General features: G+C 70.2%; 33 protein-coding genes and 2 pseudogenes (2 of these 35 only partly in view). 22 read left to right on the top strand and 13 right to left on the bottom strand.

What is annotated here, in order from left to right:
* Window positions 1–395: the 5' portion of an ATP-binding protein gene (locus tag IG99_RS09955; protein ID WP_037671964.1), read on the bottom strand. 58 nt of this gene lie to the left of the window's left edge; the window shows 395 of its 453 coding nt (coding positions 1–395); it begins with the start codon at window positions 393–395; the stop codon falls past the left edge of the window.
* Between the two features lie 296 nt (window positions 396–691).
* Here IG99_RS09955 and IG99_RS09950 point away from each other — a divergent pair, with 296 nt between their 5' ends.
* Both IG99_RS09950 and IG99_RS09945 read left to right on the top strand, forming a co-directional pair.
* On the top strand, window positions 692–1,519 hold the full coding sequence (locus tag IG99_RS09950; RefSeq protein WP_037671961.1) for an enoyl-CoA hydratase family protein: 828 nt from the start codon (window positions 692–694) through the stop codon (window positions 1,517–1,519).
* Window positions 1,504–3,867, top strand: a complete 2,364-nt coding sequence (locus IG99_RS09945; RefSeq protein WP_078947609.1) for a bifunctional salicylyl-CoA 5-hydroxylase/oxidoreductase — start codon at window positions 1,504–1,506, stop codon at window positions 3,865–3,867. Before IG99_RS09950 ends, IG99_RS09945 begins: the two co-directional genes overlap by 16 nt.
* A gap of 18 nt (window positions 3,868–3,885) precedes the next feature.
* Here the strand turns inward: IG99_RS09945 and IG99_RS09940 are convergent, their stop codons facing one another.
* Entirely contained in the window at window positions 3,886–4,698 is an 813-nt protein-coding gene (locus tag IG99_RS09940) for a PaaX family transcriptional regulator (RefSeq protein WP_037671960.1), read from the bottom strand.
* A 25-nt stretch (window positions 4,699–4,723) separates the two neighbouring features.
* Window positions 4,724–6,400, bottom strand: coding sequence for an AMP-binding protein (locus tag IG99_RS09935; protein ID WP_199815488.1), 1,677 nt, complete (start codon window positions 6,398–6,400; stop codon window positions 4,724–4,726).
* Between the two features lie 63 nt (window positions 6,401–6,463).
* On the opposite strand from IG99_RS09935, the gene IG99_RS09930 reads away from it, so the two are divergent.
* On the top strand, window positions 6,464–7,639 hold the full coding sequence (locus tag IG99_RS09930) for an acyl-CoA dehydrogenase family protein (protein WP_037671956.1): 1,176 nt from the start codon (window positions 6,464–6,466) through the stop codon (window positions 7,637–7,639).
* Window positions 7,636–8,037, top strand: coding sequence for a RidA family protein (locus IG99_RS09925; protein ID WP_037671954.1), 402 nt, complete (start codon window positions 7,636–7,638; stop codon window positions 8,035–8,037). Before IG99_RS09930 ends, IG99_RS09925 begins: the two co-directional genes overlap by 4 nt.
* Before the next feature lie 34 nt (window positions 8,038–8,071).
* On the opposite strand, the gene IG99_RS09920 is transcribed toward IG99_RS09925, so the two are convergent.
* Window positions 8,072–8,266 carry a DUF5999 family protein gene (locus IG99_RS09920; protein ID WP_037671952.1) on the bottom strand — a complete coding sequence of 65 codons (195 nt, stop codon included), beginning with the start codon at window positions 8,264–8,266 and terminating at the stop codon, window positions 8,072–8,074.
* Between the two features lie 251 nt (window positions 8,267–8,517).
* Between IG99_RS09920 and IG99_RS09915 the strand changes: the two genes are divergently transcribed.
* From IG99_RS09915 to IG99_RS09875, 9 genes are all read left to right on the top strand, one after another.
* Window positions 8,518–8,994 (top strand): DUF6299 family protein, encoded by a 477-nt coding sequence (locus tag IG99_RS09915; protein WP_051865096.1) that lies wholly within the window; start codon window positions 8,518–8,520, stop codon window positions 8,992–8,994.
* A 1,031-nt stretch (window positions 8,995–10,025) separates the two neighbouring features.
* Complete coding sequence (locus IG99_RS09910) at window positions 10,026–15,317, top strand: sacsin N-terminal ATP-binding-like domain-containing protein (protein WP_037671950.1); 5,292 nt, start codon at window positions 10,026–10,028, stop codon at window positions 15,315–15,317.
* 208 nt (window positions 15,318–15,525) lie between these two features.
* Window positions 15,526–17,352 (top strand): DUF262 domain-containing protein, encoded by a 1,827-nt coding sequence (locus IG99_RS09905; RefSeq protein WP_037671948.1) that lies wholly within the window; start codon window positions 15,526–15,528, stop codon window positions 17,350–17,352.
* The gene (locus tag IG99_RS09900) at window positions 17,352–18,392 is read left to right on the top strand and encodes a CBS domain-containing protein (RefSeq protein WP_037671944.1); all 1,041 of its coding nucleotides are present in this window, start codon (window positions 17,352–17,354) and stop codon (window positions 18,390–18,392) included. The genes IG99_RS09905 and IG99_RS09900 overlap by 1 nt, the downstream gene beginning before the upstream one ends.
* 161 nt (window positions 18,393–18,553) lie before the next feature.
* Window positions 18,554–19,795 carry a protein kinase domain-containing protein gene (locus IG99_RS09895; protein ID WP_037671943.1) on the top strand — a complete coding sequence of 414 codons (1,242 nt, stop codon included), beginning with the start codon at window positions 18,554–18,556 and terminating at the stop codon, window positions 19,793–19,795.
* A 97-nt stretch (window positions 19,796–19,892) separates the two neighbouring features.
* A complete protein-coding gene (locus tag IG99_RS09890; RefSeq protein ID WP_078947608.1) occupies window positions 19,893–23,147 on the top strand; it encodes a DEAD/DEAH box helicase in 3,255 nt (1,084 codons plus the stop codon).
* A 329-nt stretch (window positions 23,148–23,476) separates the two neighbouring features.
* Complete coding sequence (locus IG99_RS09885; protein WP_234311788.1) at window positions 23,477–28,777, top strand: hypothetical protein; 5,301 nt, start codon at window positions 23,477–23,479, stop codon at window positions 28,775–28,777.
* Window positions 28,774–35,592 (top strand): DEAD/DEAH box helicase, encoded by a 6,819-nt coding sequence (locus IG99_RS09880; RefSeq protein ID WP_037671941.1) that lies wholly within the window; start codon window positions 28,774–28,776, stop codon window positions 35,590–35,592. Before IG99_RS09885 ends, IG99_RS09880 begins: the two co-directional genes overlap by 4 nt.
* Window positions 35,589–37,928: a UvrD-helicase domain-containing protein gene (locus IG99_RS09875; protein ID WP_037671940.1), complete on the top strand. Its 2,340-nt coding sequence runs from the start codon at window positions 35,589–35,591 to the stop codon at window positions 37,926–37,928. The genes IG99_RS09880 and IG99_RS09875 overlap by 4 nt, the downstream gene beginning before the upstream one ends.
* A gap of 63 nt (window positions 37,929–37,991) precedes the next feature.
* Here the strand turns inward: IG99_RS09875 and IG99_RS09870 are convergent, their stop codons facing one another.
* Together IG99_RS09870 and IG99_RS09865 are read right to left on the bottom strand one after the other, a co-directional pair.
* Window positions 37,992–38,189 (bottom strand): DUF397 domain-containing protein, encoded by a 198-nt coding sequence (locus IG99_RS09870; protein ID WP_037671938.1) that lies wholly within the window; start codon window positions 38,187–38,189, stop codon window positions 37,992–37,994.
* Complete coding sequence (locus IG99_RS09865) at window positions 38,186–39,055, bottom strand: helix-turn-helix domain-containing protein (RefSeq protein WP_078947630.1); 870 nt, start codon at window positions 39,053–39,055, stop codon at window positions 38,186–38,188. Before IG99_RS09865 ends, IG99_RS09870 begins: the two co-directional genes overlap by 4 nt.
* 144 nt (window positions 39,056–39,199) lie before the next feature.
* Here IG99_RS09865 and IG99_RS09860 point away from each other — a divergent pair, with 144 nt between their 5' ends.
* From IG99_RS09860 to IG99_RS09840, 5 genes are read left to right on the top strand one after another with little or no spacing between them, the layout of a single operon-like run.
* The gene (locus IG99_RS09860) at window positions 39,200–39,688 is read left to right on the top strand and encodes an ATP-binding protein (protein ID WP_078947607.1); all 489 of its coding nucleotides are present in this window, start codon (window positions 39,200–39,202) and stop codon (window positions 39,686–39,688) included.
* Between the two features lie 31 nt (window positions 39,689–39,719).
* Window positions 39,720–41,324, top strand: a complete 1,605-nt coding sequence (locus IG99_RS09855) for a TIGR02677 family protein (RefSeq protein ID WP_078947606.1) — start codon at window positions 39,720–39,722, stop codon at window positions 41,322–41,324.
* Window positions 41,321–42,601 carry a TIGR02678 family protein gene (locus tag IG99_RS09850; protein ID WP_051865094.1) on the top strand — a complete coding sequence of 427 codons (1,281 nt, stop codon included), beginning with the start codon at window positions 41,321–41,323 and terminating at the stop codon, window positions 42,599–42,601. The genes IG99_RS09855 and IG99_RS09850 overlap by 4 nt, the downstream gene beginning before the upstream one ends.
* An 8-nt stretch (window positions 42,602–42,609) precedes the next feature.
* Window positions 42,610–46,848 (top strand): TIGR02680 family protein, encoded by a 4,239-nt coding sequence (locus IG99_RS09845; protein ID WP_078947629.1) that lies wholly within the window; start codon window positions 42,610–42,612, stop codon window positions 46,846–46,848.
* Window positions 46,839–48,197, top strand: a complete 1,359-nt coding sequence (locus IG99_RS09840; RefSeq protein WP_324606128.1) for a TIGR02679 family protein — start codon at window positions 46,839–46,841, stop codon at window positions 48,195–48,197. Before IG99_RS09845 ends, IG99_RS09840 begins: the two co-directional genes overlap by 10 nt.
* A gap of 223 nt (window positions 48,198–48,420) precedes the next feature.
* Here the strand turns inward: IG99_RS09840 and IG99_RS09835 are convergent, their stop codons facing one another.
* The 4 genes and pseudogenes from IG99_RS09835 to IG99_RS44100 all read right to left on the bottom strand — a co-directional run bounded on the left by IG99_RS09835 (window position 48,421) and on the right by IG99_RS44100 (window position 51,742).
* A complete protein-coding gene (locus tag IG99_RS09835; protein WP_037671931.1) occupies window positions 48,421–49,950 on the bottom strand; it encodes a helix-turn-helix domain-containing protein in 1,530 nt (509 codons plus the stop codon).
* Window positions 49,951–50,014: 64 nt separating this feature from the next.
* Window positions 50,015–50,212, bottom strand: coding sequence for a DUF4236 domain-containing protein (locus IG99_RS45160; RefSeq protein WP_078947605.1), 198 nt, complete (start codon window positions 50,210–50,212; stop codon window positions 50,015–50,017).
* A gap of 521 nt (window positions 50,213–50,733) precedes the next feature.
* Window positions 50,734–50,814: pseudogene (locus tag IG99_RS51940) on the bottom strand (phosphotransferase-like protein); the annotation flags it as partial.
* Between the two features lie 127 nt (window positions 50,815–50,941).
* Window positions 50,942–51,742 (bottom strand): N-acetylmuramoyl-L-alanine amidase, encoded by an 801-nt coding sequence (locus IG99_RS44100; protein ID WP_158973165.1) that lies wholly within the window; start codon window positions 51,740–51,742, stop codon window positions 50,942–50,944.
* Window positions 51,743–52,190: 448 nt separating this feature from the next.
* Here IG99_RS44100 and IG99_RS09820 point away from each other — a divergent pair.
* Window positions 52,191–52,790 (top strand): annotated as a pseudogene (locus tag IG99_RS09820) (bifunctional 5,10-methylenetetrahydrofolate dehydrogenase/5,10-methenyltetrahydrofolate cyclohydrolase); the annotation flags it as partial.
* A gap of 412 nt (window positions 52,791–53,202) precedes the next feature.
* Here IG99_RS09820 and IG99_RS09815 read toward each other — a convergent pair.
* The gene (locus IG99_RS09815) at window positions 53,203–53,595 is read right to left on the bottom strand and encodes an ester cyclase (protein WP_234311787.1); all 393 of its coding nucleotides are present in this window, start codon (window positions 53,593–53,595) and stop codon (window positions 53,203–53,205) included.
* A gap of 126 nt (window positions 53,596–53,721) precedes the next feature.
* Here IG99_RS09815 and IG99_RS09810 point away from each other — a divergent pair, with 126 nt between their 5' ends.
* Window positions 53,722–54,300: a PadR family transcriptional regulator gene (locus tag IG99_RS09810; protein ID WP_037671927.1), complete on the top strand. Its 579-nt coding sequence runs from the start codon at window positions 53,722–53,724 to the stop codon at window positions 54,298–54,300.
* A 20-nt stretch (window positions 54,301–54,320) separates the two neighbouring features.
* Window positions 54,321–55,304 carry an NADPH:quinone reductase gene (locus IG99_RS09805; RefSeq protein ID WP_037671926.1) on the top strand — a complete coding sequence of 328 codons (984 nt, stop codon included), beginning with the start codon at window positions 54,321–54,323 and terminating at the stop codon, window positions 55,302–55,304.
* A 187-nt stretch (window positions 55,305–55,491) separates the two neighbouring features.
* Here the strand turns inward: IG99_RS09805 and IG99_RS09800 are convergent, their stop codons facing one another.
* Complete coding sequence (locus IG99_RS09800; RefSeq protein WP_078947604.1) at window positions 55,492–56,631, bottom strand: TniB family NTP-binding protein; 1,140 nt, start codon at window positions 56,629–56,631, stop codon at window positions 55,492–55,494.
* Complete coding sequence (locus tag IG99_RS51625; protein ID WP_199815474.1) at window positions 56,628–57,194, bottom strand: hypothetical protein; 567 nt, start codon at window positions 57,192–57,194, stop codon at window positions 56,628–56,630. Before IG99_RS51625 ends, IG99_RS09800 begins: the two co-directional genes overlap by 4 nt.
* Window positions 57,195–57,625: 431 nt before the next feature.
* Between IG99_RS51625 and acnA the strand changes: the two genes are divergently transcribed.
* Window positions 57,626–57,671, top strand: the beginning of a protein-coding gene (gene acnA, locus IG99_RS09790; protein WP_037672266.1) for an aconitate hydratase AcnA. Its footprint extends 2,678 nt past the window's final position; only the first 46 of its 2,724 coding nucleotides appear in the window; its start codon is at window positions 57,626–57,628; the stop codon falls past the right edge of the window.

Here is a 57,671-nt window from a genome sequence, read left to right as displayed (position 1 = left end):
GTCTCCGTGGGCCGATGGCCGCAGGACGAGCTCAGGGCGCGGATCAGCAGCAGACCGCGCCCGTGCTCCTGCCACGGGTCGGGCGGTCCGCCGTGCGGGCGGGTGAGATCGCCGGGCGGCGCCGGGTCCGGGTCGTGTACCTCGACCTGGCAGCCGGTCGGCAGCAGCTCGACCACGAGCTCTATGGGGGACCGGCCGGCCGTGTGCTCCACGGCGTTCGCCACCAGCTCCGCGGTGAGCAGTTCCGCGGTGTCGCTGTCGGCCGCGTGCTCCAGCTCCGCCAGCGCCGTACGGACCAGGGCGCGCGCCACCGGGACCGCCGCGGCGGAGTGGGGCAGCGCGATCCGCCAGGAGGCGGGGGCGGAGGGGCGTTCTTGCAAGGCGGGTCCGTTCATGGCGCAGGCTGTCCTGCTTTCAACTTTATGAATGGTACGGCGCCGGTGTCCGACCGACTCGACGGGCGTCGTCCCGGGATTCTCGCCCCCGGTACCGGCGGCTTACCCACGCCGACGATCCGCCGCGCCCGGCTGCGCCCGCTGTTACCTCCCTGTCGACGATCTGACGGGGTTCGGCCACATCATCACAGGCGCTATCGCGCACTCCTGACGACAGTCACATATGGGTGATAACTTCATGGGGTAGAGCTCCGTGAGGCAGTGCCCGCGCCACCGTCCGAGGAGGCCGCCACGTCATGAGTCCCTTCGCCGGCTCAGCCCCCCGTACCTCCGACTGGCACCATCTGCGGGTCGAGCACGCCGACGGCGTCGCGACCGTCACCCTGGCCCGCCCCGAGAAGCTCAACGCGCTCACCTTCGGCGCCTACGCCGACCTGCGCGACCTGCTCGCCGAGCTGTCCCGCGAACGGTCGGTGCGCGCCCTGGTGCTGGCCGGCGAGGGGCGCGGCTTCTGTTCCGGCGGCGACGTCGACGAGATCATCGGCGCGACCCTGTCCCTCGACACCGCCGAGCTCCTCGACTTCAACCGGATGACCGGGCACGTCGTGCGGGCCGTACGGGAGTGCCCGTTCCCGGTGATCGCGGCCGTGCACGGGGTCGCGGCCGGGGCGGGGGCCGTCCTCGCCCTGGCCGCCGACTTCCGCGTCGCCGACCCCACCGCCCGCTTCGCCTTCCTCTTCACCCGCGTCGGCCTCTCCGGCGGCGACATGGGCGCGGCCTACCTCCTGCCCCGCGTGGTCGGCCTGGGCCACGCGACCCGGCTCCTCATGCTGGGCGAGCCGGTACGGGCCCCCGAGGCCGAGCGCATCGGCCTGATCAGCGAACTGACGGAGGAGGGTCAGGCCGACGAGGCCGCACACCGTCTGGCACGCCGCCTCGCGGACGGCCCCGCCCTGGCCTACGCCCAGACAAAGGCCCTCCTGACCGCCGAACAGGACATGCCCCTGGCAGCGGCGGTCGAACTCGACGCCGCGACCCAGGCCCTCCTGATGAACGGCGAGGACTACGCGGAGTTCCACGCGGCGTTCACCGAGAAGCGCCCTCCCAAATGGAGGGGACGGTGACTGCGCCCACCAGAGGGGCGCGGGGAACTGCGCGACCAGCCACGTCGAACCCGCAGTCGCCGGAGACGACCAGCCACCCCCACCGCATAGCGATCATCGGCGGCGGCCCCGGCGGCCTCTACACCGCCGCCCTCCTCAAACGCCTCGACCCCACCCGCGAGATCACCGTCTGGGAACGCAACCCCCCTGACACCACCTTCGGCTTCGGGGTGGTCCTCTCCGACGAAACCCTCGGCGGCATCGAACACGCCGACCCAGTCGTCTACCAGGCACTCCAAAACGACTTCGTCCGCTGGGACGACATCCACATCACCCACCGCAACACCCGCCACACCTCCGGAGGACACCGCTTCGCGGCCCTCGGCAGGCAGCGCCTCCTGGAGATCCTCCACACCCGCTGCCGCTCCCTCGGCGTCGACCTGCGCTTCTCCACGGAGGCGCCCTACCCGGCCTGGCTGGCGGAGACGTACGACCTCGTCATCGCCGCGGACGGCGTCCACAGCTCCACTCGCGAAGCCTTCGCCGACGTCTTCAAGCCCCAGATCAGTCCCCACCGCTGCCGCTACATCTGGCTCGCCGCCGACTTCGCCTTCGACGCCTTCCGCTTCGAGATCGCCGAGACCGAGCACGGCGTGATGCAGTTGCACGGCTACCCCTACTCGGCCGACGCCTCCACAGTGATCGTGGAGATGCGCGAGGAGGTGTGGCGCGCGGCCGGCTTCGACGCCATGGACGAGCGCGAGTCCGTCGAGCGCTGCGCCAAGATCTTCACCGACGCCCTCGGCGGTCGCCCCCTGAAGTCCAACAACTCCGCGTGGACCACCTTCCGCACGGTCGTCAACGAACGCTGGTCGCACGGCAACGTCGTCCTCCTCGGCGACGCCGCCCACACCGCCCACTTCTCCATCGGCTCCGGCACCAAACTCGCCGTCGAGGACGCCCTCGCGCTGGCCGCCTGCCTGAAGGAACAGCCCACCCTGGCCGAGGCGTTGACGGCCTACGAGGCGGAACGCAAACCGGTCGTCGCCTCCACCCAACGCGCCGCCCGCGCCAGCCTGGAGTGGTTCGAGAACGTCGGCCTCTACCTGCGCCAGCCGCCCCGCCAGTTCGCTTTCAACCTGCTCACCCGCAGCCGCCGCGTCACCCACGACAACCTCCGGCTGCGCGACGCCCGCTTCACCACCGCCGTGGAGCGCTCCTTCGGCTGCCCGCCCGGCACACCCCCGATGTTCACCCCGTTCCGGCTGCGCGGACTGACCCTGCGCAACCGGGTCGTCGTCTCGCCCATGGACATGTACTCCGCCACCGACGGTGTCCCCGGCGACTTCCACCTCGTGCACCTCGGCGCCCGCGCGCTCGGCGGCGCCGGTCTGGTGATGACCGAGATGGTGTGCGTGAGCGAGCAGGGCCGCATCACCCCCGGCTGCGCCGGCCTCTACACCGGGCGTCAGGCCGAGGCGTGGCGGCGGATCATCCGCTTCGTGCACGCCCAGGCTCCGGGTACCGCGATCGGCGTGCAGCTCGGCCACTCCGGCCGCAAGGGCTCGACGAAGCCGATGTGGGAGGGCATCGACGAGCCGCTCGTCGAGGGCAACTGGCCGCTGGTGGCGGCCTCCCCGCTGCCGTACAAGCCGGGCAGTCAGATCCCCCGCCAACTTCCCCGGGCCCAACTCACCGATATGCGCGAGCAGTTCACATCTGCCGCCTGGCGGGCGGCGCGGGCCGGGTTCGATCTGCTCGAACTGCACTGCGCTCATGGCTATTTGCTGTCCGGATTCCTTTCCCCGCTGACCAACCTGCGCACCGACGCCTACGGCGGCACGCTGGAGAAACGGCTGCGCTTCCCGCTGGAGGTCTTCGACTCCGTACGCGCGGTGTGGCCCGAGGAGCGCCCGCTGACCGTGCGCGTCTCCGCCACCGACTGGGCCGAGGGCGGCACCACCGCCGACGAGGCCGTCGCGATCGCCCGCGCCTTCGCCGCGCACGGCGCCGACGCGATCGACGTGTCGAGCGGGCAGGTGGTGGCGGAGGAACGGCCGGAGTACGGGCGGTCGTACCAGGCGCCGTTCGCCGACCGTATCCGCCACGAGGCCGGCGTCCCGGTGATCGCGGTCGGCGCGATCTCCTCCTGGGACGACGTCAACTCCCTGATCCTGGCCGGGCGTACGGATCTGTGCGCGCTCGCCCGTCCCCACCTCTACGACCCGCACTGGACCCTGCACGCGGCCGCCGAGCAGGGCTACGAGGGGCCGGGCGTCGTCTGGCCGGCGCCGTACCGGGCGGGCAGCAGACGTCCGCAGACCGGGCGGACGGACGCCCCCAAACCTCGTCTGCAACTGGGGAGTTGATGGCTGGGCCGGCCCAGGTCACCCCTCCACGAACACCGCGCCCGCGTCCCTGAGCCGTTCGTGCAGCGCCAGGAACACGGTGGCCGAACGCACGCCCGGCCAGTTCGCGGGGAGCAGCCGGGCGGGCAGGCCGGGGTCGGCGTAGGGGAGGTGGCGCCAGGTGTCCAGGGCGAGGAGGTAGTCGTGGTACGCCTCCTCGGGCGGGGTGTCCGGCCGCCGCTCCCAGGCGTGCAGCACGGGCGCGTGGCGGTCGAGGAACGCCTCGTGCTCCTTGGCGATCGCCGCCAGGTCCCACCAGCGGGCGACCGCCTCGGCGGTCGGCGCGAAGCCCAGGTGCTCGCCGCGGAACAGGTCGACGTACGGGTCGAGGCTCAGCCGCCGGAGCGTGTGACGCGTCTCCTCGTACAGCCGCGCCGGGGCGATCCACACGCCGGGCGCCGCCGTGCCGAAGCCGAGTCCGGCCAGACGCGAGCGCAGCACGTGCCGCTTCTGCCGCTCCGACTCCGGTACCGAGAACACCGCCAGCACCCAGCCCTCGTCCTCCGACGGGGCGGTGGCGTAGATGCGCCGGTCCCCGTCGTCGAGCATCTGCCGCGCCTCCTGGGACAGTTCGTACCCGGCGGCGCCCCGCGCGGTGCGGGCCGGCAGCAGCAGACCGCGCCGTTTCAGCCGGGACACCGAGGAGCGTACGGAGGGCGCGTCCACGCCGACCGCCGCGAGCAGCCGGATCAGCTCGGCGACCGGCACCGGGCCGGGCATGAAGCGGCCGTACGCGCCGTAGAGCGTGACGATCAGAGACCGTGGAGCATGCTGGTCGGACACGTTGATCATCTTAAGTCGTCGACATCACCGCTGGTCACCTTCGGTCCGTGGAGGGGACCGAAGGAGTCTCTCCGGTCCGCAGACGGAAGCGCTGGAGCTTCCCGGTCGCCGTGCGCGGCAGCGCGTCCAGGAAGACGATCTCGCGCGGGCACTTGTACGGCGCCAGCTCACCCTTGACGAAGGCCCGCAGCGCCTCCGTGTCCCGGGCCGCGCCCTCCCGCAGGACGGCGAACGCCACCACCGCGTGCCCGCGTGCCTCGTCGGGCCGCCCGACCACCGCCGCCTCGATCACGTCCGGATGACGCAGCAGCGCCTCCTCGACCTCGGGTCCGGCGATGTTGTATCCGGCGGAGATGATCATGTCGTCGGCGCGGGCGACGTAGCGGAAGTAGCCGTCTTCCTCGCGGACGTAGGTGTCGCCGGTGATGTTCCAGCCGCCGCGCACGTACTCGCCCTGGCGGGGGTCGGCGAGATAGCGGCACCCGACCGGCCCGCGCACGGCGAGCAGCCCCGGCTCGCCGTCCGGCCGCTCCCGCCCCTCCTCGTCGACCACGCGCGCGTGCCACCCCGGTACGGGCACCCCGGTCGTGCCGGGTCTGATGTGCTCGTCGGCGGCGGAGATGAAGATGTGCAGCAGCTCGGTGGCCCCGATGCCGTTGATGATCCGCACCCCGGTCCGCTCCCGCCAGGCCCGCCAGGTGGCGGCGGGCAGGTTCTCGCCGGCCGAGACACAGCGCCGCAGGGACGACACGTCGTGCGCGTCGAGCTGGTCGAGCATCGCCCGGTAGGCGGTGGGGGCGGTGAACAGCACGGAGACGCGGTGCGCGGCGACCGCGGGCAGCAACTGCCGCGGCCCCGCCTCTTCGAGCAGCAGCGCACTGGCGCCGGCCCGCAGCGGGAAGACGACCAGCCCGCCGAGTCCGAAGGTGAAGCCGAGCGGGGGACTGCCCGCGAACACGTCGTCGGGGCGCGGCCGCAGCACGTGCCGCGAGAAGGTGTCCGCTGTCGCCAGCACGTCCCGGTGGAAGTGCACGCACCCCTTCGGACGCCCGGTGGTCCCCGAAGTGAACGCGATCAGCGCCACGTCGTCGGCGGCGGTGTCCACGGCCGGGTACGGCGTCCCGGGCGCCGGACGCTTCAGCAGGTCGTCCGGGGCGTCACCGCCGTACGGCGTGATCCGCAGACCGGGTATCTCCGCCTTGGCGAGGTCGTCGACGGCCCGGATGTCGCACAGCGCGTGCCGCACCCGCGCGATCTCGCACATCGTGGTCAGCTCCTGCGGGCGCTGCTGGGCCAGTACGGTGACGGCCACCGCGCCCGCCTTCAGCACCGCCAGCCAGCAGGTGGCCAGCCAGGGGGAGGTGGGGCCGCGCAGCAGCACCCGGTTGCCGGGTACGACGCCCAGGTCCGCGGTGAGGACGTGCGCGAGCCGGTCGACGCGGGCACGCAGCTGCCCGTACGTCCAGGTCGTGGCGGCGGTGCGGAAGGCCACCCGCTCGGGGTCGGTCTGCTGGTCGAGCAACTCGGCGGCGCAGTTGAGGCGTTCGGGGTAGCGCAGCTCCGGCAGGTCGAAGCGGAGCTCGGGCCACTGCTCGGGTGGCGGGAGGTGGTCGCGCGCGAAGGTGTCGACGTGGGCCGAGACATTCATGGCGGTTCGCCCCCTGTGTGGTGGTGGGCTCGCGCAAGGAGCGTATCGCGTTGGTGACGACAGTCAACGGGGCGCGATAAGGTCGAGGGGTGGCCGTCGTACGGCTGCGGGGAGAGAGGACCGGCGATGCCCGCATTCTCGCTCGAACCGGAACGGATCGCCTGGGGCGCGCGGCTGCGCGCGCTGGCGGCGGAACGGCTGCGCCCGCTCGCGGAGAAGGGGGAGCCCGGCCGCGTCAACCGCGCGCTCGCCGCCGAACTCGGCCGCCTCGGCCTGCTGTCCCGCGTCTTCACCTCGGGCGCCGTCGACCTCTGTCTGATGCGCGAGTCCCTCGCGCACGCCTGCACCGAGGCCGAGACCGCCCTCGCCCTCCAGGGCCTCGGCGCCCACCCCGTCCATGCCCATGGCACCCCGGCCCAGCGCGAACGCTGGCTCCCCCGCGTCCACGACGGCACCGCCGTGGCCGCGTTCGCCCTGAGCGAGCCGGGGGCGGGCTCGGACGCGGCCGCGCTGGGCCTGCGGGCGGAGCGGGCGGACAGCTCGGACCGCCACAGCACATCCACCCTCGCCGAACCCGACGGGCAACGGCGTTGGCGGTTGAGCGGGGAGAAGCGCTGGATCTCCAACGCCCCCGAGGCGGACTTCTACACCGTCTTCGCGCGCACCACCCCCGGTGTCGGCGCCCGGGGTGTCACCGCCTTCCTGGTCCCCGCCGACCGCCCCGGCCTCACCGGAACCAGCCTCGACATGCTCTCCCCGCACCCGATCGGCGCCCTGGACTTCGACGCCGTGCCGGTCACGACGGACGACGTGCTGGGCGAGGTCGACCGTGGCTTCCGGGTCGCCATGGGGACCCTCAACCTCTTCCGGCCCAGCGTCGGCGCCTTCGCCGTCGGCATGGCACAGGCGGCCCTGGACGCGACCCTCGCCCACACCGCCCGGCGCGACGCCTTCGACGGCAAGCTGCGGGACCTCCAGACGGTCGCCCACCAGGTCGCCGAGATGGCCCTGCGGACGGAGGCGGCCCGGCTGATGGTGTACGCGGCGGCCACGGCGTACGACACGGGCGCCCCGGACGTGCCCCGGCGCGCCGCGATGGCGAAGCTCCTCGCCACCGAGACCGCGCAGTACGTCGTCGACACGGCCGTGCAGCTCCACGGCGCGCGGGCGCTGCACCGCGGCCACCTCCTGGAGCACCTGTACCGGGAGGTACGGGCGCCCCGCATCTACGAGGGGGCGAGCGAGGTGCAGCGGGGCATCATCGCGAAGGAGCTGTACAAGGAGTGGGAGGCCGCCCTGTGACCGCCGAACGGGTCAACCCACCGGAGCTGTCGCCGCCCACCGGCTTCTCCCACGCGGTCGTCGCCACCGGCTCCCGTGTGGTCTTCCTGGCCGGCCAGACCGCGCTCGACGGCGACGGCAAGGTGGTCGGGGAGACACTGCCGGAGCAGTTCGAACGGGCCCTCATCAACCTGCTGACCGCACTGACGGCGGCCGGTGGCACGGCGTCCGACCTGGCCCGGGTCACCGTCTACACCACGGACGTCGCCGCGTACCGCGCCCACGCCCCTCGACTGGGCGGTATCTGGCGGAGGCTGGCGGGTCGGGACTACCCGGCGATGGCGGTCGTCGGGATCGTGCGCCTGTGGGACGAGCAGGCGCTCGTCGAGCTGGACGGTTTCGCGGTGCTGGGGGAGTGACCGACCGCTGCCGGTGTACTCCCCGCACCGTGACTCAAGCCGCGGCGGCCAGCTGCTCGCCCGGCGCCCGGTGCGGTGCGACGACGCGGCCGTCGGGCAGCAGCTCACCGGTGTCGTCGAAGGCGATGGTGCCGTCGCACAGCAGGCTCCACCCCTGCTCGGGGTGGCCGGCGACGACGTGCGGCGCGTGGGTGTCGGCCGAGGGGCACGAAGGCTGGTGAGAACACATGGCGTACCTCCACGTCGGGGAAGGCCGTAGATGTCCGTATCCCTGTGAACGAACCCTGAGCGATCCCTGTGAACAGACCATCCCCCCTTCGCGAAGCCCCCGGAACGGCCGGGCGCCAAGCGTGACAACACCCGGACAACTCCCGGACGGTTCGACGACGCCCGTGGCGGACTCGCCACCGAAAGAGTGATGATCACACAAGTCGGCGAACCCACCAGGTACCAGTGGAACCCCCACCCAGGAGGTCTCCCATGCCTTTGCGCTCGCTGCACTCGCCGCACCCCACACGCCCCGTAAGCCGCGCCCTCGCCACGGCGGCCGGTGCGGCCCTGCTCCTGCTGACCGCCCCGGTCTCCGCCGCCACCGCGGCCCCGGCCCCGGACGAGACCGCGACACTGACCGTCGCCCCGATCGCCACCATCGCCTCCGACGGCACCGTCACCCTGTCCGGCACCTACCGCTGCCTCCCCGGCACGGGACCGGTCTTCATCAGTTCCTCCGTGTCCCAGGGCTCCTCGGACGTCCGCTTCGGAATCGGCGGCAGCCGCGCGGTGTGCGACGGCGCGAAACACACCTGGCAGAACACCGGCCGCCTCGAACCCGACACCCTGGAGCCCGGCCCGGCCCGAGTCGAGGCCACCGTGCTGGAACTCCACCCGCTGGGAGGCCTCCCGCTGCCCATCCTGCATGCGGTACGGGAGCAGCGCATCACGCTGACGGCGGCCTGACGCACATGTGCCGCCGCACCCCCGGCCGGGAGGTGCGGCGGCATCACCCTGCCCGGACCGGACCTCCTGCCGGGGGCAGGGGCCCCTGTTCACCCGGCTGCGCCCGGCACAACGCGGGCGGCCGTCGGGGGTGCCGAGGTGGTCAGCTCACCGATAAACCCGACGATCTCACCGCTGCGTGTGGCCAGCTTCGACTGTGGTCGGCGCCCCAAGCGGCGGGTGCGACGGTATCGGCGGCTCAGATGTCCCGGAAGAGACCAGCGAACGCGGTGACCTGCCGCGATGAGTGACCTGCGGTCGCTGACCTGCGCGAATGGCCTTTCGGCTGTTTCACGCTCGTACCCGTTGGTGTCGCCGGAAGTCCCAGAAAAGTCCCAGGGGACTCCGATTGCCCGTAGGCGCTCTCTCGGCTGGCGCAGGGTGTACGGGCGCGGTGTGGACTGATGTTCGTGCATCGGTGGTCCGCCCTGGATGAACGGCAACGCGCGCTCCTCGAACGGGCCGCGCCCAGTGAGGATGACGCGGCCGCGGAGCCGGGTGGTTGGCGGTCGGCTTATGCTCCACTCGACCGTGGGCTCGGGCGGCAGGTGCCCTGGCGGGAGCGTGCGAGGTCACCAGGCCGACCGCTTCTGCCCTCGGCATGGCCGTCATCCCGACGACCCGACGTTTGCGGGCAGTGGCGACCAGGCGGTGTCCCGCCGACACTGTGCCTTCGGCGGCAGGCGCCGGGTGGCGCGATTCCACAGGACGTCGGAGGCGCATTCCGATGCCTCACAGCGAACGGCCTGTGTCCGCTGCAGCCGGTCGCAGGAGCCGCACGCTGAGGGAAGGCGTTCGCCTGCGGTCGGTGGCCTCGGCGAGGGCGATGAAGCAGCGCGCTTGAATGCGAGTGGAGCAGCGAGAGCGGCCGGGTAGCTGTGTGCAACTCGATGCGGAATTCACCAGGAATCATGCCCCCGCATTCGGTTGGATGTCACTGCCAGGAGGCTTCTGGCAGGCGCAGGGCTGTGCACGAACGAGGGGGAACAGCCATGACATCGAAGCGGGATGCCGAGGGGTGCGATGGATTCCGGTCGGCCGTACTCGACCTGACCCGGCGGCGAGTCGAGATCTACAGGGACGCGGGCGAAACATGGCGGTTCGCCGAGAGCCTGAAGTCCGTGAGCGAGGACACCGCCCAGGAGTACGAGGGCCGCACGATCCTCGAACTGGTCCAGAACGGCCACGACGCACTCGGTCAGGCGGACCCGGGAAGGATCGCTGTCTTGGCGGTAATCCGGGAGGACGGCGGCGTTCTCTACGTCGCCAACGAGGGGACGGTGTTCGCCGAGGAGAACTTCCGCGCCATCACTGAGCTGGCTCTGTCGAGCAAGGCGGCCGGTGAGGGCATCGGAAACAAGGGCCTCGGCTTCCGCAGTGTGCTGCAAGTGACGGACTGGCCGGAGATCTACTCGAAGTCCTCCTCCGACTCCCAGGTATTCGACGGCTACTGCTTCCGCTTCGCCAGACCGGAGGATGTGCGTTCCCTGGTGGAAGACCCGGCGCTCGCCACCCGGGTGATCGAGGACATCTCCCCGCTGGCGCTGCCGGTACCGGCCGACGTCACCGATCCCCTCCTCAAGGAACTCGCCGAGGACGGGTACTCCACGGTCGTACGGCTGCCGTTGCGCGACCAGCACGCCTGGGGACTCGCCGTGGCACAGACGGAGGACGTGGTGAACGGTGAGGCGCCGCTCCTGCTCTTCCTCGACCGGGTGGCCGAACTCCTCGTCGAGGTGCGCGACGGCTCCGACACTGTCTTCCGGCAGGTTCTCTCGCGTACCGAGCGCACATCGGACCTGGTCACCGCGGGCGAGGACGACTGGGTACGGGAGGTCGACCTCGCCGAGGCGGGCCGCTACCTGCTGGCGCGTCGCACCCTCGCTCCCGAGGCCCTGGGCGGAGCGATCAGCCGCAGCGTTCAGGCGCGTGAGATCGACGCCGCATGGGAGAACTGGGACGCCGAGGCATCGGTGGCGGTCGCGCTGCGCCTCGACGTACCGCTCCCCAACGGCCGCATGTACACCTTCCTGCCGATGGCCGAGGGCGTCCACGCCCCGTTCCCTGGCCATGCCCATGCACCGTTCTTCACCAAGCTGGCTCGCCTCGACATCAGCGAGACGGTCGCCCTGAACGCTTTCCTCCTCGACCAACTCGCCCTGCTGACGGTGGAACTGAGCAGGCGCATTCGTTCGGAGACCCCGCACCTTCTCGCCGCGGACCTGGTGCTTGACCTCATGTGCTGGGACGTACCGGACCGGTTGGACGCGGCCCTTGACGGGAGGCTCGCCGCTGAACCGATCGTGCCCCTGCACGGCAGGGAGAGGTGGGGCTCGTTGCAGGACTCCTACGGATGGCCCGACGGCAAGCGCTCCTGGCGCGTACTCACCACCGAGGCACTCACGGCGGCCGGAGCCGACCTGCTGACCCCGTCTGTCGGCCCTGTCCGCCACGCGCGTCTGGACAAGCTGTGCAGAGCCGTCATCTCCAGGCCCTTCCGTCCGCCGGCGCTCCTGGCCGCTGGGTGGGCAGAAGCCGTGGCCCGGTCTCTGCTCGGCGGTACGGAACCGGAAGGGCAGGTATGGGCGGACTTCTACAGCGACCTGTCCCATGCGTTCGCCCGGGACCAAGGGGTGCTGCGAGGCCGACGCATCATCCTCGACCAGGACATGCGGCTGAGAAGCGCCCTCGGCGGCCGGACCGATGCCGGCAGGCAGGACGCGACCGTCTTCTTCCACCCCGAGCCCGACGACATGGCGGACGGTGAGACCGCCACCCGGGTCCCGGGTGATCTCAAGGCACTCCGGCGCCGTATCTCCTTCACCCACCCGGCGATCGCCTGGGACGGCGTTGGGCGCGGGTTCCTCGAGCGCAACGAACTGGTGCGCCCGTACCAACTCGACCGGGTCTTCGACGCACTGGAAGACCTGCTCTGCGGCCACCCCTCGGAGGCGCTCGGCCGCGACGCCCTCACCTTCGCGTTCCGGCAGTACCCGCTGCTCACCCAGGCCCAGCGCCGACGGCTGGCCCGTATTCCCTTCCGGCTGCCACTGGCCGACACCGGCCGGTGGGGCAGAGCCGCACGCTGCTCCTTCTCACCCGCATGGGGCACCGAGGGAGCGCGGCGGCTGGAGCGGTTCCTCGCCGAGGGAGGATCCGGGATCCCGGCCCTGGCCGCGCAGCGGGACCAGTGGATCAGCGGACCCGACGACTGGCCCGCGCCGGTACGGGACCGGGCGGCCTACACCGAGTTCCTGCAATCCCTCGGTGTGTGCGACGGCCTGCGGCCGGAAACCGTCGGGGAGCGACTGGGAGCCCGCCAGGGACACGAACTGCGCCTCACGGGACTGGCCACGGGCTTCGGGCTGGGGGACGCGCTCACCGATGCCTGGTGCGCCGATGTCAGGAGCGACTGGACCCGATTCCAGCACCCCTACACGCCCTACGAGTTCACACACCCGCCTGCCCACCTGGCGGGAGCGACCGAAGTGGCCGGGCTCGGCCCTGCCGCCCGGCGCGAGTTCGCCGAGCTGTTGATGCACGGGCTGCGTACCTGGGGCGAGGAGGTCTTCACCGTCACCGTGCACAGGCCCACCTACTCCTTCAAGGACGCGCACACCTGGCCCACTCCTCTGGCCTCCTACCTCCGCGGCATGGCCTGGCTGCCCGTGGAGGAGCCGGATGGTCCCTCCTTCGTCGCACCCCGGCGGGCCTGGTTCAGTACCGACGGGGAACTCCCGGCCTTCGTCCCTGCGCTCCCCCTGTCGACGCGCCGCATGCTCACCGACAGGAATGTCGTCGAGCGGATGCTCCGGCTCGGCCTGCGCAGGTGGGAAGATCCGCTGCACGCAGGGGCGGCGGTGAGTCAGCTCGCTGACGTGCTAGACAAGGGCGAGGTGCCCGAGTACCTCAGCGTGTCCTTCAAACGGCACTACGAACGGGCCTGGTCGAACATCGTACGGACGGGCCAGTGGCCCTGGGCGCCGAGCGAAGAGGTCCGCCTGGTGGTCAGCCGCACCCACGTGCTCGGCACCTTCACCCCGTCGGCCGACGAAGCAGACGAAGCACCAGTCATCGTCTGCGACGAGGCGGATCCCCTGAAGGAGGCGCTCATCGAGCCGGCGGGGCATCCCGTCCTCGTCGCCCCGGCGGAGTCCGGTGACGCCGTCGTCCGCCTGGCAGAGGCGAACGGGCTGAGGGTACAGCGCACGTCGACCACGAACGTGCAGGTACGTCATCGCGACGGCGCCCCCATCACGCCGTCGAGTCAGGCGGCGGTGTTCATCCGGGAACGGGAGTGGCTGGTCACCGTGGTCGCCCTCGCCATGGAACTCAAGTCCGGGGCATTCGTGCGCCGCAGCGAGCGCGGTGTCCGGGCCGCGCTCGAACGGCTCCGCGGCCTGCGCGTCGTACACGCCGAAGACGTGGAGATCACCGTCTCCGGGACGCCGGCCGAACCGCCGTCGTCGACGCGCGCCCTGCCGTTGCCGGACGACGAGTACCCCACGGTGGTCGTCTGGAGAAGCGACGAGGGGTGGGACGAACTGCAGGCGGCGACACCTGCCGTCGCACAACTGCTGGGCAGGCCGTGGTTGCAGGACGCGCTGGAACTGGTCCTCGTCAAACTCGAGCGGAGCTTCGGCGGCAGCAGCCCGACGCTCGTCGACGACGGCGTCCTCGCCGCCGCACTGGACACGACCCAGGCCAGGGTCGCCGAGATCCGGCGCAACCTCACGGGTGACGTGCAGGACACGGTGAGACTGCTCCGCCCCGTGCTGGCGTGCCTGGCTGCCGACGCCTGGAACGAGGAGGCCGCCCGCCTTCTCGGTCGTGCGGCCGGCGAACGGGAACTCGTCGGGATCATCGACCGGCTCGCGCCCGGTCTGCCGCTGCCGTCGGCGGAGCTGGTCGCCCTGGCCCGCTCCTGCACGAGGCCGGCGGAGCTCAGGGACGAACTGGGACTCGACTTGCAGCAGTTCAACACCGCACTGGTCGCCCTCGGGTACTCCCCGGAGTACTACCCGGACCGCCACGAACAGGCCTTCGGCGACTTCGTACGCGCTCGCTTCGGAATCCTTCTGGACCGGCTCCGCGAGCGATACGCCGTCGCCGCGCAGCAGGATGAGGACATCTCCGGCTACGCCGCGGCCCGCGGTCTCCACGACCTCCAGCCGGACCCGGACTGGCTTCCCCGGTTCATCACCCCGCCGGAGGAGGCGATGCGCGACAGGGCGCGGGAATGGCTCCGATCGCACGGAGCTGACGACGACCTCGAGCGGCCCACCGAACTCGAGCCCCTCGACCGGCTCCGGGCACGCAACACGGCCGCACTGGACGCGCTCGTGCCGGTGCTGCCCCCACTGGTGACCGCCTGGTGCCGCCGTCACGGCATCCAGGTGCCTGCGGGGTGGCACGGGGCGGTGCTGATGGAATGCAGGAGTTACATCGACGGTACCGGGCTGGGTGACCTGCTGCCGCTGAGCGAGAGCCATCTGCTCGACGCGGTGGGACGAGCCGTGGGGTGGCCCGCCGGGATGCCGCACGCCGCGGACCCAGCGGCGCTGGGCCTCACCGACAAGGATCTCGCGCAGACGGAGGCACGGGCCCGGGATTCCGGTGTCTCCACGATCGTCGCTCCACGCACGATCACCATCGGGGACGCCGAGGTCAGGGTCGGAAGCGACCAGCTCTCCACCATCGCGGACATCGCATCGAGAACCATCGACGAGGCTTTCCTCGCCCAGTCGGGCAGGGTGCGCCTGGACACCGTGGTCGACGTGCCCCGGCCACGCAGCGGGGGCGGATCCTCCGTCAAGCCGCGCATCGTCGTCGCGAAGGCGAAGCGGACTACCGAGGACCAGCGGTCCGCCATCGGTCTCGTCGGGGAGGTGGCCGCGCGCGCCTGGCTCCAGCGCCACTACCCCGATGTGCGGTGGACCTCGGGCTATGCGGCCGTCGTCAACGGAGACGACGAGGCGTCCGATTCCCTGGGCTACGACTTCGAGGTCACCTGGCGTGACACCACCCGGCTGTACGAGGTGAAGGCACTCAGCGACCCGTGTGCCGAGCGGGTGGAGTTCGAACTCGGACCGTCCGAGGTGGAAGCGGCCCGCCGCCACGCCCGGGGCAACCGCTACCGCATCCTGTTGATCACCTCTGCCCTCGTCCCGGAGCAGCGCCGCGTCTTCGACCTGCCGAACCCGTTCTCGGCCCAGGGGCGTGACCGCTTCAGGATGGTCAGCCGGGGGGTGCGCTATCAGTGCTCGCCGTTGGGGAGGGGGTAGCGCGCGGACGGCACCGGAAAGGCTCAACCGGCCGACGAACGACCAGGCGAAGCTGCCGTCTCCACGCATCCCGATGCCGGAGCTCGGTGACGGCGGCTCACAGCCCGCCCTGCAAGCATGTGACGCTGCGTCAAGTGATGTTGACGGCGCAAGATTCCCTTGGTGCAATGCCTTGTCCACGAAGACACGAGGGTGGGGAACGGGGCACGTGGCAGGGCTGGACAGTGCAAATCTCAAGACGCTTCTCGGTGACGTCGCTTCGGGACGGCTTCAACTTCCCGACTTCCAGAGGGACTGGAAGTGGGACGACGACCGCATTCGGGCCATCATCGCGACCGTGACGCTCGACTACCCCCTGGGTGTCACGATGACGCTGGAGACCGGTGGCGCCTCCCGCTTCCGTACCAGGCCCCTCACGGGTGCGGAGTCGGTCGCCGAGCGGGATCCCAGTCTCCTGCTGCTGGACGGCCAGCAGCGTCTGACATCGCTCTTCCAAGCTCTGTACGTGGCCGACGCACCGGTTCGGACCGTGGACACTCGGGGTAAGTCGGTCCGCCGCTGGTACTACGTCGACATAGCGAAGGCGACCGGTTCACCGTCCGACCGCGACGAGGCGATCGTCTCTGTGCCGGAGGACCGCATCCTGCGCAGGGATTTCGGGCGGAAGGTCGTGCACGACCTCAGCGACACCGCGGGTGAGTGCGCCGCGGGACTGTTCCCCCTGAGGATCGTCTTCGACACCCAGAGGGTCAACGCATGGCGTCGCGAGTACGAGAGGGCGGACGAGGCGCAGAACTTCGATCTGTGGATCAAGTTCGAGGACGAGGTGCTGCACCCCGTCAGGTCGTTCCAAGTGCCCATGATCAATCTGTCCTCGTCGACGTCCATGGACGCCGTCTGTGCTGTCTTCGAACGAGTCAACACGGGAGGCGTCCCGCTCAACGTCTTCGAATTGCTGACCGCCACCTATGCCGGGGATCGTGAGTACACGAGTCGCACGGGCGACTACTACGACCTGCCCTCCGTCTGGCGTTCGATCAAGGAATATGTGGCGGAGCGGTACACCGTGCTCGGCCGCCTGGAGGTGGATCTCGACGACGGTCTGACCAACAGCGACTTTCTCCAGGCAGTGGCCCTGGTGAGGACATGGAACCGCAAGCTGCTCGATGCCACGGTGGGCGTCTCCTGCAAGCGGCGGGATCTGCTGGAGCTCCCATTGGAGGACTTCCAGGAGCTGGCCCCCCGTCTTCGAGACGCCTTCGAATGGGTCGGGGAGTTTCTGTTCACACAGTGCATCGTCCAGGCGGCGGACCTGCCGTACCGGACGCAGGTGGTTCCATTGGCCGCGGTCCGGGCGATCCTCGGTGAAGAACTCGACAACCCGGGCGCGATTCAGAAGATCACGCAGTGGTACTGGTGCGGCGTCCTCGGGGAGATGTACGGCGGCTCTACGGAGACCCGTTTCACCCGTGATGTGGAGCAACTGATCGCGTGGATCCGTGACGACGGCGAAGTCCCCGACACGATCGCAGACTCCCTCTTCGACCCCCAGCGCCTGTTCACCCTCAAGACCCGCAACAGCGCCGCGTACAAGGGCATCTTCGCGCTCCTGATCCGTCAGGGTGCTGTGGACTGGCACTACACCGAGAGCCCGATGGCTCCGGGCCGACTGGTGGAGTACGGCGTCGACGTGCACCAGGTCTTCCCGAAGAACTGGGTGCGCCGAAATCTCGACGAGCGTTACCCGGCCAGCTCCATCATCAACAAAACACCGTTGTCCCTTCGGGCGGCCCAGGCCCTCAGCGGTGCCCCGGCCGCGTACTTGGAGCCCCTTGCGGCGGCGGCCGACATGCGCTCCGAGTGGTTCGACGACGTGATCTCCACCCATCTCATCGACGCCAAGGCGCTGCGGGCCAACGACTACGTCGCGTTCTTCGAGGCGCGCGCCTCTGCGCTGGAGGACCTGGTCTTCCATGCCATGGGCAAGCGCACCACGGTCGTCCGCGGCACTGCTGACGAGGAGGGGGAGCGCTGATGAAGAAACCGACGACGGCGGAGCTGATCGCCCTCAAGGGGGCCGAACTCGCGCTGTCCGAACTGCTGGCCCTGTACGACGTGCGGGTGCGGCAGACCGGCATCATCCGGGAAATGAACGAGTCACTGGCAGCTGCCGGACTGACGACGCTTCCCGACTTCTCCACCTGCCCGACCCTCGCCCGGGTGCGGCTCGTGCCGGTCGCGGCCACCACGGCTGTGGCACCCGAGGAAGATCCCGCCGTGCCGGCCGATCCGCTGCCGCCGGGCGCGCTGCCTCAGCGCCTGCTGCTGGGGGAACTGCCCTCCGCCGTGGTCGGCCTGGAGTGCGTCCCCCCTGGTGCCGAGCTGAGCCAGGCCACCTATCTCATGCGCTATGAGGGCTACAACCAGATCCCCGTGGTCAGCAACATGACCGAGCTCCACGGAGTGGTCACCTGGAAGTCGATCGCCCTCATGTATGAGAACGGCTGGGAGACGACTCTGGAGAACGCCATGCAGCAGGAGTCCCTGCCGGTGTTCGACAGCAGGGAGGACCTGTTCAGCTGCCTGCCCATGCTCGTGGATCAGGGCTACGTGCTGGTACGGGGACAGGACGGCCGAATATCCGGCATCGTCACGTACCAGGAGATCGTCCGCCGGTTCCAGAACACCGCCCGGCCGTTCTTCCTTCTCGGCGAGATCGAGTCGCTGCTCCGCCGCTGGCTGGGCGCCCGTCTGGACGCGGAAGCGGTCATCGCCGTGCAGGCGACCAACCGTAAGCCGGAGCAACGCACCGGCAAGGTGGAAGACCTGATGTTCGGCGACTACGTCATGCTCCTGGACGGCGCGCAGAGAAGGACCGCACTGGCTCAGCGTGCCGACGCCAACTGGGTCGCGCTGGGCCGTCCCGCACTGGACCGCGGCCAGTTCGTCCACCATCTCCAGCGGGTGCAGGCCATCAGGAACCGGATCGCTCATTTCGACGACGATCCGCTGCCGCCGGAGGACATGAGGGACCTGACCTCGTTCGCCCGGCAGCTTCGGGACTGCGTACGGTGAGCAGGGGTCGAAAGCGGGCGTCACTTATGGCCCGGCCCCGCGTTCGCCGATGTCAGAGGCCGTGAACCCGATGACGGCATTCGGCCGCAGCGATAAGGTGATCCTTCGGTGAAAGTGTGACGTGCCTGGACAGGTGGGCACGAGAGGGTGACGCGGCAGAGATGACTGAGGTGCCCGCGCAGATCGGCCGGTACACGGTTGAGCGCGAACTGGGCGCGGGGGGCATGGGACAGGTCTATCTGGCCTACTCGCCCGGCGGCGACCCGGTCGCGGTGAAGGTGATCAGGAACGACCGGCTCGATCAGGCGACTCGGGCGCGCTTCGAGAGAGAGGCGTTGATCGCCCGGACGGTCGTCGGAACCAACCGGGTGGCCCGTTTCCTCGACGCCGATCCCTATGCCGACGAACCGTGGATGGCTGTCGAGTACGTGCCAGGCCGGACCGTCCAGGAGCAGGTGGACAGCGCCGGTACCCTCCCGGTGCCGCTGGTTGCCAGTCTCGGCGCGCTCCTCGCCGAAGGCCTGGGGGCGGTGCACGCCGTCGACCTCCTGCACCGCGATCTCAAGCCGCAGAACGTCATGCTCGGCGAGTACGGTCCGATCCTGATCGACTTCGGGCTGGGCGCGTTCCTGGACGCGGGCAAGGACACTCTCACGCACGACGGCATGATCATCGGCACGGTTCGCTGCATGCCGCCGGAGCAGGCCCTCGGCCGTTCCCGGGTGAAGACCCCGGCCGATGTGTACGGCCTGGGCACGGTCCTGCTGTACGCCGCCACCGGCCACTACCCGTACGACGGCCGGGGCTGGCCGGCGATCGTCGCCCAGGTGACCGACGAGACCCAGCCACCGGACCTCTCGGGACTGCCCGAGGCGCTCGTCCCGTTGGTCACGGCGATGCTCGCCCACGCCCCGGAGGAGCGGCCCGCCCTCGCGGAGGTCACGGACCGGTGCGTGGCGCTGATGAAGGACGCGGGACTCACCCCTGTCGAGGCGCGGTACGCACTGATCGACGTAGCTGCTCCCTTCCCCGGAGGGGAGGGGCGCACCGGGCCCTCGCCATCGGTGTGGGAGCGCATCGCGGTCCAGTACGGCGATGCGCCCGACGTGCACACGCAGGTCGTGGACGAGGATGGTGTCGACAGTCCGCTGGACCGCCCTGCCCGCCCCGACCCCGTCGAGGACGGAGCGGAACCCGAGTCCTCCGGTGCGTCAGGGGTGGACGAGAGCCACACCGGGGCCGCGGTCGTACCGTCGGACGACAGTACGGATCGCGGGGACGCCTCCTCCCGCCCTACCGAGCGGGCGCCTGCCGATCCGCCCCGCAGACCCGGCCGGAAACCGGCATCGCAGAAGGTGGCCGAGGAACTGAGAGCCCGGTACGCGATGCAACCGGCCCTGTGACATGCGGTGAGCGGGCAGGGCGATTCCCACGAGTGCCGAGGCGGCGCGTCAGTGCCGGCAGCGGGCGAGAACACCGGAAAGCGGCAGTGAGAACGGTATGCGGGACGTCAAGGACGACGAGGGAACGGAGCGTTTTGTGAGCGGTGCGGGGGCGGGCGACAGCACGACGGTGGCGGGCCAGGGGACCTTCGATTCGGTGGACGGCTCGTCGGTTCCAGAGCAGACCGCACCGGACGCCCCCTCCGTTGTCGGGCCGCGCTCGCGCCGTCCCAGGTTCGCCCCCGGGTCCCAGGTCGTGGTGCGCAACGAGCAGTGGCTGGTCAAAAAGGTCGCCGACACCAGGTACGACGGCTGGATGGTCGAGGTCACCGGAGTCTCCTCCCTGGTGCGCGGCATGGACGCCGTCTTCTACGAGAAGCTGGACCACATCGAGCCGATCGACCCCGACAAGACCCGTCTGGTTCCCGACGCCTCGCCGAACCACCGCAAGGCGCGCCTCTACCTGGAGGCCGTCATCCGTAAGACCGCGCTGCCGCAGACCGAGCACGGACTCGCGCTGGTCGGCAACTTCCTGATGGACCAGCAGACGCACCAGCTCCGCCCCGCCGAGCTGGCCCTGTCCAAGGACAACCCCCAGCCGCGCGTGCTCATCGCGGACGTGGTGGGTCTCGGCAAGACCCTGGAGATCGGCATCCTCCTCGCCGAACTGATCCGCCGGGGCCGAGGCGAACGCATCCTCGTGGTCACTCCGGCGCACGTCCTGGAGCAGTTCCAGCGCGAGCTGTGGACCCGCTTCTCCATCCCGCTCGTCCGCCTCGACTCCACCGGCATCCAGCGCATCCAGCAGGACATCCCGGCCGGCCGGAACCCGTTCGCCTACTTCAAGCGGGCGATCATCTCCGTGGACACCCTCAAGAGCGACGTCTACGCCCACCACCTGGAGAACACCGAGTGGGACGCCGTCGTCATCGACGAGTCGCACAACCTGGTCAACCGGGGCACGAAGAACAACGGCCTGGCCCGTCTCCTCGCCCGCCGCAGCGACGCCTTCGTGCTGGCCTCCGCCACCCCCCACAACGGGGACGGCGAGTCGTTCGCCGAACTGATCGGCATGCTGGACGACGCGGCGATCGCCGACTCGTCGTCGTACGACGTGAACGACCTCAAGCACCTGTACATCCGCCGCACCAAGACGGATCGCGAGGTCCGCGACTCCCTCAAGGGCGAATGGGCGGACCGTGGTCCGTCCAAGCCGGTGTTCGCCAAGGCGACCGAGAAGGAAGAGGCGGTCCTGGCGGAGCTCGCCGCGCGGTGGATCCCGCGCGACCCGGCGGCCTCCTCCGTGTGCGTGGACTCGATGGTCGCCTACAACCTGCTGAAGGCGTTCCTCTCCTCCCACCGCGCCTTCCAGGTCTCCGTCGCCGCCCGGACCAAGACCCTCGAGAAGCCCCTGAAGGGCCGCAAGGGCCAGGACCCTGCCCAGCTGGAGGCGGCGCGGCAGATCGAGCGGAAGGCGATCGTCGACCTGGCCCGCCTCGCCGACGACCTCGGCGACGACGACTCCTCCAAGCTCGACGCCCTGGTCGAGGTCCTGAAGGACATCGGTGTCGGCCCCGGTTCGGACACCCGTGTCGTGGTCTTCTCCGAGCGCATCCCCACCCTGAAATGGCTGGCCGAAACCGTCCCGGCCCGGCTCGGATTCCCGCGGGTGAAGCAGTCGGACCAGGGCGAGAAGGAATCCAAGCCCTGGAAGGCGTACGGCGGGGTCGTCGAGGTCATGCACGGCGACGCCACCGGCGAGCAGGAGCAGCAGCGCATCGTCGAGGAGTTCGGCCTGGCCACGAAGCCCGTCCGGCTCCTGTTCACCGGCGACGTGGCCTCCGAGGGCGTCAACCTGCACCAGCAGTGCCACGAGCTGGTCCACTACGACCTTCCCTGGTCGCTGATCCGCATCGAGCAGCGCAACGGCCGTATCGACCGCTACGGGCAGAAGAAGAACCCCCGGTTCCGGGCCCTGGTGCTCACCAGCGGCGTGGAGTGGCGCACCGACGACGCGACCGGTGAGCCCCTGCCGCTCGACGACCGCCTCGTCGGCGCGAAGCTGCTCGCCCGCGAGGAGGAGGCCCACCGCATCGAAGGCACGGCGGAGGCGGTCACCGGGATCTACAAGGCGAAGGAGGAGGAGGACCGGCTCACCCGCGACCTCATCGCCGGACGCACCGTCGAGGAGTCGATCGAGCAGTCGTCGTCGACGTCGGGCGGCGGAGTGAAGGCCATGCTGGCCAGGGCGATGGGCAACGTCGGAGCGAAGAAGCCGACGGACGACGTGCCGCGCGCCACCGTGCCCGGCCTGTTCGGCACGGTCGGCAGCGGCACCGCCACCGCCGACTACTTCGACGAGGCCCTCCGCCAGGTCTGCCACCCCAACAGCCCCGAAAACGCCCTCAAGCTCCGGCGCGAAGGGGACGGCACCCTCGCCTTCCAGCCGCCGCCGGACCTCCTCCACCGTCTGAAGGCCCTGCCCAAGTCCTATCTGACCGAGCAGGAGATCCTCCCCACGGCGAACAAGGAGGCACGCATCCGCCTCACGTTCGACAAGGGCCTCGCCGGCAAGCGCCTGAAGGTGGCCCGCGAGGAGTCCGACAGCCAGTGGCCGAACGTCAGTTACGTCTCCGACGTGCACCCCGTCCTGGACTGGGTCACCGACAAGGCGCTCGCCGCGCTCCGCCACGACGAGGCGTTCGTGCTCGCCTTCGACCCGGACCGCGGCAAGGCGGCCGCCATCGATCCGGAGCTGCCCGCCGCGCTCGACGGCCCGGTCTACCTCCTCCAGGGCATCTACTCGAACAAGGCCGGACGTCCCACCGTCGTCGAGTGGATGGCCGTCACCGGCCTGCCCGACGCCCCCCGCACCTACCGCCTGGACAACGCCTTCCTCGCCGCCTGCCGGGTCGGCCCGAGCATGCCGGGGCGTAAGGCTCCGGTGAACAAGGACGCGCTCCAGCGCTGGGTGCCGTCCGCGGTCGCCGAGGCGCGGCGCTTCGTGGAGGGGCGCGAAGCCGAGTACGCGCAGCAGATCGAGGCCGTGCTCGCACCGTTCGAGAAGCGCGTCACCGAGTGGAAGCAGGCCGCGCTGTTCACCGCGGAGGCCCGCCGCTCCCAGAAGAAGAAGAACGACGTGAACCTCACGGCCGAACGGCGCCGGACGCTGATCCGCTCCCTGCGCACCTCGGGCGCCCCACTGCTGCGGCTCCTCGCCGTCCTCGAACCGCTCGCCGCCACCCCCGCACCGCCCACCACCGGTTCCGCCGCGACCGACCTGACTGACGCCGGAGAGACGAGCGCCCGATGAGCACCGACTTCGACTCCTTCTCCAACCGCGGCGAGTACCTGTCCGCGCACTACTTCGCCGAGCAGCTCGCCGACGGCCTCAAGAAGGGCGTGTTCGCGGCCTGGACGGACCGCGAGTCCGACGAGAACGACAAACGCACCACACCGCGCGTAGCCCTGCGCGGCCTGCGCTCCGTCTACCTCGACGAGAAGTTCCGGGGGTTCTTCGCCGAGCAGGCCAAGGCGGACGCGGAGGACGACGAGCACCCCGACAAGGAGGGCTTCGAGGAGCGCCTCAACACCTACGAGGACGAGGAGTGGTGCGGGCGCGTCGCCGCCTGGCACCGAAAGGTGCTCGCCGCCCTCGGCTACCCGGGTGCCGACGCCGCGGACGGTCCGCTCGAACTGACCGTCCACCGTGCCGGACGCGACCACATGGTCAAGGTCGCCTGGCACGGTGACGGCATCGTCGCCGTCGACTGCGGCTGGTCCGCGAGCAACGACACCGCCCTGGACGCCGAGGGCTACGGCCGTCTGCTCCACCCGCTGCGGACGGTGGGCAACGGCGAGACCTACGAGTCGGGCCACGCGCTCGCCACCTGGCTGTTCCAGAGCGAATTGGGCGGCGAGGGAGGCAGCGCCCCCCGCTTTGTCCTGCTGCTCTGCGGCGGCGTGATCGTCCTCGCCGACCGGCAGGCATGGGGCGAGGGACGCTACCTCGCCGCCAACGTCGATGCCGCCCTGGAGCGCTACGACCGGCGTCAGACCGGCGAACTCGCCACCATCGCCGGTCTGTTCAGCCACGACGCGCTCGTGCCGGCCGAGGACGGCAAGGGCCCCGCCATCGACGCCCTGGTCAAGGCGTCCCGTGACAACGCGGTCGGGGTCTCCGGCGAGCTGCGCCAGGGACTCCAGAAGTCCGTCGAGATCATCGCCAACGAGGTCCTTGACCGGCTGGAGGAAGCCGGTCTCGAACCTCGCGACCTCGAGAAGCCGGGGGAGCCCTTCGCCCGGCAACTGACCCGCGAGGCGCTGCGCTACCTCTACCGCATCCTTTTCCTCCTTTACGCGGAGGCCCGCCCCGAACTGGGCATCCTCCCCGCCGACGACGGCACGTACGAGGCCGGCTACTCGGTGGCGCGGCTCCGGGAGATCGTCGAGCGGGACGCCCAGCTCACGGACGAGACCGCCCGCAACGGCACCCACCTGCACGACTCCCTCGACCTCCTCTTCAACAAGGTCAACTACGGGCACCGCGAGTACGGCACCGAACCGTGGGACGAACAGGACGGCGACGACGCCGAGACCCGCAAGAAGAAGGCCAAGCAGCGCAGCGAGGGGCGCGGGCTGCGCTTCGAACCGCTGCGGAGTGAACTCTTCGAGCCGGGGGCGGTCCAGCTCATCGGCCGCGGCATCCGTGATCCGCGCCGTGACGAGGACAGCCCTGAGGGCCCGGCATGGCTCGATCTGCGTCTGCGTAACAGCGCCCTGCACGAGGTGCTGCGACTGCTGACCATGAAGAAGGCCAAGCGGCGCGGTGAGCGTGGCGGCTTCATCTCGTACCGCAACCTCGGCATCAACCAGCTCGGTGCGGTCTACGAGGGCCTGATGTCGTATACCGGCATCATCGCCGAGGAGGAGCTGAGTGAGGTCGCGAAGGGCGGTGACCCGGAGAAGGGGTCGTGGCTCGTCCCAGCCCACCGGCTCAAGGAGTACGACGAGAAGACCTGGGTCGAGTACGACGAGCGGGACCGCGAGGAGAAGGGCCTGCGTGGCCCGAAGAAGTACCCGGCGGGGACGTTCGTGTACCGCCTCGCCGGACGTGACCGGGAGACCTCCGCCTCCTACTACACCCCCGAGTCGCTGACGAAGGTCACCGTCGAACTGGCCCTGAAGCACCGCCTCGACCAGGATAAGGACGAGGCGGGTAACGTCGTCAAGACGCGGGCTTCGGAGCTGCTGAAGTACCGCATCTGCGAGCCGGCGCTCGGCTCCGGGGCGTTCCTCAACGAGGCGATCAACCAGGTCGCCGAGGAGTATCTGCGGCGACGGCAGGACGAGTTGGGCCGCTCGATCCCGACCGCGCAGGCGCTGACGGAGAAGCAGAAGGTCAAGGCGTACGTCGCCCTGCACAACGCGTACGGTGTCGACCTGAACCGGACGGGTGTGGAGCTGGCGGAGGTCTCGCTGTGGCTCAACACCATGCATCCCGGGATGCGGGCGCCGTGGTTCGGGCTGCACCTGCGGCGCGGCAACTCGCTGATTGGCGGGCGGCGCGCGGTGTACGCGGGGGAGGATGTCTCGCCGCAGAAGGGCAAGCCCGGGTGGCTGAAGGACAACGGCACCCAGGCGCCGACGCGGCTGCCGTTCCGCGACAACGAGGCAGGCGGACAGGAACTGCCGCTGCCGGACGGTGCGGTGCACCAGTTCCTGCTGCCGACGCCGGGCTGGGCCGCGGTGACGCGGGCGGGCGGTGACGCGAAGAAGCTGCTGGGGCAGCTGGCCGGGGACGGCGTCGAGCAGCTGAAGGAGTGGAAGAAGGGCATTCTCCAGAAGCCGGAGCGGAAGTACACGCAGGCCGGTACGCCGAGGATCGACCGGAAGACCGGTGACGAGGCTGCCTCCCAGTACACGCGGCTGCGGGACGCGTCGCGGCGCGCGGAGTTCCTGTGGAAGCTCGTCGTCAAGCGGATGGAGCTGTCCGAGCGGGAGATCGCCCGCAGCATCGACGTCTGGGAAGCCGACCCGCAGGACGAGGAGTTCGGGTTCCTGCGTCGGGCCGAGAACGGTGTCGGTGGGACGCGGCTGTCGAAGGAGAAGGTCTACGCGGACCTCTTCAACGCCGTGGACACGCCGTACTGGCGGCTGAAGCAGGTGATGGACGCCTGGTGCGCGCTGTGGTTCTGGCCTGTGGACAAGGCCGGTCTGCTGGATGGTACGGACGGCGAGTACGCGGCGGAGTCGATCGACGTTGAGGAGCTGCTGGGCGGGTTCGGGGAGCCGCAGACACCCCAGGCGGCCCCGGAGGAGGCGCGGCTGAGGAGCGTGCCTACACCTGCGTCTGCTCCTGCGGCGAGCGGGCCCGTGCCCCGGTTCGCTCAGGCGGGCCTGCTCTTCCAGATGGACGGTGACCAGCCCTCCCTCGACGACGCGGACATGGAGGCGGAGGGGGAGTACTTCTACGAGGTGCAGAAGGCCGGCGGCGTACCGAAGCAGCGCAAGAAGCCGACCGGTTCGGCTCCGAAGCGCCGCCGCCCCGTCATCCCGCTCAAGGACCTGAACGACTGGCTGGACTTCCTGGAGTCCATGCTCGGAGTGGGCCCGGTTCCCGAGGGCAGCATTGGATCTGACCTTGACACCCTCCAGGACTTGGGGGAGTACGAGAAGCTGCTCCTGGACGAGATGTGGATGGACCGCACCGATCCGGAGGGGCGGTACCCCTGGATGGGGGTTGTGAGGGAGATCGCGGAGGAGCAGGGCTTCCTGCATTGGGAGTTGGAATTCGCGCTCGCCTTTGCGGAGGACGGTGGGTTCGACCTTCAGATGGGGAACCCGCCTTGGGTGCGGCCCCGGTGGGACGAGGCTTCGGTGCTTGCGGAGCGAGAGCCTTGGTTCGAGCTGGAGGAGCGGGCTTCCACTGTCGCCAAGGTCAAACGCCGTGAGGAGGTGCTCAACGCCTCCGCAGCTGCGGCGTACGTGCTGGAAGAACTTACCGACAACGTCGGTCAGGTCGCACTCTTTAGTGCACCGCAGGTCTACCCCTTGTTGGAGGGAACCCAGCCCGATCTGTATCGGGCCTTCATGTGTCAGGTGTGGGACCACGCTTCGGCCCTGGGGACGACCGGATTCCTCCATTCCGGCACGCACTTCACTGGGGACAAGGAGGGAGCGCTTCGCGGAGCAGCGTATCGCAGGCTGCGAATCCATGGGGACTTCGTGAACTCGGGTCAGCGGTTCTTCCCTCTCCCCGTTGGGCACGCCACGCACTTTGGTGTGAATATCTACGGTCACCCCCAGGAGATTGACTTCGATCACCTCTCTTGGCTGGTCTCGGCCGATTCTCTACGCTTGTCGGCGGATCACGATGGTTCGGGGGAGGTTCCTGGTATCCGTTACCAGAACGCAGAGTTCGATGAACGTCCACACCGGACGCGAGTCGTGCGCATCAATAGTGAGCTACTCGCGATTTGGAGGCGGCTGCTCGGCGATACTGGGCCAGTTGAGGAAGCTCGTCTGCTGTTTCCCGTGAGCACGGCAGAGACATCCGCCATTGAAGCCCTGGCGGACTATCCACTGCGCTTGGAAGCTTTCAAGCCGCAGATCACCCGGGGGTTCGAAGAGAGCGGAGCAAAGAAGGATCGCCTGATCGACTACAATCGTCGGGACCCGGCGACCGGCAGGGAGTACGAGCCTGACCGTTGGCGTCACGTAATCCTCAAGGGCACGCAGATCAGCGTCGCCACACCGGTGTTTAAGCGGCACGACGCCAACTCCAACGCACCCTACGGTGCCGACCTTGTCTCTCTCCCTTCGGACTTCGTCCCGGACACGGAGTATGTGCGGGTGGCCGGCCGCACTCAGGAGTACCTCAAAGATCAGGATCGATGGATCGATTACCAGGCACTCGAACGGCTCCGCGCGAGCGACAAAGCTGTAGAACGTGCTCGTGCTCAGGTGGCGGCGAATGAGCACGTAGTCCTGGAGGAGGCTGATCCTGCCAAGGTGGATGCGCTCCTTGTGCAACGAGCGCGGCGACGGTATACGGCATTTTATCGAGTTGCATGGCGGAGAATGATTGCTCCAAATACGGAGCGAGCGCTTTTTGCCGCATTGATTCCACCCGGTACTGCGCATGTCCACGTAGTGAACTCGTTGGCCATGGCTAATGATCACCATTCGGCACTTGTAGCTGGTTTCTGGTCATCTCTGCCGACTGACTACTACCTCCGTATCACGGGGCGCAGTGACCTACTCGGTCGCAGCGCTCGGGCGATGCCAGCCCCAACCTCGGACCCCAAGCACCCGCTCACGTCGGCCCTCCTCCTCCGAACTCTCCGCCTCAACTGCCTCACTACCGCTTACGCCGACCTCTGGCAGGAGCTTCACGACCCCACCTGGTCGGTCTGTGAGCCCTGGGCTCTCACATGGCCTTCCATGAGGACGGAACTCCATGCCGTGACCCCGACCTGGCAGCGCGACACCCCTCTCCGCACCGAGTATGCCCGCCGTGCTGCCCTCGTCGAGATCGACGCCTTGGTGGCCGTCTGGCTCGGCATGGATGCCGACGCCTTGATCGCCGCCTACCGAGGCCGTTTCCCCGTCCTCCAGAAATACGAGGCCGCAAGCTGGTTCGATGCCGAAGGCTGGAAGCTGGCCAGCTACGCCCGCACTATCGGCCAGCGCCAGACCAAGGAAACCTGGAAGCAGTTCGAGGCCTACATGGCCGACCCCGCCTTCAAAGCCCACCAGGCCGACCCGGAGAACAACCCCGCCCCCCAAACCCCCACCCCCGACGGCTACACCGCCCCCTTCTACAAAGCCAACCGCGAGACCGAAATGCGCGAAGCTCACGCCTACTTCCAGAAGCGGCTGGATGACGCCGTGGCCGCAGGCGAGTGGGACCCGGTCAAGCAGGAGGTGCCGAAGCGGTGAGGCCGACGCTCGAAGCGGAGGGGTTGAAGGAGAGCCTGCTTCAGTACCTCTCCACTACCTACGCGCTGACCGACGAGGGTGCACGGAAGGCGCTGCACAGGTTCCTCGGGGACGACAACTCCGGCATGTTCAGGGGGCCGTTCCTCCGCCTGCGCACGCCCTTCGTCCCGGCGGACCCGTCGTGGGAGACGTACCTCGACTGGCGACGCACGGACGGCTGGACGCCGTACGCCCACCAGGCCGTGGCCTTCGATCGGCTGTCGTCCGCAGGCGGGCGGACCCCCCGGCCGACCCTCGTCACCACTGGTACCGGATCCGGTAAGACGGAGTCCTTCCTCTACCCGGTACTCGACCACTGCGCCCGCGAGAGGGCGGCCGGCCACGCCGGTGTCAAGGCCGTGTTCCTGTACCCCATGAACGCCCTCGCCACCGACCAGGCGCAGCGCATCAACGGGCTTCTCATCGACCACCCGGAGCTGAACAGGGTCCGGGCAGGGCTCTACATCGGTGAGCGCGCAGCGACCCGGTACAGCCACGTGTACACCGACCGGTACGACATGCAGGTCACGCCGCCGGACATCCTGATCACCAACTACAAGATGCTGGACCTGCTGCTCCAGCGTGCCGACGACGCCGCGATGTGGGCGGGGTCCGACATCCGGTACGTCGTCGTTGACGAGTTCCACACCTACGACGGTGCGCAGGGCACCGACGTGGCGATGCTCCTGCGCCGGCTCGCCTCCGCAGTCGGGGCCTCGGAGACGGGGCGTCCGCTCGGCCGTATCTGCCCGGTCGCCACGTCCGCGACCCTCGCCTCCGGGACGGACGCCGACGGAGCGCGGCAGTTGCTCGACGTGGCGACCCAGGTGTTCGGCACCGAGTTCACCGCCGATGCCATCGTCGGCGAACAGCGCCTGACCGTGGACGAGTTCGTGCCCAGCGACGACTTCGATCCGATCCTGCCCGTGCCGACCCCCGACGAGCTGGCGGCCCTGCCCGACCCCACGCTCGGCGAGGAGGAGTTCGCCGCTCTCGCCGAGGTCGTCACCGGGAGCCGCGACACCGATCCGTTCGCGCTCGGCCGGGTGCTGATGCGGCATCCGCTGACCGCCGCCGTGCTGCACGCCCTCGACGGGCAGGTGCGTTCCATGCCCGAGGTACTCGACCTGATGTGGCGCCGCGGTGCCCAGGCGTGGGGCCGCACCATCACCCTGCGCCCCGAGGTGGCGGCGAAGGCGCTCGCCCGCTTCGTCGCGCTGCTCTCGGTGGCCCGTCACCCGGGGTCGACGACCGAGGAGCCGCGTCCCTTCGTGCAGGTCGAGGTTCACCAGTGGGCCCGGTCGGTGTCCCGTCTCGTGCGGGGCGTGCTGCCCTGGCCCAAGGCCGAGTTCCAGTGGGACACGGCTGGCGCGCCCGAGACCTCCGAGGAGGCGGCGGCGCGCACCGCGCCCGTCACCACAGCCACCGAGGGGCAGTCGGCGAACCTCTTCCTGCCCGCCGTGTACTGCCGTGACTGCGGACGTTCCGGGTGGGCGGTCTTCACGCCGGAGTCCGACGACCTGGACGTCGAGGTCGACACGCACAAGGTCCGGCGGGCCTCGGTCAGCCAGGACAAGATGCGGGTGCGCAATCTCATCGCCGCCACCGACGGCGAGGCACGGGAAGGTTCCGGAACCGCGCCCATGGAGGGCGCGGGCCGCGCAGCCGGGCGTGCCGACGCCAACGCGCTCAGTGTGGCCGGAGCGGGTCAGCTCCGCGTCCTGGACGGGCCGAAGCGCAGGCTGCGGCTGCCCGACCCGGTCGCCGACTACGAACCGGAGACCGGCAGCCCCCGGCTCGCCGGCGCCGACTCGGCGTTCGTCCTCGTCTACCTGGGGGAGACCGCGACCACCGCCGCCGAGGAGGACTGGTGTCCGGCGTGCGGCTCGCGCAACACGATCCGCTTCCTCGGTACCGGCGCCGCCGCGCTCGCCGCCGCCTCCGTCACCCAGCTGTTCACGGGCGGGGAACTGGACGACAAGCAGGGCGAGACGAAGACCCTGATGTTCAACGACTCGGTGCAGGACGCCGCGCACCGCGCCGGCTTCGTCGCCAGCCGGTCGTACACGTTCTCCCTGCGCGCCCTGTTCAAGAGCCACCTCTCCGAGGACGCCCCGACCGCGCTGAACGACCTGATCGCCGACGTGGTCGCCGCGACCACTGACCGCACGACGCTCGCCGCCGTCGTCCCCACCGACCTGCACGACATCAAGGGCGTCAAGAAGCTCCTCTCCGGTCAGGGCCGGGGAGGGGACTACAAGACCTGGCAGCTGATCGGAGAGCGGTTCGCGTTCGAGGCGCTGATGGAGTTCGGGTTCCGCTCCCGCAACGGCCGCACCCTCGAACTCACCCGCACCGCCGCCGCCCAGGTCCGCATAGCCGACCCGACGGCCGCCGTCGACATCGTCCGGGCCGCGCACACCGCGCCGTACGGCAAGGGCGGCCAACTGCCCGTCCCCGACGCACTGGACGACGACCGCTACCTCGGGTTCCTGCGGATCTTCCTGGAGCGGCTGCGGACCCGCGGCGCCATCGGCCACCGCTGGCTGGACGGCTACCTGAAGGAAGCCGGAACCAGCCGCTACTTCATCTGGGGCAAGCGGCCCGTCGGCATGAGGGCCTTCCCCAAAGGCATCGCCGCGCCCGTCTTCCTGCTGAGCGCGCCGAAGTCGAGGAGCGAATTCGACTTCGCCACCGGACGCCTCTCCTGGTACGAGCGGTGGGCCCAGCGCAGCCTCGGCCTGCCCCGTGAGCAGGCCGCCGAGTTCTGGTCGCGGCTGCTGCCCGAACTCGTCGCCGCCGGACTGCTCGCCGCCCGCACTCCCGAGGACAGCAGCTTGCGGATCTACGGGCTCAAGCCGGGCGCCGTCGACGTCCAGCTCCTGAAGGACGCCGAGGTCAACGAGGCGTTCGTGCGCTGCCCGTCCTGCTTCTGGGAACAGACCGTCCACCCGTCCCTGCTCGGCCAGTGGGACGGCCAGAAATGCCCCGCCTACCGCTGCCGCACCGGCCGTCTCGTCGCCGGAACCCGGCCGGAAGGGCTCGGCCGGCACCAGCGCGACCGGGACCACCGCGAGGACTACTACCGCAGGCTGTACCGCAAGGCGGGCACCTACCAGGTGATCACCGCCGAGCACACCGGCATGCTCACCCGCCCGGAACGCGAGCGGGTCGAGGCGGCGTTCCGGGACGGCAGCGGGTTCAAGGACCCCAACGTGCTGTCCTGCACGCCCACCCTGGAGATGGGCATCGACATCGGCGACCTGTCGGCCGTCGTGCTCGCCGCGCTGCCCCGCCGCGCCGCCAACTACGTCCAGCAGGTGGGCCGCGCGGGACGACGTACCGGCAACGCCTTCCTCCTCACCATCCCCGACCGCAGCCGCCGGGACCTGTACTACCTCGACCAGCCCCGGGAGATGATCGCCGGGCAGATCGTGCCGCCGGGTAGCTACCTGTCGGCCATCGAGATCCTGCGCCGCCAGTACCTCGCCCACCTCCTCGACCTCGCCGCGCAGGGCAGGCTGAAGCGCGCCGACGGGCGGACGCTCGCCGCGATCCCCCGGGAAGCGCCCGCCCTCTTCGGCCCCACCGGATACCTCGAAGACCTCGTGGAGGCCGCCCTGGCCGGTGCCGCCGAGCACGTGGAGGCCTTCCTCGGCCTCTTCCCCACCGGCGTCAGCCCCCAGGCCGCCGACGAACTGCGCGCCTACGCCCGGCGCGAGCTGCGCGGCGCCGTCGAGGAGGCCGCTCGGCAGTGGAAGCGCGGGGAGGAGGAACTGCGGCGCAGGCTCACCTTCATCGACGAGGCCGTCCGCGAACTGCACGAGGACGACGACGAGCAGCGCGTGCGCAAGGCCGAACTGGAGGCGGAGCACCGGGCTGTCGGCCGACGCCTGATGAAGCGCGGCAACGTGACCGCCCAGCAGGCCCTCTGCGACCTCGGCCTGCTGCCGAACTACGCCCTCCTCGACGCCGTCACCACGCTCAACGCCACCCTCTACTGGTTCGACGGCCCCGACCCGAAGACCGGGCGGGAACGCTTCGACTCCAAGGTGCGCCCGTACGAGCGGCCCCAGCGCTACGCCCTGTCCGAACTCGCGCCCGGCAACACGTTCTACGTCAACGGCTACAAGCACCAGATCACCGGCATCGAGATCGGCAGCTCCACCCGGCCCGACTGGACGCCCTGGCGCTTCTGCCGCGAGTGCGGCTACGTCCGTACCGAGAACGCCGCCGAGGACCGCAGTCCGTGCCCGCGCTGCCACAGCACCGGCATCGCCGACGACGGCTCCTGCCTCCACCACGTGATCGAACCGACCGTGGTCACGTCGCGCGACAAGCGCGACGACGCCCGTATCGGAGACGACAAGGACGACCGCGAGCAGCGCTTCTACACCGTCGTCGACGCGGTCGACTTCCCGACGGAGCACATCCAGGCCAAAGCGTCCTGGCGGCACTCCCGCGAGACCTTCGGCGTCGACTACTCCCGCAAGGCGGTCATCCGGAGGATCAACGTCGGCCCGATGCGGTTCGACGCCCGCGCCGAGGAGGAACTGGCCGGACACGACGTCCGGTTGGCACCCTTCTACGTCTGCACCGCCTGCGGGGCGGCGAGCGCCGACGGCAAGCCCGTCTTCGACCACGACACCGACGCGCTCGACACCTCCGCCGTACGCAACCCCGCCGTCAAGCACCACCAGCCCTGGTGCCCGCTGCGCCGGGGCAAGAGGGGGCCGGACGCGCCGAAGCAGGAACCGGTGCTCCTCGCCCACCAGCTCACCACCGAGGCCCTGCGCATCCTGCTCCCGGCCGCGACCGTCCTCGTCGACGAGAAGGTCCACTCGTTCCGGGCCGCCCTACGGCTGGGCGTCGACCGGCACTTCGGCGGCGACCCCGTCCACCTGGACACCACCCTCGCCACGATGCCCGACGCGTCGACCGGTGAGAGGCGGCACTTCCTCGTCCTGTACGACCGGCTGCCCGGAGGCACCGGCTACCTGGACCGGCTCAAGAAGCCCGACGCCTTCCGCGACACGCTCGCCGAAGCGCGGCGGATGCTGATCGCATGCCCCTGCAAGGAAGAGGGACGGCGCGCCTGCCACCGCTGCCTGCACCGGCACGCGGAGGAGCGGCACCAGGACGCCGTGTCGCGCAAGGACGCGCTGGAGATCATCAACAGTCTCCTCGGTCCCGTCGACGAGGACGGCCGTCCGCTCACCGACGACGAGGGAAACCCGGTCAGCCACTGGGCCACCAAGGAGATTCCGACGACCGCGGCGATCGGCCTGGACCGGCAGGTCGAGTCCGACCTGGAGGCCCGCTTCCTCGCCGCCCTGCGCACCTGGAGCACCGGTCAGGACGACGCCGCTCTGGAGGAGAGCGGCGCGCACAGCGGCCTCCTGCGGTTCGCGGGGACCGCGGCCTGGCGCATGACCGCCCAGCGCGACGAGGAGTTCACCCGGACCGACTTCACCTTCGAGCGGACCGACGGCGCACCCCAGAAGGTGCACGTCTTCCTCGACGGTCACCGCTTCCACGCGACCCGCGCGCACAACCGGATCGCCTCCGACTGCAGGAAGCGGGACGAGCTGCGCGCAGGTGGAGCCCTCGTCTTCCAGGTCACCTGGGACGACCTCGAACTCTTCGAGAAGGGCGAACGCGCCAAGGCCCGCCCCGTATGGCCGCCCTACCGGCGCACCGGCCAGGACACCGCCAAGGACTGGTACGAGGAACTGGGCGGCGACCGCGCCGACCTCGCCGACGCCGTCTTCACCAACCCCGTCGACACGCTCCTCGGCTACCTCCGCGACCCCTCCCGGGCCCGCTGGGGGCGGCGGGCCCAGGCGCTGGTCGGCGGACTCCTCAGCGCGCCCGAACCGCTGGCCCAGAACGTCGACCCCGCGCAGGCCCGCGCGACCCTGCGCAGCGCCCTGGGCTCCCTGGCGAAGAGCGGGAACCCGGTCGCCGACGTCGAACCCGTCGCCGGGAACGGCGAGATCCTCGTCCTGTCCGCCACTGACGAACACGGCCTGCCGCTGCTCTACACGGTCGACCCGTCCGGCGGACCGGACGGCACCGCCGGGGTCGGCTGGGGCGCCCTCGCCGTACTCGACGACCAGAACGACGACGAACTCGGCACCCCCGCGCACAGACTCCGGTGGCGCTCCTGGCTCTACTGGTCCAACCTCCTCCAGTTCCTGGCCTTCACCGGCGGCGACGGCGTGCAACTCGCCGGCAGCATGGCCGCCGACTTCGCCGTGGAGGCGCTGCGGGTCGGAGGCGGCCCGGGGGAGCTGGAGACGCTCATCGCGCGGCTGCACCCGGAGACGGCAGCCCCCGGTGCCACGGCTCCCGCCGACGTCACAGAGCCGACGACGACGGACCGGTCCTCGACCTCCTCCTCGCTGGAGCAGGCGGTCGAGGGACTGCTCCGGGACGCGGCCTGGGACGAGGACATCCTCGAACTCCTCGAAGAGGACGAGCCCGACTCCGACCTCACACGGCTGGCCAAGGCACTCGCCGCGCGGGGGAAGGCAGCCCCGGTCTTCGGCTACGAGCTCGGCGACCGCGGCTGGCAGGCCGACTTCGCCTGGCCCGGCGCCACCAAGGTGGCGGTGTTCGTCGACTCCGACGCCCACGACAGCGAGGAACGCCAGAAGCGGGACGACGCCTACACCGGCGACGGCTGGACCGTGCGCACGGCACCCGACTGGCTCGACCACCTCGACACCCTGCTCACCCTGCTCCCGGACACGGAAGGCGCCACCCACCGATGACCGCACGGCTCAGCCTGTACGAGAAGGCCGAACAGGAGCTGTACAAGCTCGACCGCTCGGTCAAGGGCAAGTTCTACGACTTCTGCCACCGCTTCCGGCAGAATCCCGACCACCCCGGTCTCGACCTCAAGCCGCTCAAGGGCGACGGCCGCGTCTACCGCGCCAAGGTCGACCAGTCCTACCGCGCGCTCCTCGCCAAGATCGGCGTCGACGGCGCCGGCCGCGAGAAGTGGCTGGTCGTCGCCGTCCGGCATCGCAAGCACGTCTACGAAGAACTCTCCGTCGCGATCAACCGCATCACCGGAGAGATCGAATTCGTCGACCTCTCCGTAGTGGGTCAGAGCGTTCTGCAGCGGGCCGGGATGACGCTCACCCCGGCCGAGCAGCCGGAAGCCTTGGACGAGCCGGAGACGCCCGCCCCCGTACCGGCCACCGCCGAACACGCGGACACCTCGACCGCCGTTCCCCAGGCCGAGCCGCTCCTCGCCAGCGTCACCGCCGAAGACCTCCGTGACCTCGGCGTCGCCGAACAGCTCATAGACCTCGCCCTCGCGGTCACCGAGAGCACCGAACTCGACGCTCTCGTCTCCGGTGCCCCCCTCCTCACCAAGGACATCCTGTACGGCCTCGCCGCCGGCCTGTCCATCGCGGACGTGCGCAAGGAGATCACCGCTCCCGTCGACGTCGAACTCGACGAATCGCAGCGGAACGACCTGGACGCGGCGCTCGCCCGCACCACGGTCACCACCATCGACGACGCTCTCAAGGACATCATCGAAGAGGGCGACTTCCGCGCCTGGAAGGTCTTCCTCCACCCCGCCCAGGCCAAGCTCGTGGGCCGCCGTTGCAGCGGTCCGTTCAGGGTGTCCGGCGGCCCGGGCACCGGCAAGACCATCGTCGCCCTGCACCGCGTCAAGCACCTCGCCGAACAGCTGCCCCCCGGGCACAACAAGCCGATTCTGCTCACCACCTTCACCAAGAACCTCACCACCGACCTGCGGGCCCGCCTGGCGTCCCTGCTCGAACCCGAGCAGCTGGCCCGCGTCGACATCACGCACATCGACCAGCTCGCCGCCCGCGTCCTCAACGAGAACACCGTCGCCGGCGCCGGGAAGCAGCGCATCTACGACAGCGTCGCCCTGAACACCCTCCGCCAGGTCCTCGTCGAACTCGACGAGAAACGCTGGGACGCCGAATTCCTCTACGAGGAGTGGGAGCAGGTGATCCTCGGTCAGTCCCTGGGCACCCGCAAGGCGTACTTCGACGCGCGGCGAGCCGGACGGGGGCGGTCCGTCAGCCGGCCCGACCGGGCGCAGATCTGGAAGATCCTGGAGCAGTTCACCACCCGCCTCGACAAGGAAGGCCGCGAGACCTGGGGCCAGGCCGCCGAGCGCGCCGCCCGCTTCGAGATGCAGCGCGCCGCCAAGATCGAGCAACGCCAGGAGTACAAGGACGAGATCGGCGGCAAGGACCTCATCCACCGCGACGACAGCTCCGGCATGTACTACCTGAGCCACCGGTACAAGCATGTCGTCGTGGACGAGGCACAGGACCTCAGGCCCGCCCACTGGAAGATGCTCCGCGCCATGGTCGCGCCGGGCGAGGACGACATGTTCATCGCCGGCGACACCCACCAGCGCATCTACGATCAGCAGGTCACCCTGGGCACGGTCGGCGTCAACATCCGCGGTCGTGCGGCCCGCCTGACCCTCAGCTACCGCACCACCCGCGAGATCCTGAACCGGGCCATGGAGGTGGTGAACCCCAAGAGCGACCAGATCACCTTCGACGACCTCGACGACGGCACCGACACCCTCGACGGCTACCGCTCGGTTCTGCGCGGTCCGGCCCCCGAACTCGTCCGCTGCGAGAGCTGGGACGACGAACTCGCCCAGCTCGCCACCACCCTGCGGGCCTGGCGCCAGGAACTCGCCACCGGCGGAGCCGACGGCAAGGTCCGCGACCCCCGCGGCAACATCGCGGTGTGCGTCGCCGACCGTGAGGCCGTCAACCAGGTCATGTACTACCTGGCGACCGAGGCCGAGCTGACCGTCGCCGAACTCACCAAGGAGGGTGTCAAGGGAGACGGCGACATCCACGTCGGAACCATGCACCGCTTCAAGGGCCTCGAATACCAGAGGCTCGCCATCGTCGGTGCCCGCGACGGCGTCATCCCCCGCGCGTCCGTCGTCCAGCGTTACCGCGACACGGACCCCCGGCGCCTCGCCCGTGAGGAACTGAAGGCCCGGTCAGTGCTGTTCGTCGCGGCCACCCGCGCCCGCGACACCTTGCGGATCAGCTGGTACGGCAAGCCGAGCCCGTACCTGCCCAGGTAGGGGTGTGCGTGAGCCCTGCCGTCCTTGAGCGGGCGGCAGGGCTCTTCGCTTGACGTACGACCGTCAGGCCTCCTTGACGAACTCCGCCCACGCATCAGGCGACACATGGATGACGGGTCCGGTCACGGCCTTGGAGTCCCGGACGTGTACAACTCCCGTACCGGCCGCGACCTCGACGCACTGGCCGCCCTCGGCTCCGCTGTAGCTGCTCTTGAACCAAGCGAGGCCGGAGGCTACGGCTGAGGACTCAGAGCTGTTCATAGCGATCTCAGCAACCTTTCCACGAAGTCGAGCGACTCTCGCGATGGGAGAGCCTGCGATCGGATGATCCCATAGCGGGCGGCGGCGAGAGTCGTCTGCTCCGGCTCGGTTTGAAGGGCGCTGGTTCCTTGAACTTCGGTGTAGACGAACCTCATTCCGTCCTTGCGTGTGATCACCGTGAACGCGCCGTCTACGCCAGCGTTGTACTCGCGATCTGTTGGCATGACTTGCAGCTCGACGTTCTGCTTTTCGCCGATCAGGAGCAGATGTTCCAACTGACCCCGATGCACGGCCTTGCCTCCCCAAGGGTGCCGCAGTGCCGCTTCTTCGAGTACGAAGCTCAGTAGCGGCGCGGGCCAGCGGCTGAAGACGTCCTGCCGGGCTAGCCGGGCCGCCACGCGCTGCTCGACGGTCTCCTGGTCCAGGACCGGGCGCCGCATGTCGAGTACCGCCCTCGTGTACTCCTCGGTCTGCAGCAGACCGTTGAGAACGTGGCTGTCGTACGCAAGCAGCTCCAATGCCTCCTTCTCAAGGGTCGCCATCCCCTGGAAGAACACCGGATACTGAGCCCGCTCCACCTGCTCCTTCCACACCGTCAGCAACCCGCCCGCGTCCAGAACCTCGTCCGCCCGCTCGATGGTCCTGGGTGACGGGATCCGCCGTCCCTGCTCGTACGAGGCGACCGTGGACGCCGAGTATCCGATCCGCCTTCCGAACTCCTCGCGCTCCAGGCCCGCCCGCACCCGCAGCGTCTTCAACGTCTGCCCGAACGCGATGACCACGGCCTGGCCGGACGTGTCCGCCGTCGCCTGTCCCGCGTCGTCTGCCACCACGGTCTTGGCCCCCTCGCCCGTACCCTCGGTCATCGCTACCGCCTCCATGGCTCAACGCCGTCCCGGCGGCCTCGTCACGCCGCGCACCTCGTACTCGTATCGCCACGGCGCGTACAACCGGCCGCGTCGGTGCGTCACCGCTGGTCACGCTACGCGACCACGGACACCGTTGTCGGCATGACGAGCAAACTCCCCAGACCCATCAGCGCCTCACAATCCATGTGTCCCAGCGCTGACTTGAGCCACACCTTCGAGATGCGTTTCACCTCCACCCCACGGGGCGCCCGCCTCGCCCGCCGGCTGGCCGCGCACCGGCTGGACACCTGGGGCATCCCGTACGGCACCGGCCCGCACGATGGCATCGTGCTGGTCCTCGGCGAGCTGACGGCCAACGCCGTACGGCACGGCCATGTCGCAGGCCGGGACTTCCACCTGCTCCTGTCCGTCCTCGCGCTCGCCCGTGCGATCCGGATCGAGGTCACCGACACGCGTACCGAACGCACGCCGCCCGACCCGGAAGCGCTGTCCGCCCCGGGCTCCGAAGACACCGGCGGCCGAGGACTGCTGCTCGTCGCGGCGCTCGCCACCCGCTGGGGCTGGCACCCCCGGCCCGGAGGCCCGGGCAAGACCGTCTGGGCGGAGTGCGTGTTCGCAACTCCCACGTGAGCCCGTGACCGGGGTGGAAGAATGTGCGGAGATGACCTCCAGCGACTACTCTCCGTTCGCCCACCTCACCGCCCCCAACGCCCCCCTCTACCGCCAGGTCATGCGGGCCTTCCTCGGCGCCAAGGAGCGGTTCGCGGTGCATCTGCGGCCGGAGGACGTGTACGCAGTCCTGGACGTGGGGAGTCGGCCCGCCGACCTCGAAGCGGTGACGCAGGCGCTGGACAAGCTCGTGGAGTGGGGCAACCTTCGGGCCGATCCGGACCACGCGCGGGTGACGGCGGTCGAGGACTTCTACCGCAGGCGGTTCATCTACCAGCTCACCCGGGCCGGTGAGGCGGCCGAGGCGGCGCTGGGGACGTATGACGAAGTGCTGGGACGGCGCGGCGAACTCCAGGCGGTCGCGCTGCACGACATCGTCACGCAGCTGCGGGCGCTGCTGGTGATCGCCGCGGAGGACGAGCCCGACGCGGCCAAGACGTACGTCGCCCTGTCCGTGCTGACGGCGCGGTTCACCGACCTCGCCGACAACGCCCGCGCCTTCATGGGCTCGCTCCAGCGCACCATCGACCTGCACGACATCGAGGTCGAGGCGTTCCTCGCCTACAAGGACCGGCTGATCCAGTACCTGGAGCGCTTCATCCAGGACCTCATCACGCTCGGCGGGCGCATCGCCCTGCTGATCGGGGAACTGGAGGAGCAGGAGCGGGTCGGTCCGCTGCTGCGGCTCGCCGCCGCTCGTGAGGCCGCCGACGCCGCTCCCGAGGACGCCGGGCGGGCGGAGGCGGTGGCGTACGAGCGGTGGGCCGCCCGGTGGTCCGGGCTCGCCGAGTGGTTCGTGTCGGGGGAGGGGCGGGAGTCGCAGGCCAGACTGTTGCGCGGGCGGGCACTCGGCGCAATCCCGCAGCTCCTGGCCGTCGTACGGCAGCTCAACGAGCGGCGGGCCGGACGCTCGGACCGCTCAGCCGACTTCCGCACCCTGGCGCGGTGGTTCGCCCAGGCGCCGGACGACGAGGCGCGGCACCGGCTGTGGCGGGTGGCCTTCGGGCTGCACTCCTCCCGGCACCTCACCGTCGACGCCGACACCCTCGCCGAACGGACGGCCACCCCGGAGCCGGCCTCCACCCCGTGGAGCGAGGCGCGACCGCTGAGGATCAGCCCCCAGTTGCGCCGCACCGGCAGCTACGAACGGCGGGGCAAGCCGCGCCGGGTGGCCGACCGGGGCGAGGCCAAGCGTCGGCTCGCCGAGATCGCCGCCCGGCAGACGGAGGAGACCAGGCGGGCCCGGGACTGCCTCGTGACGGACGGACCGGTGCGGCTGTCCCGGCTCGGCGGACTCGACCCGCATGCCTTCCAGCTATTCCTGCGGCTGCTCGGCGACGCGCTCGCCACCTGGCGGCCGGGCACCATCACCACCGTCGCCACCAGCGGGGACGGTTCGATGGAGATCCGGCTGACCGCCCTCAACGACGGATCGACAGCCGAAGTGCGCACTCCCGATGGTGTGTTCAGCGGTCCCGACCACCTGATCGACATCGTCGACCTCACGGCGGGGCACGACGACCGCGCCGCGCCGGCACTGGTTCCCCTCCCCGCCCCGCGACGGGACACCGCTCCCCAGCTCACGGAGGACCGATGAGCGGCCCCCTCGCCGAGGTCCTCGACGGCCAGCGGCAGGCCGACCTCCAGAAGGCCGCACGCGCCCTGCTGAAGGAGCCGCTGCTCACCGCCGACGGACCGTACGCCGACGAGTTCAAGCTGGTGCGCCGGCACAGCGCCGAGCTGCGGGAGTGGTTCGAACGCAACGTCGGCTGGACGCTGCGCACGGACGCCGACGCCGCACGGCTGCGCAAGACGCCGGGCATCCTCACCGACGCCACGCACCCGGCGCGCGAGGCCGCCCGCAGCGCACTGCCCTTCACCCGCCGCCGCTACGTCCTGCTCTGCCTGGCCCTGGCCGCGCTGGAACGGGGTGAGTCGCAGGTGGCGCTCGGCCGCCTCGCCGAGCAGGTCGTCGTGGCCGCCGCGGATCCCGAACTCGTCGCCGCGGGGATCACGTTCACCCTGGAGCGGCGCGACGAGCGCCTCGACCTCGCGGCCGTCGTCCGCCTGCTGCTGCGGCTCGGGGTGCTGCGGCGGGTGGCCGGCGACGAGGACGCCTACGTCAGCGGATCGGGCGACGTCCTGTACGACGTGCGGCGGCGCGTGCTGGCCGGGATGCCCGCGTCGCTGCGGGGTCCCTCCATGGTCGAGGCCGAGGGCTTCGAGGAGCGCCTGGTGGAGATGACCGCGTGGACCGTGCTCGACAGCGACGAGCTCAGGTTCCGGGCCGTCCGCTGGAAACTGACCCGCATCCTCTTGGACGACCCGGTGCTGTACTACGACGACCTGACCGACGACGAACTGGCCTACCTCACCCGGCAGCGCGGCTTCATCACCGCCCGCATCAACGAGCTGACGGGACTCGTCCCGGAGGTCCGGGCCGAGGGCATCGCCATGGTCGACCCGATGGACGACCTCACGGACGTGCGCATGCCGGAACAGGGCACCCACGGTCACATCACGCTCCTGCTGGCGGGATACCTGGTCCGGGCGGCCGGGCCCGTGGAACCGGCGGAACTGGCGGCCCGCGTACGTGAACTTGCGGTGGAACACGGCGGGTTCTGGTCCAAGTCGGCGAGGGAACCGGGAGCGGAGCCCGAACTCGTCGAGCAGGCGCTGAGCAAGCTGGTGGCGCTGGGACTCGTCGAGCGCACCGCACGAGGCGTCGTACCGCGGCCGGCCCTTGCGCGGTACGCGGTCGGCGAACCCGTCGTCAGGGAACCCGGACGGGCCCGCCGGTCCGCCACGACCGAGCAACCCCTGCAACCCGGGCAGCCCACGCAACCCGTGCAGCCCGTGCAGGACGAAAGGTGAACCGCCCCGTGACCGCGCTCCCCGGACCCGAGTCGCCCGGCCCCACGCTGCCCGCTCCCGCGCCCGGCCGGTGGCGGCCCCTGCGCATCGGACTCGTCGATCTCTTCCACTACGACGTCGAGGAGTTCTGGTTCCGCGACGGCCGGTTGCTGCTGCGCGGCAACAACGGCACCGGCAAGTCGAAGGTGCTCGCCCTCACCCTGCCGTTCCTCCTGGACGGCGACCTCTCCGCCCGTCGCGTCGAACCAGACGGCGACCCCGGCAAGCGCATGGAGTGGAACCTCCTCCTGGGCGGCGCGCACCCGCATCCCGAGCGGCTCGGATACACCTGGATCGAGTTCGGACGACTCGACGCCAGCACGGGCGAGGCGCACTTCCGCACGCTGCTGTGCGGACTCAAGGCGGTCGCCGGCCGGGGCATCGCCCGCCACTGGTTCGCGGTCACCGGCCAGCGGGTCGGCGCCGGCCTCGACCTGCTGGACGCGACCGGGACGGCACTGTCCCGGGACCGGCTCGCCGAGGCCGTCGGCGGCCACGGCATGGTGTACGACACGGCGAAGGCCTACCGCAGGGCGGTCGACGAAGCCCTCTTCGGGCTCGGGGAGCGGCGCTACGGCGCTCTCGTCGACCTCCTGATCCAGCTGCGCCAGCCCCAGCTGTCCAAGCGCCCCAGCGAGGCCGCCCTGTCCCGGGCGCTCACGGAGGCTCTGCCTCCGATGGACCAGGCAGTCGTCGCCGACGCGGCGGAGGCCTTCCGGTCGCTGGACGAGGAGAAGGAGGAACTGCGGGCGGCCCGCGAGGCCGAACAGGCGTCGTCGGCGTTCCTCGACCACTACCGGCGCTACGCCCGCCTCGCCTCCAGGCGCCGCGCCCGCCTGCCGCGCCGCGAACACGCCCGGTACGAGAACCTGCAACGGGAACTCGCCAGGGCACAGGCGGACCGGGACCGCGCCCTGGTGGACCGCGAGGAGGCCAGGGAGAGGGGGGCCGCCCTGGACGAGCGGGCCGCGCGGCTGGCCGCACAGGAAGCCACGCTTCGGTCCCGTCCCGAGATGCGTGATGCCCGTGCGCTCGACCGGGCGGCGGAGGACGCCTCCCGCACGGCCGCGGAGCTGAAGCGGGCCGAGGCGGACCGGCGTACGGCGGCCGAGGCGCACACCCGGGCCCTGGGCCGGCTCGCCACCGCGGACAACCGGCTCACCGCCGCCCGGGAGGCGCTGGACAGCATTCGGGACCGGGTGGTCGAGAGCGCCGCGGCCGCCCGGCTCGACGTCCCCAGGACGGAGGGAGCCCCCGACACGGTTCTGCGCCGGGAGGCGGACGACGCGAACGCGAGCAGGCGGCGCGCCGTCGAGCACGTGGCGGAGCTCGTCACGCGGGCCGAGCAGGCCGCGGAACGGCACCGGGCCGCCCGGCTGCGCGCCGACGAGGCCGACGAGGAGGCCGTGCACGCCGAGGAGCGGCTGACCGAGGCGGAGGAGGACGTCGCCCGGGAGGGGCGGGCGCTGGTCACGGCCGTGCGGGAGCGTCTTTCCGTGTGCGTGGAGCTGCGGGTGCCCGGGCTGCCCGGGGTCCTGGACGCCGTACAGGACTGGGCGAGCTCTCTGGACGGCGCGATGCCGGCCCGTACGGCGGCGAGCGAGGCGCATCGCGCCGCCGCCTCCCGCCTGGCCGACCGGGCGGCCGGACTGGCCCAGCGTGAGGCGGCGACGGCGGAGCGGCAGCGGCTGGCGGTGGAGGAACTGACCGCCCTCGAAACGGGTCGGCAGCGCGGCCCTGCGGCTCCCCCCACGCGCACACCCGGCGTGCGGGACCGTGGCCCCGGCGCTCCGCTGTGGCGGCTGGTCGACTTCCGCCCGCACGTCACCGGGGCCGACCGCGCGGGACTGGAAGCCGCGCTGGAGGCGTCGGGGCTCCTTGACGCGTGGGTGCGGCCGGACGGCTCCGCGGTCGCGGCGGACGGCCATGACGTACTGCTCGATCCGGTCGGACTGCTGGGCGGGACCGGCCTCGACCGCGCGCTGTGCCCGGCGGTCGACCCCGCAGCCGTGGGGGCCGCAGCCGTGGGGGAGGAGACGGTCGCGCGTCTGCTCGCCTCGATCGGGCTGGCCGCGGTCGGCGATGACGGGCCGGGCGAGGCCTCCTGGGAGGCCGGTGGCCACGACACCTGGGTCTGCGCGGACGGGCGCTTCCGCGTCGGGGCGCTCACCGGGAGCTGGGCCAAGGACAGCGCCCAGTACGTGGGGGAAGGCGCGCGGGAACAGGCACGCCGCGTCCGCATCGGGGAGCTGTGCGCCGAGATCGACAACCTGACGGCGGAGTGGGAACGACTGGCCGAGGAGTCCCGGGCCGTGGCCGGGCGCCGTGCCACGCTCGACGCCGAACTCGCCGCACTGCCCGGGGACGACGACCTGCGGCACGCCCACGCACGCGTCACCGCCGCGGCCGAGGCGGTCCGTCGCGCCCGCGCCCGGCGGGACGAACGGGCCGCGGAACTGGCTCCGGCCGCGGAGCGCGCCGAGCGTGCGGCGGCCGAACTCGCCGACACCGCGGCGGCCCTGAACCTCCCCGCCGACCACACGGCACTGGGCGCCGTGCTCCAGGCGCTCGCCGACCACACCGCCCTCCTGGCGGCCCTGTGGCCCGCACTGCGCGAACGCGCGGAGGCCGAGCGCGCGGTGACCAGCGAACAAGAGGAGACCCAGCGGGCCGACCTCCTCGTGTCCGCACTCGCGGAGCGCGCTGCGGAGGCGGCTCGGGTGGCCGCGGCGGCGGACGAACACCTCACGACGCTCCGCTCCACCGTCGGAGCCGCCGTCGCCGAGTTGCAGAGGCAACTGGAGGAGACGGCCGAGGCGGCCCGGGTCTGCGAGCACGAGCAGGGGCAGGCCCGGGCGGCGCACGGTGACGCCGACCGGCGGGCCAGCCGCGCCGAGGGACGCATCGAGCGGCTCGCCGAGGACGTCACCGAGGCGACCGCCGCGCGGGAGGAAGCCGTCGCGGCGCTCCAGCGGTTCGCCGCGACGGGACTGCTCGCCGTCGCGCTGCCCGACATCGACGTACCGGACGACGGCGCGGGGAGGTGGGCGGCGACCCCCGCCGTCGCCCTCGCGCGGGCCGTGGAGTCACGGCTCTCCTCCATCGACGACACCGACGCGGCCTGGGAGCGTGTACAGAAACGGCTGAGTGAGGAGTTCGGCAGGCTCCAGGACGCGCTGTCGCGGCACGGCCACACCGCCACCGCCCGCCCGAGCGAGGACGGTATGCGGGTGGACATCGTCTACCAGGGCCGGGAACGGGCCGTGCCTGAACTCGCCGAGGCACTGACCGTGGAGGTCGCGGAACTGACCCGCATCCTGTCCGCACGCGAACGCGAGATCCTCCAGACCCATCTCATCACCGAGGTCGCCGGGACCCTCCAGGAACTGATCGGGGCCGCCGAACGGCAGGTGGCCGCCATGAACAGGGAGCTGGAGGAGCGCCCGACCTCCACGGGCATGAAGCTGCGGCTGGTGTGGAGGGCGTCCCGCCGGGCCCCGCAGGGACTGGCCCAGGCCCGCGAACGGCTGCGCCAGTCCGCCGACGCATGGTCGCCCGAGGACCGGGCCGCGGTCGGCGCGTTCCTCCAGGAGCAGATCGCCCACCGGCAGGCCGACGACAGCGCCGGCAGCTGGCTGGAGGACCTCACCGCCGCCCTCGACTACCGGTCCTGGCACGAGTTCGGCGTCGAACGCCACCAGCACGGCAAGTGGGTACCGGCCACCGGTCCCGCCTCGGGCGGGGAGCGGGTACTGGCCGCGTCCGTGCCCCTGTTCGCCGCCGCGTCTTCGCACTACGCGAGCGCGGACGGCGCGCACGCCCCGCGCCTGGTCACCTTGGACGAGGCGTTCGCCGGCGTCGACGACGATTCGCGTGCCAAGTGCCTCGGTCTGCTGCGCGCCTTCGACCTCGACGTCGTCATGACCAGCGAACGCGAATGGGCCTGCTACCCCCAGGTGCCGGGCATCGCCATCGCCCAGCTCTCCCGCGTCGACGACATCGACGCCGTACTGGTGACCCGGTGGGAATGGGACGGCAGCGAACGGCGGCGCGGCACGCAGCCCGGTGCCCGGGCGAACGCGTTCGCGGCGGCCGTCGGCGCCGGCGACTCCGGAGAGGGGGCCGACGGACCGGTGAGTCCTTCCGGTGAGCCAGGGCGGACCGCCGTCGTCGACAGCTCCGGCGGACAGGGGGCCCTGTGGAGGTGACCCCTTCGGCGACCCCGCCTGACCACGACGGCGGCTGCACGGCGGCCGGACGCACGACACCGCCTGCCGCCACCGTGGACGCGGTACCGGCCGTGCCGCCACCGGCAGAAGCCCGGACCGACGTCGATACCGAGCGCCTCGGACGCCTGCTCGGCGATCCCGGCCTTGTCTGGTTCGTGGACCGCGTGCGGCAGCGTATGGCACGCGGCCGGCCGCTCACCGGCTCCGTCACCTTGCCCGATCCCGATGAATTCCAACGACGCGCCGCCGAACGCCTGCTGGGACGGGCACCACGATCCAGCGGCTCCCTGAGCATTCGCCTCGCCACCGTGGACGAGATCCTGCGGCGCTCCGGCATCAGCCCCGACGGACTGGCGGCGGCCGTCGTCGCCCTCACCGGCCCAGTAGTACTCCACGCCGAGACACGGAACAGGGAGGAACGGGCCTGGGAGGAGGCGTACGCCCCGCTCGGCATCCTCGACGGGGAGCTGGCCCGCTGGGCCGAGCGGATCCGCGGTGACGGCCTCGTACGGCGCCTCGCTCGTACACCGGAGGCTGCGGGCCCTCTGGTGGAGAGTGCCGTGCGTGCGTTGCGTGCGCTGCCCGCGTCACCGCCGACCTCGCGGGCGACGTTCGCGGCACGGAACCTTTCGGGCGCCCATGCCCTGGACGAGGGGACGCCGCTCGCCACTCTCGTTCTCTCCGGAATCCGTTGCCTCACCGGCTTCCCCGACGGCTCCGGTGCGCGGTGGCGGCGGGAGGCGTGGGCCTCGGTGGGACTGCTCAAGGACGACCTGTCATCGACCGTGCTCACCCTCAACCTGCGCGGTACGCCGGCCCTCGACTGGATGGCCGACGCGGGGGAGCCGGCGGTGCTGACGCTCCGCTCCCTCACCGGTCGTGCACCGGTTGCCTCCGTTCCGATGGCCGGCAACGTCTACATCTGCGAAAACCCGGCCGTACTGTCCGGCGCCGCCAATACCCTCGGCCCGGTGTGCCCTCCCATGGTGTGCGTTCAGGGGCAACCGTCGGCCGCCGCGCTCACCTTGCTGCGCGACCTGTCGATGCGGGGAGCCCACCTTCTCTACCACGGCGATTTCGACTGGGGCGGTGTGCGCATCGCCGCAGCACTGGCACGAAGCGTTCCTTGGCGGCCATGGCGTTACACGGCCGTCGATTACCGAGCAGCGGTGACCGCCGTGGCCGAAGCCCCGGAATTGACGGGCCAGCCTGCCGCGACTCCCTGGGACCCGGCCCTGGCCATCGCTCTCACCGAGTGTGGTGTCCGGGTCGAGGAGGAAACGGTGTTGGACGACCTGCTCACAGACCTTGAACCGGGGTCCCGCTGATGCGCATGTGAAAGCGCAGCGGGCGCAGAATCGGACGGGTACCGAGTCAGAGCTCTGTCACCTCGGAAAGTTCCGGGGACGTACGATGGGGAATCGCGCGGTGACGGGAGGTCTTTGGTCCCGGCCGAAATCCCGTCAAGTCCCACAGGCGCCGCCACCTCCCGTCTCACCGCACGTTTATGCAGGTCAGTAGGGGTGTGGCGGCGCCTTTTCCGTAGAACTCTCAGATGTCCCGGAAGATCTCGATCTGCGCCCCGATCGTGTTGAGCCGCTCCGCGAGGTCCTCGTAGCCGCGGTTGATGACGTAGACGTTGCGCAGGACGGACGTGCCCTCGGCGGCCATCATCGCCAGCAGGACGACCACGGCGGGCCGCAGGGCGGGCGGGCACATCATCTCGGCGGCGCGCCAGCGGGTCGGGCCCTCGACCAGCACCCGGTGCGGGTCGAGGAGTTGCAGGCGCCCGCCGAGGCGGTTGAGGTCGGTCAGGTAGATCGCGCGGTTGTCGTAGACCCAGTCGTGAATGAGGGTCTTGCCCTGTGCGGTCGCCGCGATCGCCGCGAAGAACGGGACGTTGTCGATGTTGAGGCCGGGGAACGGCATGGGGTGGATCTTGTCGATGGGCGCCTCCAGCTTGGAGGGGCGCACCGTGAGGTCCACCAGCCGGGTGCGGCCGTTGTCGGCGAAGTACTCGGGTGTGCGGTCGTGGTCGAGCCCCATCTCCTCGAGGACCGCGAGCTCGATCTCCAGGAACTCGATCGGCACCCGGCGCACGGTCAGCTCCGACTCCGTCACGACGGCCGCGGCCACCAGGCTCATCGCCTCGACCGGGTCCTCGGAGGGGGAGTAGTCCACGTCGGCGTCGATCTCCGGCACGCCGTGCACGGTGAGGGTGGTGGTGCCGATGCCCTCGACCCGGACGCCGAGCGCCTCCAGGAAGAAGCACAGGTCCTGGACCATGTAGTTGGAGGAGGCGTTGCGGATGACGGTCACCCCGTCGTGCCGGGCGGCGGCGAGCAGCGCGTTCTCGGTCACCGTGTCGCCGCGCTCGGTCAGCACGATCGGGCGGTCCGGCTGCACGGCACGGTTCACGGTGGCGTGGTACTGGCCCTCGGTGGCGGCCACCTCCAGGCCGAACCGGCGCAGCGCGATCATGTGCGGCTCGATGGTCCGGGTGCCGAGGTCGCAGCCGCCGGCATAGGGCAGCTTGAAGCGGTCCATGCGGTGCAGCAGCGGGCCGAGGAACATGATGATGGACCGTGTGCGGACGGCGGCCTCCGCGTCGATGGCCGCCATGTTCAGCTCGGCCGGCGGCACGATCTCCAGGTCGACGCCGTCGTTGATCCAGCGGGCGCGCACGCCGATCGAGCCCAGGACCTCCAGCAGGCGGTAGACCTCCTCGATGCGGGCGACCCTGCGCAGCACTGTGCGCCCCCTGTTGAGCAGGGTGGCGCACAGCAGGGCCACGCAGGCGTTCTTGCTCGTCTTGACGTCGATGGCGCCGGAGAGGCGGCGGCCGCCGACGACCCGCAGATGCATCGGTCCCGCGTAGCCCAGCGAGACGATCTCGCTGTCCAGGGCCTCACCGATACGCGCGATCATCTCAAGGCTGATGTTCTGATTCCCGCGCTCGATGCGGTTGACGGCACTCTGGCTGGTTCCGAGCGCCTCCGCGAGTTGGGTCTGAGTCCAGCCACGGTGCTGTCGGGCGTCACGGATGAGCTTGCCGATGCGTACGAGGTAGTCGTCTGCCATGAGGCTGAGGTTATCTCAGATATGAGATGGCGCCTCTTGGGGGGTCCATTCGGGTGACGGGGTGTCAATGGCCCCTGGTGGTGCGCGTGCGACGCCATCCGAAAGGTCCGGGCAGATCCATCGATGTCGTACGACGTCCCGTGCTGCTGTGGGTGTGGCGCGGCCCGTTCCTCCCGCCGGTGGTGATGGACCAGGAGCGCTTGTTGATGTTCAGGCGCACCCCGGGGAGGATGCGGAAGCTCTTGCGGAACGTGAGGGGCATCGTGCCTCCTTTCGAAGAGCCCTTTTCGAAGAACTCGGTGTGCGTTCCCTCCCGTGTCGGCTACCCCCACTTGGCGAACTGATGGGCGAACAGGACGACTTCCTCGAAGGTGACCACCGTCCTCGCCCCGCTCGCATACGGCGGCACGACGGGCCCGACGCGGTATCGGTGCCGCGCTCCGAGGTCTCCATCACCCCGACGTCGAAGGGGGCGCTGCTCCACTGGCCGATCAGTGCCGGGTCGACGTCCATGAAGAGAGATCATCCGTCACCGGGAACCGGGCACCGGGCACCGGGAACCGGGCGCCGGGCACCGGGCACCGAGTCCGACTTCGCCTCGCGCGCCGGGTCCGGAGACTGCTCGTCGGCCCTTACCTGGGGTGGGACTGCCCTGACAAGAGAGCCGCCAAAGTCCGTCAAAGGATCTTCAGTCACTCCTGCTGGGACGCCGCTCCGCCGAGGAAGACGTCGTCGATGACGATCCGCTCACCGGGCCGTCTGCGGCGAATTCGATCCCCGCATCAGGACAGCCTGGAGGCAGCGGACGATCCCGGACTTGCCAGCGCTGGAGCCACCGTTCGACACGATCACCTGAGACGTCACCGCGCCCCGGTAGAACCACCGCCCGCTACGAACGAAGCGATCTTCGGCAAGCCCTGATCTCCTCGACCGGGCGGGGCCTGTGACCCAGGCAGCCGCCCCGGACCCGGTGGTGTCTCCGGGCTCTCGGTCAGGCGTTGACCGTGAAGCCGTGCCGTCGGCCGAGCTTGGTCAGTGATGGCTGGTCGGGGACGCCGTCTGCCGCGGCGCCCTCGTAGCCGAGGCGGCGCTGCCACGCCGCGTACGCCGTGACGGTGAGGCACTCGAAGTGGCCGTCGTCGCTGAGGTTGTCGAGCAGGCCCTCGGCGTGCAGCGCGCCCTCGATGAGGCGGACGCCGTCGGGGTAGGGCGGGAGGTCTTGTGCGGCGCCCGGATCGGAGGGGTCCAGGGTGACGAGGCGAGCGAGGTCGACGCTGGGCTCGCCGTCCATGTCCATCGCCAGGATCTCCTTCGCTCGGTCGATGATCCGGCCGCGCTGCGCCTTGCGCTTGTCACCGGGGCAGTGCGGGTGCCCGCCCCAGGCGTCGCCGCCCACTCCGTGCCAGGTCAGGCCGGGCTCGGTCGTGCTGTCCACGACCTGCAGCGGCCAGCCGAAGGTGGAGTTCCCCCAGGCGTAGATGTGCGCCACCCCCTCCACCTGGGCGGTGGTGAGCGCGGTGTTCGGGTGGCCCTCGGTCTCCACGCTGGCGTAGTACGGATTGCCCAGGTGCTGCGCGAAGGCGTAGTCGCGGCCGGTCTCGACGTACTGCTCGATCCGGCCCACGGTGCTGACCCAGAAGTCGGAGCTGGCCTGGTTGGCGGAGTTGTTGAAGTAGCCGAAGGGGCTGTTGGTGCCGTCCTGGACGTGCAGGACGAGGCCGCGGCGTTCGATGACACCGTTCTTGTGGGTGTTGACGACGGGCCGCCAGACGGCGCCGGGCATGCGTGCCACAGGTTCTCCAGGACATGGCCGAGGCTCCGGCCGGGACGGCACCGGAGCGGGAAGGGGCGGGACGGCTCTGTTCATGACGGTTCGAGCGTCCAGCCGGGTGCAGCTCAGAATGTGCACGTCCCGGCCGCGAATCCTGGGGATGACACGGACCGCATTCGGGTGGATGGAGGCGCGACCGGCGAGACGACTGTCCCGCGGGAAACCTCACGCGGGAAACCACTGCGGTGCCGGACCGGCCTGCCTCGCCTGAATTGGTTACCGCCGAGAGCGATCCGGCGATGAGCGCAAAGGCACGCCGGACGCTCGACCGCATCCTGGAGTCGGTGGAGTGACGAACGGCGCGGTCGCCGAGCCCGCTCGGGTGCCGGCGGCCGGCTGGTCGAACGGCGTACGGCGGCCACGTCCTCGATGACCTCTCGCAGTGAAGGTTGAGCTTTCTCATCGAAGGTTGAGTGGCGGGTCTGACGTGCACGGCATCCTGCTCCAGCACCCCTGTGGCCCGCACATCGACGAGCGAGCGGCGTTCGAGGCCATCGCTCCGGAGAAGGACGTCGACGGGGTCACGATGCATTCCTTCGCCGCGATGAGCTTCGCGCTGCCGGGCTTCGTGTCCTGCACGCCGGGCGGGATCATGCGGTTGCTGGAAGCGTACGACGTCGACCTCGCCGGCAAGCACGCCGTCGTGGTGGGCCGCAGCGCGATTCTCGGCAAACCGGCCGGGATGCTCCTGCTCGCCAAGGACGCGACGGTGACGTACTGCCACTCCCACACGACCGACCTGTCGGCGATCGTTCGGGAAGCGGACGTCGTGGTAGCCGCCGTGGGACGGCCCCGGCTGATTAGCGGTGAGGACATCAAGCCCGGCGCGGTCGTGATCGACGCCGGCTACAACCCGGGCAACGTCGGCGACGTGGACTACGACACCACCCTCACCCGAGCTCGCCTGATCACGCCAGTTCCCGGCGGCGTCGGGCCGATGACCATTGCCATCCTGCTCGCGCAGACCGTGGAAGCCGCCGCGTACCAGCTCGGAATGCAGCGCCAGTGACCACCTCGCGAGCATCTCGCTGACGCCGTGCGAGATTCCTGCTCAGAACGGAAGGCCACACTCTCAGCCCAACTGCTCCAACGGTTTCCCCACTGTCTCCCCAGACAGCCCGTCCGCAGCGGCCACTCAACTGTCCTTTGACAGCGAAGTTGGTCGGGCCGAAGTCGCTGACCTGCGCGGACTAACTTCGCTGTCAACGCAGTCGCGTGACGCTTCCTTCGGCCCGGACCCCCTGGCCGCCTGCGCCGACTGGGTTGGGTGGCAAGGAACGTCATGTGGAAGGCCAACCTCTTGCAGTGAACCTGCGTCGGCCGCCCGCGGGCCGGTGTGGGCCTTCCCCCTTTGCCGGGGCGACGTACCTCCCGGCAGCGGTAGTTCCGCGCGATAGCAGGCTCACGCGGCGCTACGAGGTTCACGGCGCCGGTAGGGAACCGATCTGCTGCATCACCCCGAGGAGGTCGGGCTGGCCGCGTTCGCCGACGATCCGGCCGTCGGCCAGGTAGTAGAAGTTCATGGCCTGCACCGAGATCTTGTTGCCGCTCGCCGGGATCCCGAAGAATTCACCGTCGTGGGTTCCCCGCATGGTGAACCGCGCGGCCACGGTGTCGCCTTCGGTGACTGTCTCCTCCAGCGTCCACTGGACGTCGGGGAAGGCGCTGCGCATCATCCCGAGGACTTCCATGTACCCATCGGGCCCCCGCAGTGGTTCCGGGTGGCTTGGCGCGTGGAACACCGCGTCCGGAGAAATGACCTCGTGGGCGAGATCCTCGTTGCCCGTGTTTATGAATTCGACGAAGCGGTTCATTACTGACTCGGTGGACTGCGATGGCATCTTGCTGTGCCTCTCCGGAGACGTTTGGGCGGGTGCCTGCGAGCGTAACATCGAATCGATGTTCACATCGATTCGATGTTCGCGTGCGAAGATGGACTCATGCTGGAACTCGCGATACTCGGCTTCCTCGCCGAGGCCCTCTTGCCCGGACACGAGCTGCGTCGCCGCGTCTCACAGCTGACCGGTTACACGCGGCCGGTCAGTGACGGCAGCCTGTATCCGGCGATCAACCGTCTGACCAAGGCGGGCTTGATCGAGCGGCGCGCCGACCCGGCCGCAGGAGCAGCCCGGTATGTGCTCAGCCTGACCGCGGCCGGGCGGGCCGAAATGCTTCAGCGCCTGCGCGAGCCCGCCGACCACGAGATCACCGACTTCACCCGGTTCTACGTCGTCCTGGCATTCCTCTCCCACCTGCCCGACGTGGCCGAACAGCACGCGGTGCTGCGCAGACGGTTGGACTTCCTGGAAGAACCGGCGAGCTTCTTCTACGACAACGAGCGGCCCCTGCGTGCCGAGGAGATCGCCGACCCCTACCGGCGGGGCATGCTGCTCACCGCCCGCGCCACCAGCCGCGCCGAACGGACCTGGCTGCGCGAGACCCTCGGGGAGAAGCCGCCCGCATTCGACACCGCATGCACCGACAGCGATCCACATGCGCCCGCCGCTCCCGCGAACTGACCGCCCCCGGAGGAACCTCGATGCTTGCTTCCTGGTACGACGACCAGGGCCCCGCCGCCGATGTCCTGCACGTCGGTGAACTCCCTGATCCCGCCCCCGGCCCCGGCGAGGTCCGCGTCCGCGTCACCGTCTCGGGCGTCAACCCCGGCGACACCAAGAAACGGCGCGGCTGGCTCGGCTCGTCCATGCCCTACCCGCGGGTGATCCCGCACAGCGACGCCGCCGGAGTCATCGACGCCGTGGGCGCCGGAGTCGACGCCCACCGCGTCGGACAACGGGTCTGGGTATACGGCGCCCAGTCCTACCGCCCCTTCGGCACCGCCGCCCAGTACACCGTCGTACCCGACCACCAAGCCCCACCCCTGCCCGACCACCTCAGTGACGAGCTGGGCGCGAGCCTCGGCATCCCCGGCATCACCGCCCACCGCACCGTCTTCACCGACGGCCCGGTCGACGGCCAACTGGTCCTGGTCCACGGAGTCCTTGGCGGCGTCGGCTCCCTGGCCGCCCAGCTCGCCCACTGGGCCGGCGCCACCGTGATCGCCACCGTCCGCCGAACCGCGGACCTCGACCACGTCGACCCGGCCGTCGTCTCCCACGCCGTCGCCCTGGACACCGGCGACCCCGCCGCTGCCATCCGCTCGTACGCCCCGCGGGGCGTCGACCGGATCATCGAGGTCGCGCTGTCCGACAACGCCGACCTCGACAACGCCGTCGCCGCCAACAATGCCGTCATCGCCGCCTATGCCACCCGCGCGGACCGCACCGAAATCCCTTTCTGGCCTCTGCTGTTCAACAACGTCACCCTGCGGCTGCTCGGCAGCGACGACTTCCCCGCCGAGGCCAAGCGCCAGGCCGCCCGCGACCTCACCTCCGCCGCCGCCGTCGGCGCCCTCACCGTCGACGTCCGCGACCGCTACCCGCTGGACGACATCACCAAGGCTCACGATCACATCGACACCGGCGGTGTCCACGGCCGCATCCTGGTCACCCTCCCCCAATAGCGCAGACTCGGAACACCGGCCCGTCACCAGCAACCCCCGTCTCATTGACGGCTACTGGATCGCTCACCTCACACGACTGAGTTCACTGTCAAAGAAGCCGAAACGACTGGGTTCGCTTCAAACGACTCGATTGGATGACAAGGGACATCAACCTGCGCTGCGAGCGATCAGCCGATCATGAGCTTTCTCATCGAAGGTTGAGCGGTTTCAACTCGGTCGTCTCCTTGAGCGCTTTCAGTCTCTGCTTCCGGCGGCGCCGGTATCCCCGTGATCGACAGGCATCCGAGCACCAGGGGTGGGGAAGCCCGTGCCGATCAGAGGGTGTGGGGTTTCCGCATCGTCTGCAGCCTGCTCGCTGTCGGATGACCAGGCGGCAGTCTCGCGAGCACCATCGCTCGGAAAGTGGTGAAGTGAAGGTGCTTTTGCATGCTTCACACACGTTTTCAACTGGCGGCTTCGGTGCTGGCCGGTATCGCTCAGGGTTGCGCAGGCGGTATGCCTTCTCTCGGAGGGAGTTCTCCAGGGTGGCGACCAGGCCCTGCCACTCGGTGTTGTAGGGCAGTGGGGCGGTGGGGACGAGGGTGAAGCGTCCGGCGATCTGCTGTCCCCGGGTGCCGTCGAACAGGCCCTCGCGTTCGACGTTGATTCCGGCATAGACGAACGTCGCCGGGATGCGCTCCGAGAAGTACTTCAGCGTGTCGGCGACCTCTGCTCCGGACCGGGTCATCAGCGAGATGTTGTGCAGCTCGTCAACGAGGACCAGTCCCACCCGGGCGTCTGTCAGCACGCCGCAAACCGACTCCAAGATGTCGGTGATGTTCCAGCGTCGACGGCTGGGAAGGCCGAGGAACCGGGCGAACTCGACCGCCACCATCCGGGCTGTCGCGGCAGGTGGGACGGTGATGTGGACGACCGGGATGCGATCGCCGACGCCGGGATGACGGGCCCGGTCGAGGAGCTCGTGAGCACGTCCGAGCTGAGTGATCGCCGTGGTCTTGCCCGTGCCGGCCGGGCCGGAGATCATCAGCCCGCGGCGGGCACTGACCGCGTGCCGGTTCAGCAGCACCAGACGGCGCCCGCAGGTGACCGTGTGCTGGACGGTCGAGGTGGCAACCACCAGCAGCCGGGTGTGGTGGTCGAGCCGGTCCTCGTCGTAACGGGTCCGGGCCGCGGGAGCGAGCGCATCGCGTTCGCCGTCGCTCAATAACCCGGGTATGACGGGCTGGTCATCGACGAACGCCCGCCAGCCAGCAAGGGTCGTCAGATGGCGATCCGGCTCCTGCGGGTCGTCGGCAGACTGGGCGAGGGGGCCGTGCGGTTGTGTCATCGGGTCTTCCAGGGGTCGGTGAGCGGATCGAACAGGCCCAGCGGGATCACCTTGGCCAGCGGATCTTCCTCCTCCGGCTGCGGCGGTTCGGGATCCAGCGCGGTGTTCGGGGCCCGCGGAGGTATCACCGTGGACGGGGTGGCCTTGGTGCGGGCGGCGACCTGCTTGTCCGGGCGGGAGCGCTTCCTCGGCTTCGACTCCGTGCCTCCGGGCCCGGCGTGTGCGCGAGTCAGCAGGGCCGAGGCCGCCTCCGCAATTTCCGCCTCGGTGCCCTCAGGCAGGCCCTGGGCGGCATGGTCCCAGGCCAGCTCACCGAAGGGGACCGGGGTGTGGCGCAGGTGCTTCCAGGTGGCTTCGATCCACTCGCCATCGCCGTCGCGCCAGCGGAGCCAGAACGGCTGGGAGGAGATCCCCACCACGTCCGGGGCGAAGTCCAGCAGGATCAGCCGGTCCCGCTCCAGCCACGACTCATAGCCCACATGGTCGCTGGTGGTCACCGCGTAGTACCAGCCCGGGAAACTGCGGGCGCCCTTGTTCCAGCGGAACCCGCGTACGGGTGCCACACCCTCGAACCGGACATCCCACCCGGCGCCTAACGCGACACGCCGACGTTGCCCGCCATCGAAGAAGTCCAGGTCGAAGGCGCTCAGCACAGGATCGCCGTACGCGCGTAACGGTTTCCCCACCGTCACCCCAGACAGCCATGTCTCGGCGACCACTCAACCTTCGCTGAGAATACCGAGCTGTCGTCAGCCTTCGCTGGGAATGCTCAACCTTCGCTGCGACGGATCATCCTCGAACCCGGGCATGACCAGCCCGGCCCCATGTACTAGAGTTATCTCGACATCGAGATATCTGCCGAGGCGCACCGCAGCCGTACGCACCATCGGTCTGGCAGTAAGGGTTGCCTAACTTAGCCTTACCTTAGCGGATCGGCCAAGCCCGCGTGGCGGCAGGATGCGGTGGTACGCGCACATCAATGAAGGAGACCGTCGTGTCGGCGAACAGCTTCGACGCCCGCAGCACGCTGCAGGTGGGCG

The sequence above is a fragment of the Streptomyces griseus subsp. griseus genome, from assembly GCF_000720255.1.
Classification (GTDB): Bacteria; Actinomycetota; Actinomycetes; order Streptomycetales; family Streptomycetaceae; genus Streptomyces; species Streptomyces griseus_I.
This window is presented reverse-complemented; position numbering and strand designations above follow the sequence as displayed.

Excerpts from the sequence above, each read along its gene's own strand:
- IG99_RS09805 (WP_037671926.1), top strand. The coding sequence starts at position 54,321 with ATGCTTGCTTCCTGGTACGACGACCAGGGCCCCGCCGCCGATGTCCTG.
- IG99_RS09930 (WP_037671956.1), top strand. The coding sequence starts at position 6,464 with ATGCCCGCATTCTCGCTCGAACCGGAACGGATCGCCTGGGGCGCGCGG.
- IG99_RS09945 (WP_078947609.1), top strand. The coding sequence starts at position 1,504 with ATGGAGGGGACGGTGACTGCGCCCACCAGAGGGGCGCGGGGAACTGCG.
- IG99_RS09860 (WP_078947607.1), top strand. The coding sequence starts at position 39,200 with ATGACGAGCAAACTCCCCAGACCCATCAGCGCCTCACAATCCATGTGT.
- IG99_RS09850 (WP_051865094.1), top strand. The coding sequence starts at position 41,321 with ATGAGCGGCCCCCTCGCCGAGGTCCTCGACGGCCAGCGGCAGGCCGAC.
- IG99_RS09900 (WP_037671944.1), top strand. The coding sequence starts at position 17,352 with ATGAAGAAACCGACGACGGCGGAGCTGATCGCCCTCAAGGGGGCCGAA.
- IG99_RS09950 (WP_037671961.1), top strand. The coding sequence starts at position 692 with ATGAGTCCCTTCGCCGGCTCAGCCCCCCGTACCTCCGACTGGCACCAT.
- IG99_RS09865 (WP_078947630.1), bottom strand. The coding sequence starts at position 39,055 with ATGACCGAGGGTACGGGCGAGGGGGCCAAGACCGTGGTGGCAGACGAC.
- IG99_RS09800 (WP_078947604.1), bottom strand. The coding sequence starts at position 56,631 with ATGACACAACCGCACGGCCCCCTCGCCCAGTCTGCCGACGACCCGCAG.
- IG99_RS09835 (WP_037671931.1), bottom strand. The coding sequence starts at position 49,950 with ATGGCAGACGACTACCTCGTACGCATCGGCAAGCTCATCCGTGACGCC.
- IG99_RS09895 (WP_037671943.1), top strand. The coding sequence starts at position 18,554 with ATGACTGAGGTGCCCGCGCAGATCGGCCGGTACACGGTTGAGCGCGAA.
- IG99_RS09940 (WP_037671960.1), bottom strand. The coding sequence starts at position 4,698 with ATGATCAACGTGTCCGACCAGCATGCTCCACGGTCTCTGATCGTCACG.
- IG99_RS09875 (WP_037671940.1), top strand. The coding sequence starts at position 35,589 with ATGACCGCACGGCTCAGCCTGTACGAGAAGGCCGAACAGGAGCTGTAC.
- IG99_RS09815 (WP_234311787.1), bottom strand. The coding sequence starts at position 53,595 with ATGAACCGCTTCGTCGAATTCATAAACACGGGCAACGAGGATCTCGCC.
- IG99_RS45160 (WP_078947605.1), bottom strand. The coding sequence starts at position 50,212 with ATGCCCCTCACGTTCCGCAAGAGCTTCCGCATCCTCCCCGGGGTGCGC.
- IG99_RS09810 (WP_037671927.1), top strand. The coding sequence starts at position 53,722 with ATGCTGGAACTCGCGATACTCGGCTTCCTCGCCGAGGCCCTCTTGCCC.
- IG99_RS09890 (WP_078947608.1), top strand. The coding sequence starts at position 19,893 with ATGCGGGACGTCAAGGACGACGAGGGAACGGAGCGTTTTGTGAGCGGT.
- IG99_RS09855 (WP_078947606.1), top strand. The coding sequence starts at position 39,720 with ATGACCTCCAGCGACTACTCTCCGTTCGCCCACCTCACCGCCCCCAAC.
- IG99_RS09870 (WP_037671938.1), bottom strand. The coding sequence starts at position 38,189 with ATGAACAGCTCTGAGTCCTCAGCCGTAGCCTCCGGCCTCGCTTGGTTC.
- IG99_RS09910 (WP_037671950.1), top strand. The coding sequence starts at position 10,026 with ATGACATCGAAGCGGGATGCCGAGGGGTGCGATGGATTCCGGTCGGCC.
- IG99_RS09920 (WP_037671952.1), bottom strand. The coding sequence starts at position 8,266 with ATGTGTTCTCACCAGCCTTCGTGCCCCTCGGCCGACACCCACGCGCCG.
- IG99_RS09915 (WP_051865096.1), top strand. The coding sequence starts at position 8,518 with ATGCCTTTGCGCTCGCTGCACTCGCCGCACCCCACACGCCCCGTAAGC.